This is a genomic window from Candidatus Defluviilinea gracilis, assembly GCF_057138825.1.
Map to the genome: position 1 here is coordinate 1 of NZ_DBNHEF010000052.1, position 43835 is coordinate 43835.

The following is a 43835-nucleotide window of genomic DNA, read 5'->3' on the forward strand; positions in this document are numbered from 1 at the left end:
GAAAATCTCGAGGCTCAAAACACGGTGTTTTGCCTTCGAATCCGCTAATCTGCGCGAATTTTTCCGAGAAAGGTTAGCGTGAATTCGTGAGGATTAGCGGACAAAAAATCCAAATGCGATTGCCCTAATTATCTTTCTGTCCTCGAACACCCGTGCTATAATACCCTCAACCCCAATTCTCTAGTCCTCTAATCCTCCAATCCTCTGCTCTCATGTCCTTCACCCACCTCCACGTTCACACCGAATACTCCCTGCTCGACGGCTTCTCGAACATCAAGAAACTCGTCAAGCGCGTGAAGGAGTTGGAGATGCCTGCGGTGGCGATCACCGATCACGGCACGATGTTCGGGGTGATGGATTTTTACAAAGCCGCGACGAACGAGGGGATCAAACCGATCATCGGCGTGGAAGCGTACATGGCGGCGCGGACGATGCAAGACCGCGATTCGAAACTCGATAGAACCTCCTCTCACTTGTTGTTGCTCGCTGAAAATGAAACAGGTTACAAAAACCTGCTCAAGATTTCCTCCGCCGCGCAACTCGACGGCTTCTATTACTATCCTCGCATTGACCATGACCTGTTAGCCAAACATTCCGAGGGAATCATTGCTACGTCGGGGTGCATGTCGGCTGAGATTCCGCGCTTGCTGTTGGATGGGAATCACGAGGAAGCCGTCAAGCGGATGAATTGGTATTACGACGTCTTCGGGCGCGATAACTTTTTCATCGAACTGCAACAGCACAACATCAAAGAGATCACCGACTTAAACAAAAAACTGCTCGAGATGGGGATGAAGTATTCGGCGAACTATATCGCGACGAACGACGTGCATTACATCAATCAGGATGACGCCCGTTTGCAGGATATTATGCTGGCGATCCAAACCCAGTCGCTTCTTTCGGACCCCGAGCGGATGCGCATGAGCGACGACTCATACTACCTCCGCACGCCCGAGGAGATGAGTCGACTCTTTGCTGAGGTGCCCGAGTCGTTGAGTAACACGCTCCTCATCGCCGAACGCTGTAATGTGGACTTATCGTTCAAGGGCTATCACTTGCCCGAGTTTCCCGTCCCTGATGGGTTTACGGTGGCAAGTTATCTCCGTCACCTCTGCGAGGACGGGGCGAGGAAAAGGTATGGGGAGTCGGCGACACGTTCCAAAGTCCGCGAGAGAATCGAGTATGAGTTGGGCGTCGTCAACAAAATGGGATTCGACGCCTACTTCCTCATCGTCTGGGATTTGTGTCGTCACGCGCGTGAAAATGGGATTTGGTACAACGCGCGCGGATCTGCCGCGGGTTCGATCGTCGCGTATGTGTTGGAGATCACGGTCGTTGACCCGCTTCAACATGATCTGCTGTTCGAGCGCTTCTTGAACCCTGGGCGCATCTCGATGCCCGATATTGATTTGGATTTTCGTGACGACCGCCGCTCGGAAATGCTTGAATACACATCGCGCAAATATGGGAGCGATAAGGTCGCGCAGATCATCACGTTTGGGACGATGGGAACGAAAGCCGCGTTGCGCGACGTGGCGCGTGTGATGGACATCCCATTGCCTGAAGTGGATCGTGTTGCAAAACTTGTGCCGTTCGTTTCGGGTCGCAACACCACAATGGAAGACGCGCTCGCGATCCCCGATTTCAAAAAGATCTATAACGAACAACCGCATCTGCGTGAATTGATTGACACCGCCGCCCGCATGGAAGGGACCGTGCGCAACGCAGGGACTCACGCGGCGGGCGTGGTCATCTCTGATAAGCCGATGATCGAATACCTGCCGTTGCATCGCCCGACCTCTGGCTCGGAAGAGACGCCGATCAAAACGGTGACGCAGTTCGAGATGGGCATTCTCGATTCGCTCGGTATGTTGAAAGTGGACTTCCTCGGGCTTATCACGTTGAGCGTCATGGCGAAGGCGTGCGATTTGATCGAGAAACGTCACGGCGTGAAATTGGATTTGAACAACATTCCGCTCGACGATCCGAAATCGTTTGAGATCATGGGCGCGGGGCAGACCGCTGGCTTGTTCCAAGTGGAAGGCGGCGGCATGACGCGCTGGATCGTCCAGATGAAGCCGAAGACGCTGGACAACATCATCGCCATGGTCGCGTTGTATCGCCCAGGTCCGATGGCGTTCATCCCCGATTACATCGCGCGTATGCACGGCGAAGCGGACGTGGAATATCGTCACCCCTCATTGCAACCAATCTTCCAAGATACATTCGGAATCCCCGTTTATCAAGAACAATTGATGCGTGCCGCCGTCGAACTCGCGGGATACACGCCATCTGAATCGGATGAATTGCGCAAAGCGATCTCGAAGAAGATCAAACAAGATATTGATAAACATCGCAACAAATTTGTCACGGGCGCGGTGAAGCAGGGGATGGAACAAAGCGTTGCCGAATCCATTTACAGCGATTGGGAAGAGTTTGCGCGTTATGGATTCAACAAATCTCATGCGGCAGACTACGGCGTCATCGCCGTGCAGACCGCCTATCTCAAAGCCAATTATCCAACCGAATACATGACCGCGTTGCTTTCGGCGTCTGCGGGACAGACCGAGAAAGTCGCCTTCTATATTTCAGACGCGAAGAGCATGGGTGTGCCGGTTCTGCCGATTGACATCAATGCTTCGGGCTGGGATTTTGAAATTGAAAACCCTTCAACGAGTTCAGGGCAAGAAAAACCCAGCATCCGTTTCGGGTTAGGCGCGGTAAAAAATGTGGGGCAAGGCGCGGTCGAATTAATTCTCAAAGAGCGCGACCAAAACGGGACGTTCAAAGACCTCAACGAGTTTGCGCGGCGCGTCGATCTTCGCGCGGTTGGAAAACGCGCCCTCGAATGTCTCATCAAAGTCGGTTCGATGGACGCGTTCGGCAACCGCGCCGCGTTGCTCGCCTCGCTCGATCGAATCGTTTCGATCAGCAATGCGCACTTCCGCGCGGCAGATGCGGGGCAGATGAGTCTCTTCGGCACAACAACGGGCGTCGTCGAGGAAATCACATTGCCCGAAGTCAATAATGTTGATAAACGCGAGATGCTCAACTGGGAGCGCGAACTCATCGGCTTATATATTTCCGATCATCCGCTCACGCCGTATCAAAAAACGTTCGCGCAGATCGTCAGTTATTTTTCGGGTCAACTCGGCGAAGCCTCGCACGAAGAAAAAGTCCGCGTGGCGGGTCTCATCACCAACGTCCGCCCGTACATGACCAAGACCAACAAGCCGATGGGTTTCGTCACGCTCGAAGATATTCAAGGCAACATCGAACTCGTGCTCTTCCCGCGCACGTGGGAGAAAACGCGCGAGCAACTCACCGTTGGTCAGATCGTGATCGTCGAAGGCAAAGTGGATGGAAACTCCACGCCGCCAAAAATTTTAGTGGATGCGGTGCGGACGGAGATCAAGATTCTCGAATCATTGGATGACGCTTCGTCTCCGCTCAGCGCGAAGCCGCCTCTCTCTCAGGGTCAGCCTGCTTCGCCCTCGCAAGCGACTCCACAACCCAAGCCGACTCCTGTCACGCCGCTCAACATCAAGTCCACGCAACCGAAGCCGATGGCGCAACAAAAGCAGACGCCGCCTCCAGTGATGGTTCCTCAAGTTGCCGAATCCACGCCTGCTTATGAAGTAGGGCGAGATAGTATCTCGCTCTACAGCGAACCTCCGCCACCCGATAACTTCCCCGATGGCTGGGACAATGAATGGCAGCCCTCATTCGAAGAGGGCGCGATTGCGTCCAAGCCTGAGCCGAAGTTCAAGAAGAGTGATGAAGTCACGCCGCCGCGCGTCGAAGCGATGACTGCTCAAGTTGAGAGTCAAGATGAGACGGGCGACCAAGATGACGCGGCGCGCGAAGCGGTTGTCACATCCCTCAAATCCATTTACACCACGCTGGTCAAAGAGGAAGACCAGAAACATCCGCCGAAGCAAGTCACGGTGATGCTGCGCTCGACGGGCGACAAGGAACGCGACCGACGCAGGATCAAAACCATCTATGGCACGCTGATCTCATTCCACGGGCGCGACCGATTCAGTTTTCAGATTTTCGAGAACGGGTCAGGTCACTTGATTGACTTCCCCAACGACACCACGCGCGTCTGCCCAGAAATGCTCGACCGCCTCAAGAAGTTGATCGGCGAAGAAAGCTGGCGCGTGGAGGAGATCACGTTTCAGTAGGGCGGTTTGACGTATGCGCATGTGGGTGTGTATAATGCGGGGAAGGAGCCAGAATGCAAAACTTGCAACGAGTGAATCTTTTGTTGGAACGACGCCAGCGCGAAGCGTTGGAACGTCTCGCCGCGCAAAAGCATCGCAGTGTGAGCGATCTGGTGCGGGAATATGTCACTGCGGGTTTGCGCGAAGACACTGATGCGCGCAAGGAGCGCGCGCTTGCCTTAGAGCGCGCCCGCGAATTGAGCGCGCGTATTTTGAAACGCCGCAAGGGAAAGCCGCTTACCGATTCAGTCAAACTCTTGGAACAAGCGCGAGAGGAGAGGGTGAATGAACTACTGGGTCGTGGACGCTAACATCGCCGTCAATACGATCACGAGGATGACCGACAGCCTTTCGCAATTCTGGGATCGTGTTGATCGTGAACAAATTACCCCGTGCGCGCCGCGTTTGTGGCTGAGCGAAACCGCAACGGCAATCCGTCAGCGGGTGGTCATAAAAGAAATGTCTTCGGAAGATGCAGAACAAGCCTTGCGAGACATCCACGCCTTGCGCTTTGAAATCATGGATGAAGACGAAGAGCTCAGCCTGCGCGCGCTCGAATGGGCTGGCAAACTTGGTCAATCGAAAGCGTATGATGCTTTTTATATGGCGTTGGCTGAAAAACTGGTTGCTGACTTTTGGACGGCAGACGAGCGGCTCGCCAACCGTTGTCGCAAAGACCTGAAATTGAAATGGGTTCATTCGATCAGCGAATTGTGATTTCACCCCATAGCGTATTTTCCCCGCACGGCGTTACACATCAAACAATCATCCCGCTCGCACAACAAGGCGAGCGGATCGTTTTTAATTAAAGCCATCGCCACATCGATAACACGCTTGATCGGTATGGCTTCCACAAAGGACTTATCCAACTCCACGCGGACCGTGTCCTCTTTGAGGTGTGACGCGATGGCGCCGAACCCGCCCGAATCGCCGGGATAGTTGTGACATTCCACTGTGCGATCGCCGACCAACGCCCAGCGGATGAACTGCTTTCGCCCTGCAAGTTTCTCCGCGTAGTGGATGCTCGTGTTGGAGGCGTGGTTTTCATTGATGAGGATGACCCAACCATCGCGCTCCATCAACGCGCCGACCGGCGCCAGCGGATCGTCGCGCAATTGAGTGTTCAGGATCTCGTCGGCATGAATGCCTGCAAACGAAAGAATGGGATGCGACGATCGTTTTGCCTCTTGATGATTGCGCAACGCTTCGGACAATATACCCATCATCGGGTCGGCGCGCAGGCTGGGCGTGAACGTGGTGGACATTTCATTGGGGATATCGGGCTTGCCATAGATCATGCCATTATTGGGCGGTCCGTTCGGCGGCGTAACCATCGAATAATATGTGAACGTGGGCATGACGATGGTATTGAACGTCCCCATCAGGGCGCGCAAAATCGCATCCGCGCCGTCTTGAATATACCCGAACGGCTTGAGTGAAGCGTGCGCGATCACCGGTTTCTCCGCCGGAATGTTCAGGTCTTGAAACAGATTTTTCAGTTCGATATAGTCCACCATTTCATTTCCCCTTCCATTGCGGGTTGCGTTTCTCCGCGAAGGCGCTCATGCCTTCCTTTTGATCTTCTGAATTGAACAAGTTGTAAAAAATCTGTTTTTCCTCGGCAAGCCCATCCTTGAGGAACGATTCATACGAGTAACTGATCGCCTGCTTTGCCGCGCGGACAGCCAACGGCGCGCGCGCGGCGATCTCCTCGGCGAGTTTCAACGCGTCGTTGAGATAATCGCTCACAGGCGCGACTCGATTCACCAATCCGAAATGAAGCGCTTCCTGCGCGTTGATCTTGCGGTCATTGAGGATCATTTCCATGGCGAGGGCTTTCCCCACCACGCGGACGAGTCGTTGCGTGCCCCCCGCCCCGGGGATAACGCCCAGGGTGATCTCAGGCAAACCAAACTTGGCGGTATCCGAAGCGACGATCATGTCGCACGAAAGCGCAAGCTCGAATCCGCCTCCCAGCGCCCAGCCCGACACCGCCGCGATCACCGGCCTGCGGATCGCGCGAATCCTTCCAAACACGGCGATATGATCCTCGCGCGTCATTTGCATGGCAGATTTATCCGCCATCTCTTTGATATCCGCCCCGGCGGCGAAGGCTTTCTCGCTACCCGTAATCACCATCGCGCCGATCGCCTCGTTTTTATCGAAGGCGTCCAACGCATCCATCAGTTCGGTCATCAGCGCGTGGTTCAACGCGTTCAAGGCCTGCGGACGATTCAACGTGACCAGCCCAACGCGCCCGCGAGTTTCAACAAGAATGGATGTGTATGCCATACTTCCGATTATAAGGGAGAACAGCCGTGCTGTATAATCGCATCAACCACAAAAAGGAGTTTTCATGAACCTCGCCGCCAATCTTCTTGTCGCTCTCGTTGCCGTGTTGCACCTCGGTTTTCTCGCGCTCGAAATGTTCTTCTGGGATCATCCCTTCGGCAGAAAAACATTCAAGATGACTCCCGAATATTCCAAAGCCTCCGCCTCACTCGCCGCGAATCAAGGATTGTATAACGGCTTCCTCGCGGCAGGCTTGATCTGGGGTCTGCTCGACGGCAACGCCTCGGTCAAAATTTTCTTCTTAGCTTGCGTCGTCATTGCGGGCATCTACGGCGGACTCACCACGCGCAAAACGATCCTCTATATTCAAGCCTTGCCCGGGCTGATTGCGCTTCTCGCGGTGTACCTCACGCGATGATCAAACGCGCCGCGCGCGTCGGCATGATCGGCCCGATTCTTTTCGCAACGGTTGTTACCCTCCTCACCATCCTCAAATTCGACTTTCTCCTTTCCATCGGCTGGCATCCGATTCACGCTCCCACCTTCGATTGGCCCAGCGGACTCGCGCTCGGCGACTTCGGCTGGATCATGACCGCGACTTTCCTCCTCAGCGGATTCATGCTGGCGGTCTTCGCTTCCGGACTCCGCCTCAGCCTGCCTCGCACATCGTTGACCGATCCCGCCACCCTCGCGTTGACTCTCGCCGGGCTTGCCCTCGCCGGTCTCGCGTTCACCACCGACCCGACGATGCGCTCCACGCCCGCCACCTGGCACGGACGTTTGCATGACCTCTCGTTCGTCCTCCTCGGTCTCACCCTCATGCCCGCGATGATCCTGCTTGGCTTTGCGTTTCAAAAAGATTCGCGCTGGAAAAATTTATCCGCTTACACGTGGATCACGGTTGCGCTGGCGCTTCCCACCTTTTGGCTCAAAGGCGCGGCGTTTTATATTTTTATGTTGGCTATGCTGGTATGGAGTGAAGTTGTCGCGCTACGAATGAAATCAATTATGAAGAGATAAACCCCGAAGGGGTGATCTGATTCTAGCCTTGGACGAAAATTTCACTAACCCCGAAGGCGTCGCGTGGCGCCGTGGCGACAGATGACATAAATTTGCAGCCTCTGACACCCCTTCGGGGTTGAATGTGTTGACACATCCTTCAATACTATAATCATTTGACCCCTTCGGGGTCTGTGGGTTATTGCTCAGTTTAATTGTTAACCTGCAATATGCGCTCTTGCGCAAGAACAGCCTGAAGCGCGAGACGCTTCGCAGTCTCGCGCTACGGAGTTAAGTAAGTTGAATTAATTTGTTTGCAAGTTCGCTTGTCGTTTCCAGGATCACATCCGCGCCGAAGCGCAACAACTCCTCTTTTTCCCCAAAGCCGCACAACACGCCCGCCGTCTGCGCCCCCGCCGATTTGCCGGCGCGCATATCTACGGTGGTATCGCCGATCATCAAGCATTCCTCAGGCTTCACGCCCATTTTTTTTGCCGCAAGCAGAATGGGATCCGGGTAAGGCTTTGTGTGTTCGGCTGAAAGCCCCGTCACGATTGCGTCGAAATATTTCACGAGATCGAATTGCTCGAGAAAGCGCATCGTCCCCTTTTCGTCGCGCGCACTGACCACCGACATCGGATATTTCCCTTTGAGTTGCGCCAGCATCTCGTTCACACCGGGCACAAGCAGAAACTTTTTCGCAGTCTGCCGCCGATGCCGCGACATCCAATCGATGACCGCCACCATTGCATCGTCGATGCCGAACGTGTCGGCGAACCCAAGCAGAGCGTTGCCGGGCGCCTCCGCCCACATCACAAAGCGCCGCGCCGCATGGTCGGGGTTGCCAAATAGAAATTGGGGAAAGAAGCGCCGGACTTTTTCCTTATACAGATCATCGGTGTCGCTGAGGGTGCCATCCACATCGAAGCAGAGGGCTTGGATACGCGCGAGGTCGAGAGACATGGGGCAATTGTACCGTAAGGGATTGTGCTATACTTTGGCAACACGTATGTCGAAAAACGAACAAGATCGCACGCGCGCTCTTCTTGAACTGCTTTACAACGTCAGCCGCGAGTTGGCGACCGCGCTCGATTTGCGCACGGTATTACAGCGCGTGTTATACGAAGCCATCCAGAACGTGGGCGGCGAACGGTGCAGTGTGGTTGTATTGGACGACTCAGGCAAAGCCGTAGACGCGACCATTGTGTACGGTTCGCAAGTCCACGAGCATACCACCCAGCAATTGCGCGATACGATGGAACGCGGGCTGGCGGGCTGGGTGATCCGCAACAAGCGCGGCGTGTATGTTCCCGATACCAGCAAAGACGAGCGCTGGTTAATGCGCCCCGACGATACGCTGAATAAGACCGGGGTGAAATCTGCCATCTGCGTGCCGTTGCAGGCGCGCGAAAAATTAGTGGGGGTTCTCACGTTGGTGCATACTTCGCCCAACGCTTTTACCACCGAACAACTCGACCTGATGCAAGCCATTGCGGACCAGGCAGGGATTGCCATTTTGAACGCGCGCTTATACACCGAAAGTCAGCGACAGGCGCGCGTGATGACCGCCCTCGCCGAAGGCGCGTCGTCGATGAACGTTTCGCTTCGCATGGAAGATCTGCATAAACGCATCCTCATCCAGTCGATCCAAGCGTTGCAGGTGGAAACCGCCGCGCTCGGCATGATCGAGGACGAGCACGTTGTCTTTCGCGCCGCAACCGGGCAGAACGCGGGATTGATCCTCGGCAGGCAAATTCCACTGGGCGTGGGCATTGTGGGTCATGCGGCGCGCGATGGGCGCGGCGTGGTGGCAAACGATCTCGCCCATGAAAAGGATTTCCACAACGAAGACCGATTCGGCGGCATCGACATGCGCGCCCTGCTCGTCGCTCCGATTCATTCGCAGGGGCGTGTGATCGGCGTTCTTGTGGCGGTCAACCCCGTTGCGAAATCCTTCGACCCCGACGCGTTGCTCGTGATGGCGGGCATCGGCGGCTTGGCGGGGTCGGCGATCCAGAACGCGCAATTGTTCGAGAAACTGCAAGCCGCGCACCAGCGTTACCGCGAGCTATTCGAAGACAGCATCGATCCGATGGTCATCACCGATTGGGAAGGGAAGATGCTCGAAGCCAACCGCCAGGCGGTGTTGTTGAGCGGCTACACAGACGAGACTCTGCGCGCGCTGAGCATCGACCAACTTCACGAGGTGAACTGGAACAAAACAGGGATGGAATTCGAAACCCTGCGCGAGAACCGCATGTGCACGTACGAATCATCCTTGAGCAGGGAGGATGACGCGCACGTGCCCATCGAAGTCCACGCGCGGCGCATCGAGTTCGAGGAAGCGGACGCCATCCAGTGGATCCTGCGCGACATTACCCAGCGCAAGGAATTGGATGGTTTGCGCGGCGATCTTACCTCGATGATCTATCACGACCTGCGCTCACCGCTGGCGAACATTTCTTCGAGCCTCGATATTTTGTACACAATGGTGCCGGAGAAAGACCGCGAGACTGTGCTTGCTATCATCAAGATCGCCGAGAATTCCACCGAGCGCATCCAACGCCTCGTCAACTCGCTGTTGGACGTGAACCGCCTCGAGTCGGGTCAACCTGTGGTCAACCAAAAACCTGTGGATGCGCTGACGCTCATCCAGCAGGCGGTGGTGGATATGCAACCTGTGGCGGATGGACGCCGGCAGAAGCTCGAATCTCTCCTGCCCGCCTCCCTCCCGTCCATTTGGGTGGATGAGGATATGGCGCGGCGCGTGTTGATCAACCTCGTGGAAAATTCGAGCAAGTTCACCCCCACCGAAGGCGAGATACAGGTTGGCGCGCTACACGAAGACAGTTGGGTCCATCTGTGGGTAAGGGATACCGGCCCCGGCATTCCGCCGGCGGAACAGGAACGCGTTTTCGATAAATTCACGCGCATGCGCGGCTCGAACAAGCCCGGGCTTGGAATTGGACTTGCCTTCTGCCGCCTCGCAGTGCAAGGGCACGGGGGCAACATCTGGATCGAAAGCGATTCAGGCCGGGGCGCAACATTTCACTTTACGTTTCCCGTGGCGACGATGGAACAATCGGCGCCTCACGCGGAATAAAGTTGCCTGCCTCGTTCTAACTCCACTCTTCCAACGTTTCTTTCACCTTCATCAAAAAGTGATCCGCCGAAGCGCCATCTAAAATGCGATGGTCGAACACGAACGAAAGATACACCATCGGACGGACGGAGATTTCTGACGCTGGCATGCCTTGCCGGGCTTGGAACCTTGAATCGCATGGATTCCTTCCTGTTTTTTGCGCCGGCGCTTGCCTATGAATTCATCTCGCGCCATCGCAATTGGAAAGGCGTACAGACATTGTTCATTGGATTCCTGCCGTTCCTGCTCTGGGAGTGGTGACAGCGGCTGGGATGGTCGGCTACTATGCGGGACCCAATGTCCACATTGTGGATAGTTGGGCATTATACGACCCCCTGCTTGCAAGAATAAAAAACGACGAATCCAATCCGCGCATTGGTCATTTCACCCGCCGACCGGTGGATGGATACATTGAAACCCTGCAAACCGGGCTGAATCAAATCAGCGACCCTGCGTTGGCGCGATATTACGACAAATTGAAAATCGTCATCAGCGGAGATCTATGGTCTTGGGAGAGACTGAGAACTATTTGGGAAATGAACACCGGGAAGTATGACGACCTGCTCGATACGTATTCACAAAATAGGGAATAGATTTTATACGTAACAGGGCAAAAATCTTTTGGACGCAGACAACGCTGATTACGCTGACTCAAAAAGGAAAAATCTACGTTTTCTGCGTGAATCAGCGTCCCGTTTTTTTGGATTGAGTCTAATTCCTCTTTTTATTTCACGTTCTGCTTCAGAAACTCAAACGTCCGTTCCCACGCCAACTGCGCGGAAGCGGAGTCGTATTCGGGGCGATCAGACTCGACGAACCAGTGGGCAACCCCGGGGTAGATGTGAAGCGTCGCGTCCACGCCTGCCTTTTTAAACTCCGCGAAGGTATTCTCCACATACTCGTTCGGCTCCCACTCGTCGTTGTCGCTGTAATGCCCCATCACTTTGGCGGTGACCTTTCCATACTCGATGCCTTCGTTGCCGTAGAAGAGGACAACAGCCGCAATTTGTTCGGGTTTGTACGCGGCAGTGATCAACGCCCATGCTCCGCCCATTGAAAAACCAACCACGCCGATCTTGCCGTTTGTCAATCCGCGCAAATGATCCTTTGCCGCCATCACCGTATCGCCGACGAGTTGACCGTCGCTTTTTTCCATTAACGCTTTGGCTTCCTCGATCGTCTTCGCAATTTGACCATCTCGCAAGTCGGGCGCGAGCACGGTAAACCCCTGCTCGGCGAGTCGGTCACACGTCTCTTTGAAGAACGGTTTGAGTCCCCACCATGCGTGGAGAAGGAGAACGCTAGGTCCGCCATTGTCTGGCGCGGCGAGATACGCGTTGACTTTCTTTCCGTTCACATCAAGTTGGATTTCAGATTTTTGGATGGACATGTGATTCTCCTATTTGATTTTGTAACGCATGATCAATTGCGTTTCAGAAGCGCGACCCGCTTCCACAAACCCAACCTCGCGGAAGGCGGAGGCAATTCCCATATAGCCCGCATAACTGTTTAGTTTTTGCCCAGCCAGTTTTTCGGTTTGCATGTCAATCGGATAGCCCTCGACGATCTTTGCGCCATGCTTTTTTGCATATGCCACCGCGCCGCGCAACATCTCAGCCATCAAGCCCTGCTTGCGAACGGATTTATCCACAAAAAAGCAAACGATGGACCAGACAGGCTTCTCGTCCACGCGTTTGAGAATGCGAGAATTTTCGAGCGCCAGATAATTTTCACGCGGACCTACCGAACACCAGCCAGCAGGCTTGCCATTCACATAGGTAATCAACCCAGGTTCCTGTTTCTTTTCAGTCATCTGACGAAGGATTTCTCTTGTTCCCCCGCCGCGTAATTTTTTGAAATCCGAACGATCCAGCCGCCAGAACATGCACCAGCATCCCGCATACCCGCCATGCTCGCCAAACACAGAGACCATATCATCCCATCTTTTCATCGTTAACGGTAGGACTTCAATTTTGCTTTTAGGCATGTTCGTTTCCTTTGCCCGATAATAATAGAACGTATATTCTATGTCAAGGATAAAAATAAAAGACGGTTTGCCGCCGTCTTTTGGATTTACACCCACCGCCTCACACGGAACTTGTAGCCTGTGTACGCCTCCCCAAACTTTTTCTCCAGATAAGTCTCTTCGTGTCGAATCACCAGATTGTTCATCAGCGGAATGAACACAGCCGCAAGCGGAATCCCCCACACATTCCCAAACGCGAGCGGAAAGCCGATCAGCATGAACACCATGCCGAGGTAGATCGGATTGCGCGTGAAGCGATACACTCCGCTTGAAACGACTGCCCTCACCGACCCATGCGGATTGACCGTTGTCCGCGCTTGCGTGAAGGCAAATAATGCCGACAACCCAAGCAGGAAACCGACGCCCGCCAATGCCAAACCGATGTTTTTAAATAACGGCGAAATGACAATCGGTAAAGCGATAAACCTTCCCAGCAACCAAGCAATGAAAATATGAATCACCAACAACACAGGCGGATGAATCTTCACACTCGCATGATCTTTGTGTTCGCTCATAAACCCAATTCTCCAATTCTCTATTTCTCTAAAATCTCTAGTCTCTAATCTCCAGTCTCTCTTTCCCCTCAACTCCAATTTTCGAGAGTCTCCTTCACCTTCATCAAAAAGTGATCCGCCGACGCGCCATCTAAAATCCGATGATCGAATACGAACGATAAATACACCATCGGGCGGATGGCAATCGCGTCATCAATAACTACCACGCGCTTCTGCATCGCGCCGACGCCAAGGATTCCGCATTGCGGCTGGTTGATCACAGGAAACGCGAATAATGATTCGCCAGTGCCGTGATTGGTCAGCGTGAACGTTCCGCCCTTCACCTCGTCTGTTTGCAGTTTCTTCGCGCGGGCTCGATTCGCCAGGTCATTGACCGAACGCGCCATCGCCAGCAGGGACAAATTATCAGCGTTCTTGATCACAGGCACGATCAATCCTTCCTCTCCCAACGACGTTGCCATGCCGAGATTGACCGCCTTGTGCACCAGCACGCCTTCATCCGACCACGACGAGTTGACGATGGGATAACTCTTCAACCCCGCAACGATCGCCGTCATGAAGTACGCGGTGAAGGTGAGGTTGACTCCATCGCGCGAGAACATTTCCTTGTTGGCTGAGCGATGCTTCGACACGCGGCTCATGTCCGCTTCCATCACCGTCAACACATGCGGCGACGTGTGTTTCGACATCACCATATGTTCCGCGATGGACTTGCGTATGGGAGAGTGCTTGATGAGTTGGTCGCCTTCTATGGGTTTCAAGGTTGCAGGTTGAAGGTTGACAGGTTGACCTGTGACTTTCGACTTTCCACTTTCTACAAACGCCAGCACATCGTTTTTCGTGATCCTCCCATTCAATCCCGTCCCAGCCACGTTCTGTAAATTCACCCCATGCTCTGCGGCAATTTTCGCCACAACAGGAGAGATAAAGCCTAAATCCGTACCGCGTACTGCGGACTGCGTAACAGGTTGCGAAACTGATGACTGGTCACTGCTCACTTTTGCCTTCACTTGCGGCGCACTTTCCACTCCTCCACTTTCCACCGACTCCCCCTCCTTCCCAATGAACGCCAACACCGCCCCCACCTTCGCAGGGAGTCCCTCCTCCGCCATGATCTTCAACACCGTCCCAGACGCGGGCGCGGGGATTTCGGTGTCCACTTTGTCGGTGTTCACCTCAAGAAGCGGCTCCAACTCCTTGACCGAGTCGCCTTCCTTTTTCAGCCATTTGATGACAGTAACTTCCTCAACGCCTTCGCCGAGTAGTGGGACAAGTACTTTAGTTGCCATTTTTTCTCCAGTTACAAGTGATCAGTAATCGGTGATCAGTCATCGGTGTCTTCATCGTCAGATTCTGTGAAATAGACAGCGGCTTCTTCGCGCACACCTCGCGGAGGTTCACCGCAGAACATATCGGCTTTGTCCATCATGCCATTCAGCATTCGTCCGATTTCAAGGCATTTTGCGACCAACTGGTCGTTTGTCTTTTGGTCAATATAATCACAATCCATTGCCGTTCCTATCCAATGTTGGGTTTCCATCTGCTCGCCATCGGAGTCGGTCAGTTTGCTGATGAAATGTTTTTCGTAACGCCGCTTCGCCCATGATTCCGCGATGTTCGCCCCGATCGAACGCGATGAACGGCGGACCTGATCAGTGAGCGAAAACTTCTCATCGTTCGGAAACGACTGCGTGAGTACCTTGATCTCTTTTGCCAATGCTCGGCATTTCTGATACACGATCAAATCACGAAAACTCTCCGCATGTTTCAATCCGCTCATCTCAACCTCCATTTACACTGATTACTGTTCACTGTTCACTGTTCACTGTTCACTGTTCACTGTTTACTGTTTACTGATAACTGCTCACTGATAACTGCTCACTGATAACTGCCCACTGATAACCGTTCACTTAATCACTGGATACTTCCCTGGATCAACCTCATTCATCATCTCATAAACAGCATCAAAGATCGTCTCCGCATTCGGTTTACTCCAATAATCGCCATCTGAACCATACGCGGGACGATGCGCCTTGCCGCTCAACGTGCGAGCGGGCGAATCCAAATGGAAATACCCGCCTTGCTTCTCGATCACTTCCTGCATCATATACGCGGACGTTCCGCCTGGCACATCTTCGTCCAAGAACAACACGCGGTTGGTTTTCTTCAACGAATCAACGATCTTTCCGTGAACATCGAATGGCAACAGCGACTGCACATCCACGACCTCAACTTCAATGCCTGCTTTGGATAACTTGTCCGCCGCGTCGAGCGCAATGCGGCAACACGCGCCGTATGTGACGAGCGTGAGATCACTTCCTTCACGAATCACCTCAGGCACGCCGAGCGGGACAGTGAACTCGCCGATGTTATCGGGCAATCGTTCTTTCACGCGATAGCCGTTCAACACCTCAACGACCACAGCAGGCTCATTCGATTTCAACAGCGTGTTGTAAAAACCTGCGGCGCGAGTCATATCGCGCGGTACCAACACATTCATGCCATGCAGGAGATTAATCAATCCCGCCATCAACGAACCCGAATGCCACACGCCCTCCAAACGATGTCCGCGCGTGCGAACAATCACAGGCGCGGCTTGTCCTCCCGCCGTGCGCCAATGCAGTGTCGCCAGATCATCCGACATGATTTGCAGCGCATACAAAATGTAATCGAGATATTGAATTTCACAAATGGGTCGCAGTCCGCGCATCGCCAAGCCGATCGCCTGCCCCATGATCGTCGCTTCGCGGATGCCCGTATCGCTCACGCGCAGCGCGCCATATTTTTCCTGCATCCCCTTGAAACCTTGATTCACATCGCCAAGAAAACCAACGTCCTCGCCGAACGCGATCACGCGCGGGTCGCGTTCCAGAATCGAATCGAACGCGGCGTTGATCACTTCAAACCCCATCATCGTGGGCGACGATGCCGAATAGGCGGGCTTGATCTCCGCAACCGAACCAGCCGTCCCGTCGTACAGATGCGAACCGTAGCGCGTCTCGTTGATCGCATCCTGTTCATTTTTCCATTGGATTAAAACCTGCTTGGATGGATTCGCCTCGTCGCGCAGGATTCGCAAGGCTTCATGCGCCGCGCTGTGGACATCCCGCCTCGCCACCGACGGGAGATTTGCCAGCCGCTCTCTGAGCCGACTCAACGCATCGGCATGACTCGAACTGCCCGCGATCTCATCGAGCATATCCATCACTTGTCCGCGCTCCTCGAGGATCGGGTTGAGGAACGAATCCCATGCGATCTTGCGAATATTTTCGACGATCGCGTAATCTTCGCTTTCCCATTGCTTGAATTCTGTTTCGGTTGCGATCTTCTTTTCGATCATCCACGTTTTCATTTTGTGGACGCCGTCGAATTCCTCTTCGAACTTCAACCGTTCGGCAGATTTATATCGCTCATGCGAGCCGCTCGTGCTGTGACCTTGCGGTTGTGTGACCTCGGTGACATGCACCAACGCAGGGACGTGTTCCTCCCGCGCGGTTTCCGACGCGACGCGAAATGTTTCGATCAATGCGGGATAATCCCACGCCTTGACGCGGTAGAGGTCGTATCCGTTTTTTGATTCGGAGTTTCGTTGAAAGCCTTCGAGCAGGTCGCCCACATTGCCCTTGGTCATTTGATATTCGTTCGGCACCGAGATGCCATAACCGTCGTCGTAGATCGTGATGATGGCGGGCGCTTTCAACACGCCAATCGCGTTGACCGTTTCCCAAAACATCCCCTCCGCGGCAGACGCGTTGCCGATGCTTGCCCATGCCACTTCATTTCCGTTGCGCGAAAACTGAGTGAATTGTTTGAGTTCATCAATGCCGCGATACAAAACCGATGCGTACGCCAGCCCGACCGCCCGCGGCATCTGCGTGCCAGTGGGTGACACGTCTGCCGCAGTGTTGTATAACTCGGTCTGGTTTTTCCAAGAACCGTCCGCGTTGATAAAGCGGTTGGCGAAATGCGCGTTCATCGAACGTCCGCCCGTGTTGGATTCGTGCTCCACATCCGCGTGGGCGTACAACTGGGCAAAAAATTCCTGGATGCTCATGACGTTAAGCATGAACATCCAGGTCTGGTCGCGGTAGTAGCCTGAGCGCCAATCTCCCTTGCGGAAGTGCCGCGCAATGGCGATGTTGATGATCTCTTTGCCGTCCCCAAAAATGCCGAACTTTGCCTTGCCGCTCAACACCTCGCGCCGCCCGATGAGCGAAGCCTGCCTGCTCTGATAGGCGAGGCGGTAATCCTTGATAATCTCTTCTTTCTTGAGGGGAAGTTGATCCGAACCCTTCTTTTGTGGCATGAAGCGTTCTCCTGAGATTGGGTTGGAGGAGATTATAACAAACCCAATTATACTTGCGGCTATGAATCCTTTCTCTATCATCCAAACTTCTATCCCGCCCGATGTTATTGACCTCGGGTTGGGCAACCCGCCGCTTTCGTTGTTGCCGCTCGATATGATCCGCGAATCCGCGCAACAGGCGTTGGCGCACAGCGACAGTTCTATTTTGCAATATGGAACTGAACAGGGCAATGGGCATTTCCGCGCGGCGTTGGCGGAATTTCTCGGCGGTGGCTACGGCTTTTCGGTGAACGCCGATAACCTGTTCGTCACAACGGGCATCTCGAACGCGCTTGACTTGGTCTGCACATTTTTTACGAAGCCCGGCGACACGATTCTCGTCGAAGAGCCGTCTTATTTTTTGGCGCTGCGGATTTTTGCCGATCACGGATTGAACGTCATTCCCGTCGAGACCGACGAAAACGGACTCGTCCCCGCTTCTCTCGCAGGGACGCTTGCCTCGGCCGCGCCGAAATTTCTCTACCTCATCCCGACCTTTCAAAACCCGACAGGCTACACCCTCCCGCAGGGACGCCGCGAAGAGATCGTGCGACTCGCGGAGAAACATAACTTCCTCATCGTCGCCGACGAGGTGTATCAATTATTGAATTACTCGCAACAGCCGCCCAAACCTTTCGGCGCATTCGTGGACTCGAGGCACGTCATCTCGCTGGGATCGTTCTCGAAGATCCTCGCCCCCGGTCTGCGCCTCGGCTGGATGCAAGCGCACGCAGACATCATCCACCGTTTCGCCAATAGCGGACTCATGGACAGCGGCGGCGGGTTGAATCCGTTCACATCCGCGATTCTGCGCGGGATGATCGAATCAGGCGGGTTGGGAAACAATATCGCGAGGCTAAAGCAAATTTATCTGAGTCAAATTCAAGTGATGGACGAAGCGTTGCGTCGTCATATTCCCCAAGCGAAATACGAAGTCCCGCACGGCGGATATTTCTTCTGGCTGAAATTCCCCGAAGGCATAGACGTCGGCGCGCTTCGCAAAGGAGCAGGCGCGTTCAACGTGGATTTTCGTCAAGGCGCATTATTCTCTAGCAGTGGCGGGTTGAAAAATTACATGCGGTTGTGCTTCGTGATGTACGAAGCAGACAAGATCGAAGAGGGTGTCAAACGCATTGCTGAATGCGTGAACACAAAATAATCACCGCTAAGCGCGCGAAGGGCGCCAAGAAAACCTTTTAAAACTTTGCGGACTTAGCGTGCTTCGCGGTAAAAGAATTAATCTGCGGTGGCTTCAATAACTTCAACTTCGGGTTGATGCGGCTTGACGTTGAACAACTTGAACGCCCACTGCACCGAGGGACCGATCAACAGCGCGAAGACCACCGTCCCGAACCCCAGCGGACCTCCCAACACCCAACCGATCAACACAACGATCACTTCGAGCACCCCGCGCGCGAGGCGGATACTGACTCCAGTGACGCGATGGATCGCCAGCATCATGCTGTCACGCGGACCCGCGCCCGCGTCCACGCCGATGTAGACGGCGGTTGCGATTCCCTGCACGAGAATGCCTGCGAAGAAGAAAACAATTTGCAAAAATAAATTTCCAGTGACTGAGGGAATCAACCACAAGCACAGATCGAGCCACGGACCGATGCTGAGGATATTCCCCAACGTGCCCCAGCCTACTTTTTCGCGCAATACCAGCGCGAGGATCAACACCGCGAACCCAACGAAGACGGTCATCCTGCCGATGGTGATTCTGAAAATGTCTGCCAGCGCGATCTCGAAGACCAGCCAGGTGGTCGTGCCGAGGTTCGCGCGAATGACCAGCGCGAGCGCGAGTCCGTAAAGCAGAAATCCGATTTGAATGACAAAGAAGTCGCGTATAAAAGTATTCCAACGAATGGGTTTGAGCATGAGTCTCCTTGTATGTCATTGCGAGCCCTTCGGCAGGCTCAGGATAAACTCCGCGAAGCAATCTCCTGCAATGTATTGGGGATTGCTTCGGGCGGAGGAACACCGCCCTCGCAATGACATGATAGAGATACTATCACCCATGATAAACTTACGCCATGCAGAAAATAGTTGAGGCGCATCGCGGACAATTCACGATCAGCACCGATCATTCACGCCTCGATGTAGATGCCATCTGCGAATTTCTCGCACGCGCCTACTGGGCAAAGGGACGTCCGCGCGAACGGACAGAACGCGCGTTGGAAAATTCATTGGTGTTCGGCTTATATGACGGCGAAAAACAAATTGGTCTCGCGCGCGTCGTCACGGATTACGCGATCTTCGCGTATCTCTGCGATGTGTTCATCCACGAAGAGTACCGCGCGCGCGGACTTGGCAAGTGGTTGATGGAAACTGTCCACAGCCACCCTGATCTGCAAGGTCTGCGCCGCTGGACTCTCGCCACACGCGACGCGCACGGGTTATACAAACAATTCGGCTGGGATGCGCTGGGCAACGCTGAAAATTGGATGGAAATTTTTCGTCCGTTCGCGGGAGAGGGAAGAGATTAGGTTGTCGTTTCGTCAATATGGAAGATTGATCACTTCAACTTGACGAAAGGGTAACCATGAAACACTACAAATACTTGATTATCGGCGGCGGCATAGCTGGCGACGCGGCAACGCGCGGGATCCGCGAATTGGACGCGGACGGTTCAATCGGACTCATCAGCGCGGAGCCCGACGCTCCATACATGCGCCCGAATCTTTCAAAGGGATTATGGAAGGGGCGACCTCTCGAAAAGATCTGGCGCAAGACCGAAGAGCGCGCCGAATTATTGCTGGGGCGCACCGTCACCGGGCTTGACACAACGAAAAAAATAGTCAACGACAACAAGGGAGGCGAATATACCTACGATAAGTTATTAATCGCCACCGGCGGCTCGCCGATCCGTTTGCCGTTCGGCTTGGTCGATATCTCCTACTTCCGCGATCTTCAAGATTATCAGCGTTTGCGCAAAATGGCGGATGAAAAGAATCGCTTCGTTGTCATCGGCGGCGGGTTCATCGGCTCGGAGATCGCCGCCGCGCTCACGATGGTCGGCAAACAAGTGACGATGATCTTCCTCGAAGACGCCATCGGCGGGCGCGTTTTCCCCAGCGACCTCGCACAGCGCCTCAACGAGTATTATCGTGAAAAAGGCGTGGACGTGATCGCAAACGATTCAGTGGCGAGCATTCAAATGGACGGAGACCGCCTCACCGTCCAGACGGGAAGCGGCCGCGCCATTGAAGCAGACGGCGTCGTGGCGGGAATCGGAATCCGCCCGAACGTGTCGCTTGCGCAGGAGGCTGGTCTGAACGTCGAGAACGGAATCGTCGTGAATGAAAATCTGCAAACGTCCGCGCCCGATGTGTACGCGGCGGGCGACGCGGTCAACTTCTTCCACACCGCATTGGAAAAACGCGCCCGCTTGGAGCACGAAGATAATGCCGTAGCGATGGGCAAACTGGCGGGCAGGAACATGGCAGGCGCAGGCGAGACATACAACCATATCCCAATGTTCTATTCGGATCTATTCGATCTTGGATACGAAGCGGTGGGCGAGATGAACAGTGAAATGGAAACTGTCGCCGACTGGAATGAGCCTTTCAAAAAAGGCGTGATCTATTATCTTGCCGATGGACGCGTGCGCGGCGTGTTGTTGTGGAATGTGTGGAAAAAACTTGGCGAAGCCCGCGCGTTGATCGCGGATCAAGGTCCGTTCAAGGCGGAGGAGTTGAAGGGGAGGATCAAAAGCGAATGACGATAGGCGATGGACGATAGACGATAGACGATGGACGATAGACGATAGACGATGGACGATGGACGATAGATGATGGAAGATGGTCTATGGTCAATCGTCCATTGTCGAGCTATGCCAACTTCTGTGGATACAAAATCCCCGTAACATCATCGTGCAAGCGCACTGCCTCAGGCAGGGAATGAGACGCGCCCACCTGCTCGACCAGTTTGCACACGCTGAAACTTCGGCTCGCGCTTTCATATTCGCTTAACCAGCGTTGAAATTCCGAATCATCCCCCATACGCGGATAGGTTACCTTATAACGAGGTATGTTCATACGCGATGGTTTCGGTGTAAGGCGGGCTCGAAAACACCTCTGCTTCAAACATAAGGTTGTATACAAAGAATCGCAATTGAACTCGTTCATCATGGCTTTGGTCAATGAGCTGGTCGGCTCAAAATCATCCCCCAAAACAATCACCCTTGCGCCTTGATATGTTTCATAGATACGAAATGCATATTGCGCGTATTTCGTTGCCGCCAGCGTTCTAACCATATCGAAAATTTGATCTTTGGGCGGTCGGGAATCCTTCTTTTTGAAGAGGTTCATCAACCCAGCAGGTTTCGGCTTGTCGATATCGAGGATCAGCATCCTGGCACTGTTCAAAACTTTTGCCCCGTAACGATTACGCGTGATTAAATTATTCGGGTCGATTTCTTGAAGTAATTCCTCCCGAATTTCCACCTCATAAGTTTCAAGTTTATAGCGTTTACCGGCGATTTTGAGTTTAATGCGTTCCGCTTTTTGGTCCGCTTGGATCTTCGCATCCTCCACTGAAATATTGGAACCGCCATAACAAATAAATTCAACTTGCTCACGACCATAGAGAGTCTTATAGGTTTCAGCAGTCCAATATTTGTAGATTTTCATTTTCCCTACTTCTCATCCCCCAGACTTGAGATCGCCCGCAAGAGACCGAACACGAGCATGCCGAGTTTCAATCCCTCGCCGGCGGTCAGGGCGGTTTCGCTTTCGTTCTTCTCCGCGCGGCGGTTGAGGAGCAACGCGGCGATGAGACCGGCAAACGCGCCGATGAGCGCGCCGGTGAAGAGAGTTTTGCTTTTGTTCATATTTTTCTCCAGAAAGACCTCACAGGTCTCGTAGACCTGTGAGGTCTCTTTAATTATTTCCTTCCAAAAAATGCCTTGATGCTCGCGCCGATGCCATCGAGGAACAGCACGGGCTTGACCGCCATCTCCGTTCCGCGTTTGATGTAACTCGCGGCGAGATGGACGTAATCTTGCGCGAGACCGGTGTAGGTGGGCGTGATTCCCAGCAACCGCTTCATCAAGTAGACCAGCGCGACAAGCAACGCGAGCAACACCACGCCTGCGACCATGACCGGGATCACGATCCAGATCGTGGAGATCGCCGCCCAGCGACCCACGTCGCCGCCTTGGTTGAAGGTGGCGATGTTGATCAGCACGATCAACGCGACAAAAAGAAGCGCGCTCAGTATCACAGGCAGGAGAATCTGCCACGTCAATTCTTTGCGATGGCGTTTGTATGATTCGTGAACAGGTTGTGGAATTTTGGCTTTCATTCAACCGTATTTTAGCACATCCCCATTTTTTAAACCGCCAAGAGCGCAAAGGGCGCGAAGAGTTAAAGTTTTTCTTTACGATCTTCGCGCTCTTCGCAGTGAGTGAACTTAAACACACAGAGCGATTCGGACGTGCCTCGCCCAGGCACGCCAGAACCGCTCCGGCAAAGGAGGTGGACTTGACCGAATTTTTCATCGAGACCTCACAGGTTTTAAAAACCTGTGAGGTCTAACGTTTTTTTATCTTCGATTCCGCAAAAAGGTCGGGATGTCGAGATCGTCTTTGTTGACGGGGGGCAGAGGAGCCGACTTCGCCTCACCAGCCTGCACGTCGGCATGAACCGAGACCGATTCAAGCGGGCGTGAGAACGCCGCCGGCTCCGTCCGCTTGTTCTCGCGCGTGTTGCGTTCGAGCGCGCGGCGCGGCATCGCATTGCGTTCGAAGCCGGTCGCGATCACAGTGATGCGGATGTCGTCGCCCAGGTTCGGATCGATGACCGCGCCGAAGATCATGTTCACATCGGGGTGAGCCGTTTCGCGGATGATCGCCGCGGCTTGATTCACCTCGAAGAGAGTCATATTCGGACCGCCGGTGACGTTGAACAGCACGCCGCGCGCGCCGTCGATCGTGATGTCGAGCAGTTTGGATGAGATCGCATCCTCGGCGGCTTTCTTCGCGCGCTCGTCGCCTGTGCCGGTTCCAACCGCCATGAGAGCGGCGCCGCCTTCGGACATGATCGCGCGCACGTCGGCAAAATCGAGGTTGATGAGACCGGGGATGGTGATCAATTCAGAGATGCCCTGAATGCCTTGATGCAACACATCGTCCGCGAGGCGGAAGGCGTCTTGGAGGGAAGCGCGTTTGTCGGCGATCTGCAATAAGCGATCGTTGGGGATCGCGATCAAGGTATCGGCATGTTCCTTGAACTTGCCGATGCCCGCTTCAGCCGACGATAAACGACGCCCGCCTTCGAATGTGAACGGGCGCGTCACAACGCCGATGGTGAGCGCGCCGCTTTCTTTGGCAATTTGCGCCACAACCGGCGCCGCGCCGGTGCCGGTGCCGCCGCCCATACCCGCGGTGACGAACACCATATCCGCGCCTTGCATCACCTTGTATAACTCATCAGCCGATTCTTCCGCGGCTTTGCGTCCCACTTCCGGGTCGCCGCCCGCGCCAAGGCCGCGCGTCAACTTATCGCCAAGTCGCACGCGCGTGGGCGCTTTCGCATTCTTCAACGCTTGCGCGTCGGTATTCGCAATGATGAATTCAACGCCTTGAATCCCTTCGTCGATCATGCGGTTGACGGCATTCGATCCGCCGCCGCCCACGCCGATCACTTTAATGCGGGCGAATGCTTCTGCTTGTTGCTGGTTGTCTTGCATATTGGTCGAGTCCATGTTGAGCCTCCATCAAACATTGGTTGAATGATACTTGCTTTTGATTCCGCAGCGATAAATTTTAAGGGTGAGAAACGATTCTTTGCCACACATCGTCCCGATCGTCTTCGGGAGAGAACACAGAAAACACCGAGTGTTTATATTTTTTCTCAGAGAACTCTGCGCGCTCTGCGGCTACATACTCTCGCTACGGTAAAATCCTTCCGACAATTTTCTTGATATACCCAAACCCCATGCGTGATTCTCCTTTCCTGCGGCGGTCGCGCCCAATGCTTGTATCTTCATCCTGCATCGAAAGCGCCCATTGCAACAAACCCACACCGGTGGAATACGCCGGCGACCTCAACCGATCCACCAGCCCGGAGAGATTCTCCGGTTGCGCCGAGCGGACCGGCATACCCAACACTTCGCTTGCCACGCGGTTGATGCCCGGCAATGCCGATGTGCCGCCAGTCAACACCATGCCCGCCGGTAACAGACCGTCGTACCCCGATCGTTTGATCTCTTGCAGGATCAACCCAAAGGTCTCCGACACGCGCGCTTCGATGATCTCCGCCAATTCCTGCCGGTTGATCTGCACGGACTTATCCTCGCCAAACGGGCGCACGGAAAAATATTCCTCGAGTCCCACTTCGGCGCGAACGGCATGACCCTGTTGTTTCTTTACGTCCTCGGCTTGCGCAAACGGCAACCGCAGACCATGCGCAATATCCTGGGTGATGTGATTGCCGCCAACCGCGAGCACCATCGTATGCCACACATCGCCGTTGACGTAGATCGCCAAATCCGCCGTGCCGCCGCCGATGTCGCAAACCGCCACCCCCATCTGCCGTTCCTGTTCGGTGAGCACGGCTTCACCGGAGGCAAGCGGGTTCAACACAAACTCTTGAATCTTTACGCCGCCTGCGCCCACGCAATGGCGCAGGTTATCCACTGTGGCGGCAGAGGCGGTGATGATGTGCGCTTCCACTTCGAGGCGATACCCGTGCATCCCTTTCGGGGCGCGGATGCCATCCTGCCCGTCCACTGAAAATCCGCGTTGGATCACGTGGATGATCTCGCGGTCGTTCGGGATCGCCACCGCGCGCGCCTGCTCCATGGCGTGATCAAGATCGTATTGCTCGATCGTCTTCCCATTGACGGCTGATACGCCGCGGCTGTTCACCGACGACACGTGCGCGCCGGCAATGCTCACCAACGCCGAGGTGATCTCCAACCCCGAGGTCGATTCGGCCTTTTTCACCGACCGCGCAATGGCTTGCGTCGCGGCGGCGAGGTCAACGATGACGCCTTTGCGGATTCCATCCGAAGGCTCAATGCCCACGCCCATGATGCGAATGGGGTTGTCCTCCTCCACGCGCCCCACCAGGGTGCAAATTTTTGTCGTACCTACGTCGATGCCAACTACAATTTCTTCCATGGTTCCTTTTCATCTTCACCAGTGACCTCAAGCGGAGAAACCCGCCCGACGACACCATGTTCGCCTTTTTATGTGTTTCTCTGTCTACCTTTACTGATTCATCCGGTAATAGGGCGCGGTCGGATAGGTTACATTGATCAACGCCGGGCGGATGCCGCGCTGGGTTAATGAATTCACCATCGTTTCATACACGCGCATCTTCAGTTCCACATCGCTGGCGGTGGCGCCGAAATAAGCGCGCCAGCCTCGGGGATCGTTCCAGCCAAACCCGTTGACCGAATCGTACAGGATCACCGCGCCAGGCGGGACGTGACTCGCCAGTCCCTTCAACGCCTGCACCATCTCGACCGTGATATACGGAGTCGGCGCCAGCGGATCTGTCCCGCCTCCGATCGCCGGGGGAGCTGATTCAGCCACCACCGAAACGAGTCCCACCATCTCGCCGCGCGGACGATACGCAACGCCGTCCTCGGCGATCCACGTATACGCGCCATTCTGCTCCCAGCGAATAAACGGCTTGCGCTCGACGATATGCGCCGTGACAAGGTTCGGCAGGGATACATTCACCTTCACCGCGGAGATCTCGGGAAAATTGAGCAAGAGGCGCGTCTCCAACTCGGAGGGAGTCAGCATAAAGATGGGTTGACCCGCAACGCCCATCACCGAATTTAGCTCAGCGGGAGTCAGGATTTGGTTGCCAGTCACCTGCGCCTCCGAAACCCTCAACTCAGGGCGGGTGAACGAAAAGTACGCCGCCAAGCCAAGTGTTGCAACCAGGAGGAGCGAAAACGTCCGCCAGTTAAATCGCAGTCGTGGAAACTGGATCGTGGGCAGGTGAATCGCCCTCAAGTTGACGCGCGGCATGGCTAACGCGATATTGAATCGCCGCTTGTTGTGTTTCGGCGCGGGTTTGGGGCGAGGCTTCACAGCGCTTAAGGGGCGCGTCGCCTCGCGCGCGGCGCGTTCGATCGATTTGGTATGCTCGCTCTCGCGTCTCAAACGGACGAGTTCGGCTCGGGACATATATTTTTTGTTATTCATGCGCGGCTCCGATACGTATGCGATGTTTGGTCTCGTTCTGCTTTGCGCTCGAGCGCCAGTTCGATCAACCGGTCGACGAGTGTTGCATAAGGGAGGTGCGAGGCTTCCCACAGCTTCGGGTACATACTGATCGTGGTGAAACCGGGAATGGTATTCAACTCGTTGAGATAAACCTTGTTCGTATCTTTCTCCACAAAAAAATCCACGCGCGCCATCCCCGCGCAATCGATCAGGTGATACGCGCGCACGGCATAAGCGCGGATCTGTTCGGAAACATCCGCAGGCAATTTTGCCGGTATATCCAAACCGGAAGTGCCGTCGATATATTTCGATTCGTACGAGTAAAACTCGCGGCTCGGCAAAATCTCTCCGCACACCGAAGCGGAGGGCTCGTCGTTGCCCAGCACGCTGACCTCGATCTCGCGCGCGTCATTCACGCCGCGTTCGATCAGCACGCGCCGGTCGAACGACGCGGCTTCCATCAAGCCTTCCTGCAAGTCGGAGCGGTTATGACATTTCGTCACGCCCACCGAGGAACCTAGGTTGGCAGGCTTGGTGAACAATGGATACGCGCCAACTTTCTCTGCCTTCTCAAGGACAGCATCCATATTTTTTTCGATCTCCTTGCGCGACGCCAGAACAGACTCGACGATGGGAATATCATTCGCGCGCATCACTTCTTTGAACACGCCTTTGTCCATGCCGACAGAGGAGCCGGTCACGCCCGCGCCGACGTACGCCACATCTGCCATTTCAAACAAGCCTTGAATTGTGCCGTCTTCGCCGAACGTGCCGTGCAGGAGGGGAAAGAATACATCAACAACAGGATACGTGTTACGAGTTGCGTCGGATGGGTCAGGCGATAGAACAAAATGGTCGAGTCCTTCGAGTTTGTTGCGTTCAAACTTTCCGATCACATCCTCGCCCGTCAGCCATTGACCCTCGCGCGTGATGCCGATCTGGGCGACTTCGTACTTGGCGGGGTCAAGCACCGAAAGCACGGAACGCGCGGACATGAGCGAAACATCATGTTCGCCGGAACGTCCGCCAAAGATCACTGCCACTCGAAGTTTCTTTTTCATATCTCTGCTCACCACTCGCCAACCATCTCGATCTCCAACTCCAGGTCGATGCCTTGCTTCTCTTTCACCGTCTTCTGCGCGAGTTGAACCAGCTTGCGGATATCCTCCGCCCGCGTCGCGCCATGATTGACGAAGAAGTTTCCATGCACCGGGCTGATCTCCGCGTTACCGACGCGGGTCCCCTTCAAGCCCGAGGCTTCGATCAGGCGGCCCGCATAATCGCCGGGCGGGTTTTTGAACATCGACCCCATGCTCGCGCCCGGCGGCTGGGTCGTTTTACGATGCGCGCTAAATTGTTGAATCTTGACCGTCGCATCTTCTTTGGTCGAATTCGCCAGACTCAACTCCGCCGACAGCACGATGGCTTTCAACTCGCCGCGTTTCAAAACACTGGCGCGATAGCCATATCCCATTTGTTCGACGGAAAACCGTTCGCGTCCGTTTTCGGTCAGCAGTTCGGTAGAGAGCAAACTACCAGCCACATCTCCGCCGAACGCGCCCGCATTGCCATACACCGCGCCGCCGATGGTGCCGGGGACCGCCGCCGCCCATTCGATGCCGCCGAGTCCCTTCGAGGCGCACCGGTTGGCAAGGTTGCTGAACACCACACCCGATTCGGCAGTGACCGAGGGCTGGTCGCCGGGGTGAAAAGTAACTTTCTTTGCCCGGTTCATCACCACCACCCCACGAACACCCTTATCGCTGACGAGGATGTTCGAGCCACCGCCGATGACGATGAACGGCAGTTCGTTCTTCCATAGAAATTTCACAACCCGCGCCAACGCGGCAACCGAATCGACAGTGACGAACAGGTCGGCAGGACCGCCGATGCGCGCAGAGGTAAACGGCGCAAGAGGCGCATTCTCTTTCACCATCTCGCCGAACTTGGCGATGAGCAGGTCAACGGGGCGGGCTAGGGCAACCATGTTTTTCGAGTCAGCCGGTTGGCTGGCGCATTTCCTTTCTATTTCTCTCTAGCGTACATTCATTTTTTACCGCGCAGAACGCTAAGTTCTCAAAGGTTTCCTTCGCGCCCTTGGCGGGCTTCGCGGTTCAATCTTGTCTTGTCTACAAATTCCGACTATTCATCCTTCTTGTTCAATTTCTCGATCAACTTCTCGACCGTTTTTTCCTTCGATTCTTTTTCTTCCTCATGCGTCTGCTCGGTTTTCTTTCGACGCGCGTCTTTATCGAAGAAAGAAAGGAGCATTCGCAACGGGGGCAGGAAGAAGATCTCGGGCTTTTCGTGATCTTTTTTCTCAGGCATGACTCCCCGCCATTTCAGGAATCGCAACGCGGGAAAACGGTTGCGGCGATTCGACAGCCAGCCCGGCCAAGGGGCTCGCCAACGCCGGCATGGATTTCATTTTCTCGATCAGTTCAACCGCGAGTTGTTCGTCCGCATTCCACGCGGGGACGCGCGAGGGCACACCGCGCCCGGCGGCGAGTAAAACTTTCCGCAGGCGGAGCAGGTCCAAGGTCCGGAGTTGAAGCGTTTGTCGGGTCATGTCATCTCTCCTTCAGGGTTTTCAAAACTTCCGCGCAGATCTGGTCGGCATCGCCAGCCGATAGCACGATCAACACGTCGTTGGGTTGCAAATTCTTCAATAAATAATCGGTCGCTTGCGGGAGCGTGGCGATGTAACGCGCCGAGGGATGCGGCATACCGCTAACGATCTCCGCCGAGGTGAAATCCTGTTTCGGTTCGCGCGCCGCGTACACTTCGGTGACGATGACTTCATCGGCATCTTTGAAGGCGCGCGAAAATTCGAGATGTAACGCCTGCGCGCGCGAATACGTGTGCGGTTGCCAGACCGCCCAGATGCGGCGTTCGGGATAACGCGCCCGCGCCCCTGCCAGCGTGGCTTTGATTTCGGTGGGATGATGGGCGTAGTCGTCGTACACGCTGACGCCGTTCGCTTCGCCTCTCAACTCGAACCTGCGTCCGGTTCCTGTGAATTTGCTCAATGCCTTTGCGGCTTTTTCGCGCGAAAGTCCCAGCACATCCACGATCGCCAGAGTTGCCAGGGCATTGCGGACGTTGTGCTCGCCCGGTGCCTGCAACGACACCTCCACCGATTCGAGCCCGGCGCTCTTCAAGTTGGAGGAGGCGACGAAGTCGAAGCCGCCGCGTTGGTTGGGCTTCACATCGCGCGCCATCACCCAATGCGGCGCGCTGATGGTGTTATCCATGCGCGCGCCATAGGCAATGACGTTTTTGCCGGCTTTACGCGCAGAGGGGATGAGCGACATTGCGCCGGCATCTTCCACGCAGACGATCAGGGCGCCGTCGGCTGGGAGAAGGTTGATAAAGGTTTCGAAGGATTGTGTCATCGCCTCGAAGGTTGGGAAGAAATCGGGATGGTCGTGCTCGAGGTTGGTGATCACTTCGATCTGCGGTTTCAAACCGAGGAACATGTTGTCGTATTCATCGGCTTCAATGACGAATAAATTGCCTTTTCCGGCGCGGGCGTTGACGCCGAGATTTTTCGACACACTGCCAATAATGAATGAGGGGTCGCGCTTGAGTTCGGTCAATACCCAGGCGGTCATGGCGGTGGTGGTGGTTTTGCCATGCGTGCCGGCAATGGCAATACCGGTCTTATCTGCCATCAATTCGCCAAGAAAATCCGCGCGTTTGTACACGGGAATATTCTTCTGCAGAGCCGCCTGCACTTCAGGGTTATCATCCGGGATGGCGGAGGAACGCACGACCCAATCGGCTTCCGCCACATTGCGGGCATGATGTCCCACGTACACGGTCGCGCCGGCCTTGCGCACCTCTTCGGCAAACGGAGTCAGCGCGCGGTCAGAGCCGCTCACCGCGTATCCGCTTTCCAGCAGGAGACGGGCGATGGCGGAAAGTCCGCTGCCCCCAATGCCGATGAAATGGACGTGTGTCATGTTAGTTGAGTAGTTTGGTAGTTTGGTAGTTTGGTAGTTAGATAGTTAGATAGTTAGATAGTTTGGTGGTTGGTGGTTTAGATGTAGACAACGATGATGAACACGAAGGCGAGGATGATGGCAAAGTAAATGCCCGGATCGCCGAGGAGCCCAGGCGGCATGTACAACATCATGTTGTTGATCTTGGTCAGTAAATTCGGGTCGGTTGGCGCGGCAACAATTTGTGAAAATGGATATTTCGCCTTGTCCAAATAGAACAGCACACTGCCGGCAATGAAATATCCGTTCACGCCGCCGAGCAGGACGCCGATGACCGTGTCTTGAAAGCGCTCGCGCACCGCGCGCGATGCCAGATGCTGGATGCTGACCACGGTCTGATACCCGAAATAGACCAGCACGGTCAGGACGATGATACGCGCCCAAAACAAGTTAATGTCAGAATCTTGCATACCCGCCACCAGCGGAACATATTTCCGCAAGACGTGGTTGATGGCAAGCGCGAGGATGGCGCTGAATGTGACAAGCAGTTCCTTCGCCCAGCCGCGCATTCCTCCAATGAACCCAAAGAGCAGGACGTACATCCAAAAAACAATATCGATGCTCATCATAGGCTTTTCACTCCTGCCAGTTCGATTAACGCGCTGGCGATCTTCTCTGCGGCGCGCGGATGCGACAATTCAAACATCGCCGCCCGCATGGATTTCAACTTATTCTGGTTCTCGAATAAAACGTTCAAGGTCATCATCAGTTCGGTGTTCAGGCGGTGGTCTTCCAAAATAACCGCCGCGCCGCGCCAGGCAAGGAACTCAGCGTTCACTTTTTGGTAACGCCACGCATAGGGATACGGCACAAGGATGGAAGGCAACCCGAATAATGGGAACTCACCCAACACCGAAGCGCCCGCGCGCGTCAGCGCCACATCTGCCGCGGCAAATGCCGCGCCCATTTCATGCAGGTAGGGCATGGCATGATAACGCGCGGCAAGTTCCATTGGCAGTTGCTCGCGCATTTGTTTTACGTATTGCCAGTCCGGATCGCCAGTGAGATGGATGACCTCGAACTTGGCGAGCAGGTCGCGCAGGTGATTGATCACGGCAAAGTTGATGGAACGCGCGCCTTTGCTTCCGCCGAACGCCAACAGTACGGGCTTTTCGCCGGAGATGCCGAGGTGACGAGTCGCTGTCAATCGGTCCCACAGCGAAAGGTCGGGGCGCAGCGGGTAGCCTGTTTCGCGCACCTTCTTGCGAAAGAACTTTTGCGATTGGCTCGTTGTCACGGCAATCACATCGGCATAGCGGGCAAGGGACTTTAATGCCAGCCCCGGTTCGATATCCGGCGTATAGAGCAGGATCGGTATCGACGCCCCGGCGATGGCGACCGGCGCCGCCACATACCCGCCAGTGAAGAACATCACGTCCGGTTTAAATTCGCGCAGGATGCGGCGAGCGGCAAGGACACCGCGCCCAAGCGTGAGCAGATTGCCCGGCAACGCGGTAAGACCGACGCCGTGCAGACCGGCGGCAGGGACGCTGGTAAAGGCAATACCCTGGCGTTTTACCAGAGATTCCTCCATGCCGCCCTTGCCCCCCACCCAGAGCGTGTCCACGTCGGTGACTTTAGCCGTCAACGCGCTGTGAACGGCGAGCGCGGGATACACTCCGCCTCCCGTCCCTCCGGCGCAAATCAATAACCGCACCGAAAGACCTCCATTCGTTTTCTTCGATCTTTGAACCCTCGCCGCTTTGGCGCGAGATGTTCAACACAATACCGATGGCGCATAACGTGGAAACCAAATTCGAACCGCCCGCGCTGATGAACGGCAGGGCGTTCCCGGCAAACGGCATCAACCCAACCATCACCGCCATGTTGATCGCCGCTTCCAGCCCGATCCAAAAGATCACACCCGAAGCCAGCAGTGTGCCGAGCATATCCGGCGCGCGACGCGCCACAACCAGACCGCGCCAGATCAACGCGCCGTACAACGACATCAACAAAACCGTGCCAAACAAGCCCAGTTCCTCGGCAACGACCGCAAAGATGCTGTCGGTGGGGGCGAACGGGAGACCGGTCAACTTGGTATCCGCTTCGCCCAAGCCCACGCCGAACACGCCGCCTTTGATGATCGCCTCGAACGATCGGCGCACGTGATACGAAGCGTTCGTCGGATCCTGAAAGCCGGCAACGAACGATTCAACGCGGTCGCGCCCGGTGGCGCTGAATTGCACCACCACCCAGCCGATCACGAGCGCCAACAGCAAGAGAAAGATGATCTGTTTGATATCCGCGCCGGCGAGATAAAACAACAAACCGCCGAGGATCAGCACCGTGCCAGCCGCGCTCAAATCGGGTTGCAGGTAGATCAAACCGCAGATAATTCCAAGGATCACGCCCAGCGGAATCAAGCCAAAAGTCACATCGTGCAGGCTGTGCCGCTTCGCGTACAACCATACCGAAAGATAGATCACTGCGATCAACTTCGCCAGTTCCGACGGTTGATACGAACCGTTGAGAAAAGCCCGCACCGCGCCCAAACGCGCTTCGTTAACCAACAACACGCCCACCAACAACCCGATCGTGCCCAGCATGGCGAACACACCCACCTTGCGCCAGATGTGATAATCGAACAATGAAAGCGCGAACGCGCCGATGATTCCCAAACCGAACCAGCGCGCCTGGCGCGCAAACATATAGGTCGACGACCCGTATTCATTGAACGAAAAATCGAACGACGCGGAATACAACATGATCAACCCAAACACCGAGAGCGCCACCACGGTGAGAACCAACGGCACATCCAACCCGCGGCTGAGACTCTTCGCGAACGAAAATGAGATACGATCATTTACGAAAGTTCTTGAACCCATGCTCGAAACCTTTCTCCGCGTTCTTCGAAATCTTTGAACTCATCGAAACTCGTGCCGCCCGGTGAGAGCAACACGACATCGCCCGGCTTTGCGACTTCCGCCGCCTTGCGGACCGCCTCGCGTAAACCCGTCACGCGGAAAAACACACACCGCTTCTCTCCGACGGGGAGGCTGGCTACTGTTTTCTCGATCTTTTCCGCCGCCTCGCCAAAAAGCACCGCGTACGTTACTCGTTCTTGCGCGAGTCGCATCAACTCCTCCCAGGGGAGGTTTTTATCGCGCCCGCCAAGTAAAAGCACGATCGGCTCCTCAAAGGAACGGATGACGGCGATCGTTCGCTCGGGCGCGCTGGCGATCGAATTGTTGTACCAGCGGACTCCGTTCCACTCGCGCACCAACTCCAAGCGATGCGGCACGCCGCGAAAATCTTCAACCGCTTCGCGCATCGCCTCCAATGGAAAGCCCGCCGCATAACCGATGACGAACGCGGCAAGCACATTCGCCACGTTGTAATCGCCGCGCAAATGAATCTTCTCGCGCGGCATGAGAGTGACATTCAATTTGCCGTCGCGCAGATTCAACGAACCATTTTGCAGATAGGCGCCATCCAATCCTTCATCCAGATCGTGAAGGCTGAACGTGACCAACTTTCCTTTCACTTTGCCGCGCAGGTTCCACGCGCCCTTGTCGTCCCGTCCCAACACAGCCACATCCTCCCGCGATTGAAATTCCAAAATGCGACTCTTCGCCGCCGTGTACGCTTCCATCGTGCCGTGACGGTCCAAATGATTCGGCGTGACGTTCAAAATCGCGGCGATATCCGGTGAAAGGGTCATTTGTTCCAATTGAAACGATGAAAGTTCCAGCACGGCAATATCATCGGGTTGCATCTCATCCGCGTAATTCAACAACGGGTCGCCGATGTTGCCGCCGACGAAGGCTTTTTCGCCGTGAACATTCTTTGCCATGTTGCCAACCAATGTCGTCGTCGTTGTCTTCCCTGCCGAGCCGGTGATGCCGACCGTTTTGCACGGCGCGACTTCCATGAAGATCTGCGAATCGTTCGAGAGCGGAATGCCTCGCCCGACCGCTTCCACCACGATCGGCAATGTCAGCGGGACCCCGCCCGAGAGGCACAGCACATCCGTTGAATCCAACAAGTCAAGCGGATGCCCGCCCAGCGCCCAGTCGATCTGATATTCCACCAGCGATTCGCGCGCGAGGCGGAGCTCATCCGCGCCGCGCATATCGCTGACCGTAACGCGCGCGCCATGCAATGAAAGCCAACGCGCCAGGGCAAGCCCCTGCCGGGCGGCGCCTAAAATCAACACGCGGGTATCTTGCCAATTCGTCTTCATACAGTTTCGCGCCACGCAATACTCTTTACACCAACGCCAATCCCATGCCGATCATGGCGGCGAGCAGACCGATCAACCAGAAGCGTTGCACGATCTGCGTTTCGCTCCAGCCGAGCAATTCAAAATGCAAATGGATCGGCGCCATTTTGAAAAAACGTTTGCCCTTGGTAAGGCGGAAGTACGCGATCTGGATCGACACGCTCAACGCCTCGCTCAATGGGATGATGGCGATCACCAGCAACAAGGGCCATTGACCGGTCATCAGCGCCACCACGGCAAGCGTGGAACCGAGCGCCATCGAGCCGGTATCGCCCATGATTAATGCGGCGGGATGCACGTTGAACCATAAAAAACCGAACAACGCGCCGACCACGATGAAGCAGAACTGCGCGAGGTACACCTGCCCGCCGATCAGCGCCACGCCGCCGAACGCGGCAAACGCAGTGGCAGAGATCAAACCGGCGAGACCGTCCAGCCCATCGGTGAAGTTGACCGCGTTCGATTCGCTCACGATCACAAATGCCGCCAGCGGAACGTACCACCAGCCCAGTTCGATCTCATGGCGATACCCGGGCAGGAACATATCCGGCACATCGAGAACGAACTTCAACACGATGCCCGTCCCCACCGCCAGCGCGATCTGCGCCAAAAACTTGGTGCGGATGCGCATCCCATCGCCGCGACGTTTGCCGCGAATACCCTCCCAATCGTCCAGTGCTCCGAGCGCGCCGAACGCGACCATCGCAATGAGCGGGACCAATACCGAGCGCCCGGTCACATCCAAGCCGATCAACGCGGCGGCATTAAGCAAGCCCGTCAATAACAGCACAGGCAGGATGAACAGCACCCCGCCCATGGTGGGCGTTCCCATTTTGATGCGGTGCTGGTCCGGCTCTTCCACGCGGATGATCTTGCCGATCTTGAAATGCCGCAACATGCGGAGCAACGGCATGCCCCAGATCACCGTCATCACAAACGAAAACATCGCCAGCCCGAGCACCAAGGCGGAATGTTTCATGAGCGCATCTCCAACACGTTGGTGATACGGTCCATGCGCAAGCCGCGCGATCCCTTGATCAACACCACATCATCCTTCGACAAATTCGCGTTCAGCCAGTCGACCAACGGCTCGAGGGCGTCGAACTCGAGCACCGACGATTTTTTCATGCCGGCTTTACGCGCCGCCTCGGCGGTGATGCGCGCGCGCTCGCCCAGCGTGAGCAACATCCCCGCCACTTGAGCGGCGCGTAAGCCGACCATCTCATGCCCGCCGCGTTCATACGGACCGAGTTCGAGCATATCCCCAAGGACGGCGATCTTCCTGCCATCCAACTCATCCAGCAAATTCAACGCGGCAAGCATCGATTCCGGCGAAGCGTTGTACGTATCGTCCAGCAACAACGCGCCGGTCTCGCTGCGCACCGCGGCAAGCCGCAATTGCGTATGACCCTGGTTCAAGCCTTCAAGAATTTCCTGCCAGTTCATACCTTCCACCAAGCCAACCGCCGCGGCGCGAAGCGCGGTATGCACCGAATGCCGCCCGATCAGCGGAATCTTCACGTGCAGGGCTTCGCCTTGATAGTGAATGCGAAAACGGATGCCATCCAGACCCAGCCCTTCGACCTGGTCTGCCCACAGATGCGCCTCTTGCGACAAGCCGTAGAAGAAGACTCGCGCCTTCGTTTTCTCTTCCATCCTGCGCACCCACGCATCATCGAAGTTAAGAATTGCCACGCCCTCGGGAGCCGGCGGCAACGCCTGAACTAATTCCGCTTTGCCGCGCGCAATGGCTTCCTGCGACCCGGCGCGCTCCGCATGGACGGTTCCCACGTTCGTCACCACGCCCACTTGAGGCAGGGCAATATCGCACAAAAAGGCGATCTCGCCGGGCACGTAGAATCCCATCTCCATCACGGCGCGTTGATGTCCTTCGCTCAAGCGCAAGACGGTCATCGGCAAGCCGATCTCGTTGTTGAGGTTGCCGGGGCTTTTCAACGCGCGATAGCGCGTGGCGAGCACTTCGGCGATCATTTCTTTGGTGGTCGATTTGCCCACGCTCCCGGTCACGCCGATGACCCGCAAGTTCAACTTGCGCCGCCAAAAACGCGCGATCTGTTGCAAGGCTGTGACCGTGTTCTCCACTCGCAGGCAAAGCGGAATGCTGTAATCCTGGGCGGCGACCGATTCCGGGGTGGCGGCGCGCAGGTCGAAGGTCCGGAAGGAGGCGTCCAAGTCCCGCTGAGTTAAAGCAAAAGACGCCCCCCGCTTGAAGGCTTCAGCGATGAAGGTGTGACCATCCGCTTTCTCGCCGGGGATGGCGACGAACAGCGAGCCGGGAATCACCTGGCGCGAGTCGATCACCGCTTCGGTGATCACCGTTGCGGCGGCGGGTCGGGCGCCCGTGAGGGCTTCGATGGCGTCGGCAATTGTGAGCATGTTATTTTGAGGTGTGTTGCATCCGGACATTATCCGGCGGAATGTTGAGCAGGATGACGGTTTGTTCGGCAACTTTGGCAAACGTGGGCGCGGCGGTCTGCGATCCCCAAATCGAGGAGGTGGGCGCGTTTAACCACACGTAGATCATGAACTGCGGGTCATCCACAGGTCCCCAGCCAATGAAGGACGCGTTGGTAACGCTTGGGTCGTAACCGAAATCGGTGGGGATTTGCGCAGTGCCGGTCTTGCCAGCCACACGATAGCCGGACAATAACGCTTCGGAAGATTCAGCACTGAGCGATTGCGCCAGCATTTCGCTCAACGTGTGAGCGGTCTGGGCTGTGATGGGCGAGCCGCCGTATTGCGATGGGACGTTGTATTGATGCCCGTCGCGCAACATCGAATATAGGATGTGCGGCGTGACCATCCTGCCATCGTTGGCAATTGCGGAGGCGGCCATGAGCATCTGCAACGGCGTGGCAGTGACTCCCTGACCGAACGCGTTGGTGCCGAGGTCGACGTTGTACCAATCCGAGTCACCCGGTGTCTTTAGCCTGCCCATCGCTTCCCCTGCCAGGTCCACCCCGGTGGGGTGACCAAAACCGAACCGCTCCATGTATCCATAAAAAGTGGTGGGACCCATTTGGGTGGAGATCCATGCCATGCACACGTTCAACGAATGTTGCAAGCAACCGACCATGTTCTGTTCGCCCCAGGCTTCCTTATCCCAATTTTGGATGGTGAAGCCGCCCACTTGAATCGAGCCGGTGTCTACGTAGGTGGTTTCGGGTTTGACGAGGCCCGTATCCAGCGCGGCGGCCATGGTCAACACTTTCATCACGGAGCCGGGCTCGTATGCCGTCCCGATCGACCGGTTGTATTGGCTGCCGTCGTTATACAATGAAAAATAATTGGTGTAATTATTCAAATCCATGCGCGGCGTGGTAGACATGGCAAGGATCTCGCCATTGCGGGGATTCATCACCACGATGGCGCCGTTCTGCGCGCCGTATTCGATCAGCGCCTCATCGAGAATCGCTTCGACCCTGGCTTGCAAATCGCGGTTCAGGGTTAGGACGAGCGTTGTACCGTTGGGCACGCGAGGAATCGCTGTGGCTTTGTTCGGGTCGCGCGGCACCCATACCTGCACCGGGTTGCCCGCAAGCAAGTCGTTGTATTTTTCCTCGATACCGAAATACCCGCGTCCATCGCGGGTGACAAACCCCAGCACGTTGGAAGCCAGCGAAGTTTCCGGGTAACTGCGTTGGAAGTGCGGCTTGAAGGCAATACCCCGCAAGCGGAAATCCTTCGCCGTTTCCAATTGCTTGATCTGCGCCTGCAATGCGGCGACAATGTTCGCGTCTACGTAATCTTGAATAACCACATAAGACCAGGACTCCGGCGATTCGGTCAATTTCTTGAAGACATCCTCATACGTCAAGCCGAGGTATGTGCCGAGCGTAACCGCCAGCGCATCAGGGTCTTCCATATCAGACAGGCTCACTCCCACTTCGTATACTGTTCGATTGCCCGCCAGCAGATGACCGTTTCGATCATAAATCTCGCCGCGCTCCGGGTAGAACATGCGGAACTCGCCCGCGTACTGGTCGCCTTGCGAGAGAAAGATCGCCGCCTGTTCACTGTTCTGAATGCGGATCATCTGCACCAGAATTGCCAGCGCAACCAGCCCAAACCCGGCAATGAGCATCATCGAACGGAGGGCATACTGCCGTCTCATGGTTGCTTCGCCCCTCCAAATTTAATCTGTTCATCGAACCATTCGATCAACGATTGTGTGTATGCCTCGGGGATGATCCGCTCAGGGCTGGTCACATCCTCTGCCGCGAGCAGGATCGATGGCTCCGGCGCAAGATAACCCGACACAGCCACATATTCCAACTCGCCGGGCTTCACCGGGCGGTAGCCAAGCGCAAAAGCGCGTTGTTGCATCACCACTGTAGAAGTAAGGTCGGCAAGTTGGGTTTCGAGGTCGGCATTGGCGCGTTGCATGGAAGTAATCTCGACGCGCAATTCCTGAATCTCGCGCCCGGTCACTGCCGCGCGCGCGGTCACCGTGAGGTAAAGCGCGGCAACCATCGAAGCGCCGATCACGAAAAGCAAAAACGCGCCCGCGTACTGGCGTTGAATACGCCACGGGGCTTGTTTGTGCGCATGGACGATCTGTTGTGTAGCCTGTGCTTGCATAACGACCTTTATATTTGGGCGATTGGTCGCGTAGTAACGACTTACTCTAAAGAGTGCTTTGCGAAGTCGTTATTACATTTCTAAAGTTTTTCGGCAATGCGAAGTTTCGCACTGCGCGCTCTCGGATTGTTTTTCGTTTCTTCTTCCGAGGGCAGGATCGGTTTTCGGTTTACCTCTTTGATCGTCGCCTTGCGTTCCACTTCATATATCTTTTCGTAAGGCGGATTAATCAGGTCTTTGCTTTGTTCTCTAAAAAAATCTTTGACGATTCGATCTTCCAATGAGTGGAAGGAGATCACTGCGAGTCTGCCTCCGACGTGGAGGCTGGTTACTGCTTGCGGGAGCGTTTTCGCCACCGACGCCAACTCGTCGTTCACCGCGATGCGCAAGGCTTGGAAAGTTTTCGTCGCGGGGTGGAGACGATTCCCTTTACGGGGGGAAACGGCTTCGATAACTGCGACCAGCTGTCCCGTCGTATGAAGCGGTCTGGCTTTCACAATGGCTCGCGCGAGTTTGCGAGAGTCGCGTTCTTCGCCGTATTCGTACAGCACATCCGCTAGTTCGCTTTCGGAATAGGTGTTGACGATGTCTGCCGCGGTCTGCAACGCGCTGGGACCAAATCGCATGTCGAGCGGAGCGTCGTGTTGAAACGAGAAGCCGCGCTCGGGCGTATCGAATTGCATGGATGACGCGCCGAGGTCGAGGACGATGCCGTCCACCGAATCCCATTGAAGGTTTTTCAGTTGGGCGGCGAGCGTCGTGTAGGAGGCTTGCGCCAGATGGATGCGATGTTCGTAAGGAGCCAAGGTCTTACGAGCGATCGCCAACGCCTGCGGGTCTACGTCGAGACCCAACAGTTGCCCATCTGGCGCAGATGCCTCCAAAATTCCGCGAGCGTGACCGCCCGCGCCGAGTGTCCCATCCACATAGCGCCCTCCGCGACGAGGTTGCAACGAGTGTATAATCTCTTGGTAAAGTACAGGTTGATGCGATGTGTTCATCGTAGTAACGACTTTAGTCGTTGACGACTGAAGTCGTCACTACGAGGTATTGTTCTTTGAAAGATCAAGCGTGGCGAAGCGTTGTTGGTTCGCTTCCACATCCTGCAAGTTATCCATTTGCGATTTCCAATCGGCAGGAGTCCACACTTCGAAGTAATCGCCCTGCCCCGCCACAGTGAGTTCGCCGCTTGAAACGCCGAGGAACTCGCGCAAATTCTGCGGGACGAGGATACGCCCGACTTTATCCACTTCAACGGGATATGCGTTCGAGAGGATGAGTCGGCGCAACATGCGGGCAGAGGCGTCTGCCATGTTCATGTTGTTGATGCGTTCGTACACTTCTTTGAAGTACGCATCGGTCATCACCATCAGGCATTTGTCGAATCCTTGGGTGATGAACGCGCCAGCCGCCAGCAAGTCGCGATAACGCGCCGGGATCATCAGGCGCCCTTTGTCATCGAGATTGTGCTGGAACTGACTGAGGAACATTTGTGCTATTTATCCTTTAATCGGTGAACGCCGGGGATGCCGGCGTTCCTACCACTTCGTACCACTTTTTCCCACATTATACGCTTTTCAAGGGAAAAATCAAGGTTTTGTAACTTGTTTGTTAAGTCCCTCTGTTGTCCTATGGGGGTAATTGGTAAGTGGTAATTGGTAATTTTGGAGATTAGAGATTGGAGATTGGAGACTGTGGTGGATCGGGAAAGAGGATTGGAGAATTAGAGAATTCATTTACCTTGCTGGGATTCGATTGCTGTAACGCGACATTCATGTCGCCCTTGCCTGAGATATTACATCCTCTACCGGGTAACGTAATTTGTAATTGAAGGATTTGAGAATTGTTGAATTCATTTACATTGCTTGAAGCCACTAAATGGAAAGATTACGCCCTGCTCGATAGCGGCGATGGGTTGAAGTTGGAACGCTTCGGCAAATATGTTTTTGTACGACCCGAGTCGCAGGCGATGTGGAAGCGCGCGCTAACCTCCGAGTGGAAGAACGCGGATGCGGTGTTCATTTCCACAGGCGAGGAAAGCGGCGGGCATTGGGATGTCAAAACGAAAGTGGATGAGAAATGGGAGATGAACTATCCACTCCCCCGCTTCGACTACGGCGCTGACAAGCACAGCGCCTCCGCTCAGCGCGAATTAAAATTTAAAGTGATGACAACTCCAGGGCGGCATCTTGGGGTCTTCCCTGAAGTCGCTTCGCATTGGGATTGGTTCAGCGAATTAATTAGCCACAGAGTTCTCAGAGAAAATAGAGAAACGAACGTTTTAAATTTATTCGGCTACACAGGGTTGGCGACGCTCGCCGCCGCGTCGGCTGGCGCAAAAGTGACTCACGTGGACGCGTCGAAAAAGTCCGTGAGTTGGGCGCGGGAGAATCAGGCGTTATCGGGGTTGAGCGACGCGCCTATCCGCTGGATCGTGGATGACGCGTTGAAGTTCGTGCAACGTGAAGCGCGACGCGGCGTGAAATATGACGGCATCATTTTAGATCCTCCCAAATTCGGGCGCGGACCGAAAGGCGAAGTGTGGGAAGTGTATAAGTCCCTACCGAATCTGTTGGAAACCTGCCGGGAATGTCTAAGTGAAAATCCACTGTTCGTTGTCACAACAATTTACGCGGTGCGCGCGTCGGCAGTCCACGTGGCGCAGGCGATGGACGATATGATGAAGGGGTTTCGTGGGAAAATCGAAATGGGTGAACTGGTCACGCGCGAGCAAAGCGCGGGGCGGTTATTGTCGCAGGCGGTGTATGCGAGGTGGAGTTCGGACGATTGACCATTGACAATGGACGATGAACCATGAAAAAATTCTTGCTCGTTTCTCTGATTGTTTTCTTCACGGCTTGTACCAACGCAACACCTACGCCGACTATTCAGACTTTCACAGAAACAGTTGCTGTTGCTACGCTAAATCCTGCCACTGAAACTCCAACGGCGACAGAGACAGAAACCGCAATCCCCGAAACCGCAGAGCAAAAAGCAGCGCGTGAACTCACCGAAGCGGTTGCCGCGGGTCTGCGCACAAACAATCCCGATACGTGGACGGGGCAGTACGCCACGTATGCCCAGTGGTATAAAAACGCAAGCAACCCAGACATAGTGTCCGACGCGCAGTTAAATGAACTGAATACGTTTATGCAGAACGGGCGTAAAGCCGACCAGTTACGGTACTTCTCCGAAAATCCCGATAATGCAAAAATCATTCTGACTGACTTTCTGGTGCAGTTTGTGCCGGGAAGTATCACCCGCGAAGCCGCAGCGAATATGTCCGTAGCGGATTTGGAAAATTTGGCGTACTCCCAGAACGAGTACCTGCGGCAGTTTCTGGAACTGCGCTACCACGCCCTCACTGGTGAAGAAACGTTATTTGCTCCCAAAGAGATCAAGGACAACGAGACAAACCCAAAAAGCTGTCCTTTATTTCACCGGACGGGAGAGCCCGGCAATCCGGTGTGGAATGGATTTTATGGTATGTGGGTAAATAACGCGCCAACGTTTTTAAAGAACGCAGAATCGCTCACTAACGATGAAATTGTCTTTCACCATGATATGTTTGGCCGGCAGACAGAGCGATGTGGGTTTTTGGCAGGCGACGATATTGCAGCCGACTTTATGGGATATGGCAAAAAAAGTGGCAGTGACGGGATTTACTATACGCATTGGCTGGTAAAAGACGCGAAAGGTGTTCCATTTTTACATACCTACCTCGTCGTAACGGATCCAAATTATGCGATTTCTATTCCAACGGGTAGTCATGTGCTTGGCAGTTTCAACGGGTTGGACACAGTAGATTCAGGTAGCATACATCGCGATATTTCATTAACCACGGGATTCGCGTATATAAACGGAAATAACCGCCAGCAGTTGACGTTAGATATACTGAAACAGTTTCATACCTGGCCTCCGGGGATTGTTAAAATTGAGTCTGGTAGCATATCCATGCCCGGCGGCGGGAATGCAAATCAGTTTTTTGATCCGGAGACCGGGCTGATGATCATAGGGTCTGAGGTCGGAGCATCTTTTAATGGTTTCCTCTATTTTGGTACCGATGTAAACCCCTGGCCCTAGCCGATTGTATTTTCCTCTAGTATATATTACAACAGTATATAGCCTATGAAGCGAGCTATACTCGTAGGGCAATCGCATCTAAATCGGTGAGGCGAGGACTTTGAGGAGGTAATCCTGGTTCCAAGCGGCTTGGAGTTGCTTGGCATGCATACCGCCTTTGGCGGTTTTCTCCTGTTTGAGCAGATTGAG

General features: G+C 55.0%; 45 protein-coding genes. 13 read left to right on the plus strand and 32 right to left on the minus strand.

Translation table 11 applies throughout. The features are described from left to right. Positions 1–212 precede the first annotated feature (212 nt). Genes AC16KF_RS07690 through AC16KF_RS07700 form a run of 3 tightly spaced genes read left to right on the plus strand, consistent with a single transcriptional unit; the run spans position 213 to position 4943 of the window. Positions 213–4187, plus strand: coding sequence for a DNA polymerase III subunit alpha (locus tag AC16KF_RS07690; protein ID WP_484036722.1), 3975 nt, complete (start codon positions 213–215; stop codon positions 4185–4187). A gap of 53 nt (positions 4188–4240) precedes the next feature. Then, entirely contained in the window at positions 4241–4537 is a 297-nt protein-coding gene (locus AC16KF_RS07695; RefSeq protein WP_484036723.1) for a hypothetical protein, read from the plus strand. Then, positions 4512–4943: a type II toxin-antitoxin system VapC family toxin gene (locus AC16KF_RS07700; protein ID WP_484036724.1), complete on the plus strand. Its 432-nt coding sequence runs from the start codon at positions 4512–4514 to the stop codon at positions 4941–4943. The genes AC16KF_RS07695 and AC16KF_RS07700 overlap by 26 nt, the downstream gene beginning before the upstream one ends. A 2-nt stretch (positions 4944–4945) precedes the next feature. Here the strand turns inward: AC16KF_RS07700 and AC16KF_RS07705 are convergent, their stop codons facing one another. Together AC16KF_RS07705 and AC16KF_RS07710 are read right to left on the minus strand one after the other, a co-directional pair. Beyond that, the gene (locus tag AC16KF_RS07705; protein ID WP_484036725.1) at positions 4946–5743 is read right to left on the minus strand and encodes an AAC(3) family N-acetyltransferase; all 798 of its coding nucleotides are present in this window, start codon (positions 5741–5743) and stop codon (positions 4946–4948) included. Between the two features lies 1 nt (position 5744). Continuing rightward, entirely contained in the window at positions 5745–6518 is a 774-nt protein-coding gene (locus AC16KF_RS07710) for an enoyl-CoA hydratase-related protein (protein WP_484036726.1), read from the minus strand. A 64-nt stretch (positions 6519–6582) separates the two neighbouring features. Between AC16KF_RS07710 and AC16KF_RS07715 the strand changes: the two genes are divergently transcribed. Both AC16KF_RS07715 and AC16KF_RS07720 read left to right on the plus strand, forming a co-directional pair. After that, entirely contained in the window at positions 6583–6936 is a 354-nt protein-coding gene (locus tag AC16KF_RS07715; protein ID WP_484036727.1) for a DUF1304 domain-containing protein, read from the plus strand. Next, positions 6933–7538, plus strand: a complete 606-nt coding sequence (locus AC16KF_RS07720; protein WP_484036728.1) for a DUF998 domain-containing protein — start codon at positions 6933–6935, stop codon at positions 7536–7538. The genes AC16KF_RS07715 and AC16KF_RS07720 overlap by 4 nt, the downstream gene beginning before the upstream one ends. 270 nt (positions 7539–7808) lie before the next feature. On the opposite strand, the gene AC16KF_RS07725 is transcribed toward AC16KF_RS07720, so the two are convergent. Beyond that, positions 7809–8480, minus strand: a complete 672-nt coding sequence (locus tag AC16KF_RS07725) for an HAD family hydrolase (protein ID WP_484036729.1) — start codon at positions 8478–8480, stop codon at positions 7809–7811. 46 nt (positions 8481–8526) lie between these two features. Between AC16KF_RS07725 and AC16KF_RS07730 the strand changes: the two genes are divergently transcribed. Then, positions 8527–10620 (plus strand): GAF domain-containing sensor histidine kinase, encoded by a 2094-nt coding sequence (locus AC16KF_RS07730; protein WP_484036730.1) that lies wholly within the window; start codon positions 8527–8529, stop codon positions 10618–10620. Between the two features lie 16 nt (positions 10621–10636). Here AC16KF_RS07730 and AC16KF_RS07735 read toward each other — a convergent pair whose 3' ends face one another. Further along, positions 10637–10768 (minus strand): 2-oxo acid dehydrogenase subunit E2, encoded by a 132-nt coding sequence (locus tag AC16KF_RS07735; RefSeq protein WP_484036731.1) that lies wholly within the window; start codon positions 10766–10768, stop codon positions 10637–10639. A gap of 29 nt (positions 10769–10797) precedes the next feature. Between AC16KF_RS07735 and AC16KF_RS07740 the strand changes: the two genes are divergently transcribed. Both AC16KF_RS07740 and AC16KF_RS07745 read left to right on the plus strand, forming a co-directional pair. Next, positions 10798–10920, plus strand: coding sequence for a hypothetical protein (locus tag AC16KF_RS07740; protein ID WP_484036732.1), 123 nt, complete (start codon positions 10798–10800; stop codon positions 10918–10920). A gap of 11 nt (positions 10921–10931) precedes the next feature. Then, positions 10932–11252, plus strand: a complete 321-nt coding sequence (locus tag AC16KF_RS07745; RefSeq protein ID WP_484036733.1) for a hypothetical protein — start codon at positions 10932–10934, stop codon at positions 11250–11252. Between the two features lie 131 nt (positions 11253–11383). On the opposite strand, the gene AC16KF_RS07750 is transcribed toward AC16KF_RS07745, so the two are convergent. The 6 genes from AC16KF_RS07750 to AC16KF_RS07775 all read right to left on the minus strand — a co-directional run bounded on the left by AC16KF_RS07750 (position 11384) and on the right by AC16KF_RS07775 (position 17506). Beyond that, positions 11384–12049, minus strand: a complete 666-nt coding sequence (locus tag AC16KF_RS07750) for a dienelactone hydrolase family protein (RefSeq protein ID WP_484036734.1) — start codon at positions 12047–12049, stop codon at positions 11384–11386. Positions 12050–12058: 9 nt separating this feature from the next. Next, entirely contained in the window at positions 12059–12646 is a 588-nt protein-coding gene (locus tag AC16KF_RS07755; protein ID WP_484036735.1) for a GNAT family N-acetyltransferase, read from the minus strand. Between the two features lie 86 nt (positions 12647–12732). After that, a complete protein-coding gene (locus tag AC16KF_RS07760) occupies positions 12733–13200 on the minus strand; it encodes a methyltransferase family protein (protein WP_484036736.1) in 468 nt (155 codons plus the stop codon). A gap of 68 nt (positions 13201–13268) precedes the next feature. Further along, positions 13269–14489 carry a dihydrolipoamide acetyltransferase family protein gene (locus tag AC16KF_RS07765; RefSeq protein WP_484036737.1) on the minus strand — a complete coding sequence of 407 codons (1221 nt, stop codon included), beginning with the start codon at positions 14487–14489 and terminating at the stop codon, positions 13269–13271. A gap of 35 nt (positions 14490–14524) precedes the next feature. Then, on the minus strand, positions 14525–14980 hold the full coding sequence (locus tag AC16KF_RS07770; RefSeq protein WP_484036738.1) for a four helix bundle protein: 456 nt from the start codon (positions 14978–14980) through the stop codon (positions 14525–14527). Between the two features lie 126 nt (positions 14981–15106). Then, positions 15107–17506: an alpha-ketoacid dehydrogenase subunit alpha/beta gene (locus AC16KF_RS07775; RefSeq protein ID WP_484036739.1), complete on the minus strand. Its 2400-nt coding sequence runs from the start codon at positions 17504–17506 to the stop codon at positions 15107–15109. 61 nt (positions 17507–17567) lie between these two features. On the opposite strand from AC16KF_RS07775, the gene AC16KF_RS07780 reads away from it, so the two are divergent. Continuing rightward, complete coding sequence (locus tag AC16KF_RS07780) at positions 17568–18704, plus strand: aminotransferase-like domain-containing protein (protein ID WP_484036740.1); 1137 nt, start codon at positions 17568–17570, stop codon at positions 18702–18704. Between the two features lie 77 nt (positions 18705–18781). Here AC16KF_RS07780 and AC16KF_RS07785 read toward each other — a convergent pair whose 3' ends face one another. Continuing rightward, positions 18782–19426 (minus strand): YczE/YyaS/YitT family protein, encoded by a 645-nt coding sequence (locus AC16KF_RS07785; protein WP_484036741.1) that lies wholly within the window; start codon positions 19424–19426, stop codon positions 18782–18784. Between the two features lie 155 nt (positions 19427–19581). Here AC16KF_RS07785 and AC16KF_RS07790 point away from each other — a divergent pair, with 155 nt between their 5' ends. Further along, positions 19582–20034 carry a GNAT family N-acetyltransferase gene (locus AC16KF_RS07790; RefSeq protein ID WP_484036742.1) on the plus strand — a complete coding sequence of 151 codons (453 nt, stop codon included), beginning with the start codon at positions 19582–19584 and terminating at the stop codon, positions 20032–20034. A gap of 56 nt (positions 20035–20090) precedes the next feature. After that, a complete protein-coding gene (locus AC16KF_RS07795; protein WP_484036743.1) occupies positions 20091–21269 on the plus strand; it encodes an NAD(P)/FAD-dependent oxidoreductase in 1179 nt (392 codons plus the stop codon). 109 nt (positions 21270–21378) lie between these two features. On the opposite strand, the gene AC16KF_RS07800 is transcribed toward AC16KF_RS07795, so the two are convergent. The 21 genes from AC16KF_RS07800 to mraZ form a co-directional block, all read right to left on the minus strand. Further along, the gene (locus tag AC16KF_RS07800) at positions 21379–22179 is read right to left on the minus strand and encodes a hypothetical protein (protein ID WP_484036744.1); all 801 of its coding nucleotides are present in this window, start codon (positions 22177–22179) and stop codon (positions 21379–21381) included. A gap of 5 nt (positions 22180–22184) precedes the next feature. Then, a complete protein-coding gene (locus AC16KF_RS07805) occupies positions 22185–22379 on the minus strand; it encodes a hypothetical protein (RefSeq protein ID WP_484036745.1) in 195 nt (64 codons plus the stop codon). Between the two features lie 53 nt (positions 22380–22432). Next, a complete protein-coding gene (locus tag AC16KF_RS07810) occupies positions 22433–22852 on the minus strand; it encodes a hypothetical protein (RefSeq protein WP_484036746.1) in 420 nt (139 codons plus the stop codon). A 240-nt stretch (positions 22853–23092) separates the two neighbouring features. Continuing rightward, on the minus strand, positions 23093–24238 hold the full coding sequence (ftsZ, locus tag AC16KF_RS07815; protein ID WP_484036766.1) for a cell division protein FtsZ: 1146 nt from the start codon (positions 24236–24238) through the stop codon (positions 23093–23095). 202 nt (positions 24239–24440) lie between these two features. Further along, entirely contained in the window at positions 24441–25673 is a 1233-nt protein-coding gene (ftsA, locus tag AC16KF_RS07820; protein ID WP_484036747.1) for a cell division protein FtsA, read from the minus strand. A 90-nt stretch (positions 25674–25763) separates the two neighbouring features. After that, complete coding sequence (locus AC16KF_RS07825; protein WP_484036748.1) at positions 25764–26714, minus strand: cell division protein FtsQ/DivIB; 951 nt, start codon at positions 26712–26714, stop codon at positions 25764–25766. Then, a complete protein-coding gene (locus AC16KF_RS07830) occupies positions 26711–27796 on the minus strand; it encodes a D-alanine--D-alanine ligase family protein (protein ID WP_484036749.1) in 1086 nt (361 codons plus the stop codon). Before AC16KF_RS07830 ends, AC16KF_RS07825 begins: the two co-directional genes overlap by 4 nt. An 8-nt stretch (positions 27797–27804) precedes the next feature. Continuing rightward, a complete protein-coding gene (gene murB, locus AC16KF_RS07835) occupies positions 27805–28722 on the minus strand; it encodes a UDP-N-acetylmuramate dehydrogenase (protein WP_484036750.1) in 918 nt (305 codons plus the stop codon). A gap of 155 nt (positions 28723–28877) precedes the next feature. Beyond that, the gene (locus AC16KF_RS07840) at positions 28878–29063 is read right to left on the minus strand and encodes a hypothetical protein (protein WP_484036751.1); all 186 of its coding nucleotides are present in this window, start codon (positions 29061–29063) and stop codon (positions 28878–28880) included. Continuing rightward, a complete protein-coding gene (locus tag AC16KF_RS07845) occupies positions 29056–29304 on the minus strand; it encodes a hypothetical protein (protein ID WP_484036752.1) in 249 nt (82 codons plus the stop codon). Before AC16KF_RS07845 ends, AC16KF_RS07840 begins: the two co-directional genes overlap by 8 nt. A 1-nt stretch (position 29305) precedes the next feature. Continuing rightward, positions 29306–30700, minus strand: a complete 1395-nt coding sequence (gene murC / locus AC16KF_RS07850; protein ID WP_484036753.1) for a UDP-N-acetylmuramate--L-alanine ligase — start codon at positions 30698–30700, stop codon at positions 29306–29308. Between the two features lie 77 nt (positions 30701–30777). Continuing rightward, positions 30778–31308: a CvpA family protein gene (locus tag AC16KF_RS07855; protein ID WP_484036754.1), complete on the minus strand. Its 531-nt coding sequence runs from the start codon at positions 31306–31308 to the stop codon at positions 30778–30780. Further along, positions 31305–32357, minus strand: a complete 1053-nt coding sequence (locus AC16KF_RS07860; RefSeq protein WP_484036755.1) for a UDP-N-acetylglucosamine--N-acetylmuramyl-(pentapeptide) pyrophosphoryl-undecaprenol N-acetylglucosamine transferase — start codon at positions 32355–32357, stop codon at positions 31305–31307. The genes AC16KF_RS07855 and AC16KF_RS07860 overlap by 4 nt, the downstream gene beginning before the upstream one ends. Beyond that, the gene (locus AC16KF_RS07865) at positions 32317–33564 is read right to left on the minus strand and encodes an FtsW/RodA/SpoVE family cell cycle protein (protein ID WP_484036756.1); all 1248 of its coding nucleotides are present in this window, start codon (positions 33562–33564) and stop codon (positions 32317–32319) included. Before AC16KF_RS07865 ends, AC16KF_RS07860 begins: the two co-directional genes overlap by 41 nt. Beyond that, positions 33543–34922, minus strand: coding sequence for a UDP-N-acetylmuramoyl-L-alanine--D-glutamate ligase (murD, locus tag AC16KF_RS07870; RefSeq protein WP_484036757.1), 1380 nt, complete (start codon positions 34920–34922; stop codon positions 33543–33545). Before murD ends, AC16KF_RS07865 begins: the two co-directional genes overlap by 22 nt. 25 nt (positions 34923–34947) lie before the next feature. Further along, positions 34948–35940 carry a phospho-N-acetylmuramoyl-pentapeptide-transferase gene (gene mraY / locus AC16KF_RS07875; protein ID WP_484036758.1) on the minus strand — a complete coding sequence of 331 codons (993 nt, stop codon included), beginning with the start codon at positions 35938–35940 and terminating at the stop codon, positions 34948–34950. Further along, entirely contained in the window at positions 35937–37358 is a 1422-nt protein-coding gene (locus AC16KF_RS07880; RefSeq protein ID WP_484036759.1) for a UDP-N-acetylmuramoyl-tripeptide--D-alanyl-D-alanine ligase, read from the minus strand. Before AC16KF_RS07880 ends, mraY begins: the two co-directional genes overlap by 4 nt. Before the next feature lies 1 nt (position 37359). Then, positions 37360–39096: a peptidoglycan D,D-transpeptidase FtsI family protein gene (locus tag AC16KF_RS07885; protein ID WP_484036760.1), complete on the minus strand. Its 1737-nt coding sequence runs from the start codon at positions 39094–39096 to the stop codon at positions 37360–37362. Further along, positions 39093–39563, minus strand: coding sequence for a hypothetical protein (locus tag AC16KF_RS07890; protein ID WP_484036761.1), 471 nt, complete (start codon positions 39561–39563; stop codon positions 39093–39095). The genes AC16KF_RS07885 and AC16KF_RS07890 overlap by 4 nt, the downstream gene beginning before the upstream one ends. An 80-nt stretch (positions 39564–39643) precedes the next feature. Beyond that, entirely contained in the window at positions 39644–40516 is an 873-nt protein-coding gene (gene rsmH / locus AC16KF_RS07895) for a 16S rRNA (cytosine(1402)-N(4))-methyltransferase RsmH (protein WP_484036762.1), read from the minus strand. A gap of 87 nt (positions 40517–40603) precedes the next feature. Continuing rightward, on the minus strand, positions 40604–41053 hold the full coding sequence (gene mraZ, locus AC16KF_RS07900) for a division/cell wall cluster transcriptional repressor MraZ (RefSeq protein ID WP_484036763.1): 450 nt from the start codon (positions 41051–41053) through the stop codon (positions 40604–40606). A gap of 353 nt (positions 41054–41406) precedes the next feature. Here mraZ and AC16KF_RS07905 point away from each other — a divergent pair, with 353 nt between their 5' ends. Both AC16KF_RS07905 and AC16KF_RS07910 read left to right on the plus strand, forming a co-directional pair. Further along, positions 41407–42354 carry an RsmD family RNA methyltransferase gene (locus AC16KF_RS07905; protein ID WP_484036764.1) on the plus strand — a complete coding sequence of 316 codons (948 nt, stop codon included), beginning with the start codon at positions 41407–41409 and terminating at the stop codon, positions 42352–42354. 23 nt (positions 42355–42377) lie between these two features. Next, on the plus strand, positions 42378–43646 hold the full coding sequence (locus AC16KF_RS07910; RefSeq protein ID WP_484036765.1) for a hypothetical protein: 1269 nt from the start codon (positions 42378–42380) through the stop codon (positions 43644–43646). Positions 43647–43835 lie beyond the last annotated feature (189 nt).

Excerpts from the sequence above, each read along its gene's own strand:
- AC16KF_RS07690 (WP_484036722.1), top strand. The coding sequence starts at position 213 with ATGTCCTTCACCCACCTCCACGTTCACACCGAATACTCCCTGCTCGAC.
- AC16KF_RS07695 (WP_484036723.1), top strand. The coding sequence starts at position 4,241 with ATGCAAAACTTGCAACGAGTGAATCTTTTGTTGGAACGACGCCAGCGC.
- AC16KF_RS07700 (WP_484036724.1), top strand. The coding sequence starts at position 4,512 with ATGAACTACTGGGTCGTGGACGCTAACATCGCCGTCAATACGATCACG.
- AC16KF_RS07705 (WP_484036725.1), bottom strand. The coding sequence starts at position 5,743 with ATGGTGGACTATATCGAACTGAAAAATCTGTTTCAAGACCTGAACATT.
- AC16KF_RS07710 (WP_484036726.1), bottom strand. The coding sequence starts at position 6,518 with ATGGCATACACATCCATTCTTGTTGAAACTCGCGGGCGCGTTGGGCTG.
- AC16KF_RS07715 (WP_484036727.1), top strand. The coding sequence starts at position 6,583 with ATGAACCTCGCCGCCAATCTTCTTGTCGCTCTCGTTGCCGTGTTGCAC.
- AC16KF_RS07720 (WP_484036728.1), top strand. The coding sequence starts at position 6,933 with ATGATCAAACGCGCCGCGCGCGTCGGCATGATCGGCCCGATTCTTTTC.
- AC16KF_RS07725 (WP_484036729.1), bottom strand. The coding sequence starts at position 8,480 with ATGTCTCTCGACCTCGCGCGTATCCAAGCCCTCTGCTTCGATGTGGAT.
- AC16KF_RS07730 (WP_484036730.1), top strand. The coding sequence starts at position 8,527 with ATGTCGAAAAACGAACAAGATCGCACGCGCGCTCTTCTTGAACTGCTT.
- AC16KF_RS07735 (WP_484036731.1), bottom strand. The coding sequence starts at position 10,768 with ATGCCAGCGTCAGAAATCTCCGTCCGTCCGATGGTGTATCTTTCGTTC.
- AC16KF_RS07740 (WP_484036732.1), top strand. The coding sequence starts at position 10,798 with ATGGATTCCTTCCTGTTTTTTGCGCCGGCGCTTGCCTATGAATTCATC.
- AC16KF_RS07745 (WP_484036733.1), top strand. The coding sequence starts at position 10,932 with ATGGTCGGCTACTATGCGGGACCCAATGTCCACATTGTGGATAGTTGG.
- AC16KF_RS07750 (WP_484036734.1), bottom strand. The coding sequence starts at position 12,049 with ATGTCCATCCAAAAATCTGAAATCCAACTTGATGTGAACGGAAAGAAA.
- AC16KF_RS07755 (WP_484036735.1), bottom strand. The coding sequence starts at position 12,646 with ATGCCTAAAAGCAAAATTGAAGTCCTACCGTTAACGATGAAAAGATGG.
- AC16KF_RS07760 (WP_484036736.1), bottom strand. The coding sequence starts at position 13,200 with ATGAGCGAACACAAAGATCATGCGAGTGTGAAGATTCATCCGCCTGTG.
- AC16KF_RS07765 (WP_484036737.1), bottom strand. The coding sequence starts at position 14,489 with ATGGCAACTAAAGTACTTGTCCCACTACTCGGCGAAGGCGTTGAGGAA.
- AC16KF_RS07770 (WP_484036738.1), bottom strand. The coding sequence starts at position 14,980 with ATGAGCGGATTGAAACATGCGGAGAGTTTTCGTGATTTGATCGTGTAT.
- AC16KF_RS07775 (WP_484036739.1), bottom strand. The coding sequence starts at position 17,506 with ATGCCACAAAAGAAGGGTTCGGATCAACTTCCCCTCAAGAAAGAAGAG.
- AC16KF_RS07780 (WP_484036740.1), top strand. The coding sequence starts at position 17,568 with ATGAATCCTTTCTCTATCATCCAAACTTCTATCCCGCCCGATGTTATT.
- AC16KF_RS07785 (WP_484036741.1), bottom strand. The coding sequence starts at position 19,426 with ATGCTCAAACCCATTCGTTGGAATACTTTTATACGCGACTTCTTTGTC.
- AC16KF_RS07790 (WP_484036742.1), top strand. The coding sequence starts at position 19,582 with ATGCAGAAAATAGTTGAGGCGCATCGCGGACAATTCACGATCAGCACC.
- AC16KF_RS07795 (WP_484036743.1), top strand. The coding sequence starts at position 20,091 with ATGAAACACTACAAATACTTGATTATCGGCGGCGGCATAGCTGGCGAC.
- AC16KF_RS07800 (WP_484036744.1), bottom strand. The coding sequence starts at position 22,179 with ATGAAAATCTACAAATATTGGACTGCTGAAACCTATAAGACTCTCTAT.
- AC16KF_RS07805 (WP_484036745.1), bottom strand. The coding sequence starts at position 22,379 with ATGAACAAAAGCAAAACTCTCTTCACCGGCGCGCTCATCGGCGCGTTT.
- AC16KF_RS07810 (WP_484036746.1), bottom strand. The coding sequence starts at position 22,852 with ATGAAAGCCAAAATTCCACAACCTGTTCACGAATCATACAAACGCCAT.
- ftsZ (WP_484036766.1), bottom strand. The coding sequence starts at position 24,238 with ATGCAAGACAACCAGCAACAAGCAGAAGCATTCGCCCGCATTAAAGTG.
- ftsA (WP_484036747.1), bottom strand. The coding sequence starts at position 25,673 with ATGGAAGAAATTGTAGTTGGCATCGACGTAGGTACGACAAAAATTTGC.
- AC16KF_RS07825 (WP_484036748.1), bottom strand. The coding sequence starts at position 26,714 with ATGAATAACAAAAAATATATGTCCCGAGCCGAACTCGTCCGTTTGAGA.
- AC16KF_RS07830 (WP_484036749.1), bottom strand. The coding sequence starts at position 27,796 with ATGAAAAAGAAACTTCGAGTGGCAGTGATCTTTGGCGGACGTTCCGGC.
- murB (WP_484036750.1), bottom strand. The coding sequence starts at position 28,722 with ATGGTTGCCCTAGCCCGCCCCGTTGACCTGCTCATCGCCAAGTTCGGC.
- AC16KF_RS07840 (WP_484036751.1), bottom strand. The coding sequence starts at position 29,063 with ATGCCTGAGAAAAAAGATCACGAAAAGCCCGAGATCTTCTTCCTGCCC.
- AC16KF_RS07845 (WP_484036752.1), bottom strand. The coding sequence starts at position 29,304 with ATGACCCGACAAACGCTTCAACTCCGGACCTTGGACCTGCTCCGCCTG.
- murC (WP_484036753.1), bottom strand. The coding sequence starts at position 30,700 with ATGACACACGTCCATTTCATCGGCATTGGGGGCAGCGGACTTTCCGCC.
- AC16KF_RS07855 (WP_484036754.1), bottom strand. The coding sequence starts at position 31,308 with ATGATGAGCATCGATATTGTTTTTTGGATGTACGTCCTGCTCTTTGGG.
- AC16KF_RS07865 (WP_484036756.1), bottom strand. The coding sequence starts at position 33,564 with ATGGGTTCAAGAACTTTCGTAAATGATCGTATCTCATTTTCGTTCGCG.
- murD (WP_484036757.1), bottom strand. The coding sequence starts at position 34,922 with ATGAAGACGAATTGGCAAGATACCCGCGTGTTGATTTTAGGCGCCGCC.
- mraY (WP_484036758.1), bottom strand. The coding sequence starts at position 35,940 with ATGAAACATTCCGCCTTGGTGCTCGGGCTGGCGATGTTTTCGTTTGTG.
- AC16KF_RS07880 (WP_484036759.1), bottom strand. The coding sequence starts at position 37,358 with ATGCTCACAATTGCCGACGCCATCGAAGCCCTCACGGGCGCCCGACCC.
- AC16KF_RS07885 (WP_484036760.1), bottom strand. The coding sequence starts at position 39,096 with ATGAGACGGCAGTATGCCCTCCGTTCGATGATGCTCATTGCCGGGTTT.
- AC16KF_RS07890 (WP_484036761.1), bottom strand. The coding sequence starts at position 39,563 with ATGCAAGCACAGGCTACACAACAGATCGTCCATGCGCACAAACAAGCC.
- mraZ (WP_484036763.1), bottom strand. The coding sequence starts at position 41,053 with ATGTTCCTCAGTCAGTTCCAGCACAATCTCGATGACAAAGGGCGCCTG.
- AC16KF_RS07910 (WP_484036765.1), top strand. The coding sequence starts at position 42,378 with ATGAAAAAATTCTTGCTCGTTTCTCTGATTGTTTTCTTCACGGCTTGT.